This is a genomic window from Candidatus Marivariicella sp. (genome assembly GCF_983056325.1).
The window spans coordinates 6,432-47,715 of sequence record NZ_CEZOWA010000018.1 but is presented as its reverse complement, the minus strand read 5'-3'; the positions used below and the strand labels follow the sequence as shown (position 1 = coordinate 47,715).

37 protein-coding genes are annotated in these 41,284 nt (G+C 32.0%); 15 read left to right on the top strand and 22 right to left on the bottom strand.

From position 1 onward, the window contains the following. Positions 1-198 precede the first annotated feature (198 nt). Genes AC3ATN_RS06990 through AC3ATN_RS06980 form a run of 3 tightly spaced genes read right to left on the bottom strand, consistent with a single transcriptional unit; the run spans position 199 to position 3,478 of the window. Positions 199-1,065, bottom strand: a complete 867-nt coding sequence (locus AC3ATN_RS06990) for a DMT family transporter (RefSeq protein WP_487532554.1) — start codon at positions 1,063-1,065, stop codon at positions 199-201. Positions 1,066-1,091: 26 nt separating this feature from the next. Then, positions 1,092-2,006, bottom strand: a complete 915-nt coding sequence (locus AC3ATN_RS06985; RefSeq protein WP_487532553.1) for a histone deacetylase family protein — start codon at positions 2,004-2,006, stop codon at positions 1,092-1,094. Between the two features lie 29 nt (positions 2,007-2,035). Then, on the bottom strand, positions 2,036-3,478 hold the full coding sequence (locus AC3ATN_RS06980) for a hydroxymethylglutaryl-CoA synthase family protein (RefSeq protein WP_487532552.1): 1,443 nt from the start codon (positions 3,476-3,478) through the stop codon (positions 2,036-2,038). 195 nt (positions 3,479-3,673) lie between these two features. Between AC3ATN_RS06980 and AC3ATN_RS06975 the strand changes: the two genes are divergently transcribed. Continuing rightward, complete coding sequence (locus tag AC3ATN_RS06975) at positions 3,674-4,594, top strand: MBL fold metallo-hydrolase (protein ID WP_487532551.1); 921 nt, start codon at positions 3,674-3,676, stop codon at positions 4,592-4,594. A gap of 40 nt (positions 4,595-4,634) precedes the next feature. After that, a complete protein-coding gene (locus AC3ATN_RS06970; protein WP_487532550.1) occupies positions 4,635-6,137 on the top strand; it encodes a M20/M25/M40 family metallo-hydrolase in 1,503 nt (500 codons plus the stop codon). On the opposite strand, the gene AC3ATN_RS06965 is transcribed toward AC3ATN_RS06970, so the two are convergent. Genes AC3ATN_RS06965 through AC3ATN_RS06950 form a run of 4 tightly spaced genes read right to left on the bottom strand, consistent with a single transcriptional unit; the run spans position 6,132 to position 9,397 of the window. After that, positions 6,132-6,917, bottom strand: a complete 786-nt coding sequence (locus AC3ATN_RS06965; RefSeq protein WP_487532549.1) for an SDR family oxidoreductase — start codon at positions 6,915-6,917, stop codon at positions 6,132-6,134. The genes AC3ATN_RS06970 and AC3ATN_RS06965 overlap by 6 nt on opposite strands. A gap of 1 nt (position 6,918) precedes the next feature. Beyond that, positions 6,919-7,230, bottom strand: coding sequence for a cupin domain-containing protein (locus tag AC3ATN_RS06960; RefSeq protein ID WP_487532548.1), 312 nt, complete (start codon positions 7,228-7,230; stop codon positions 6,919-6,921). Between the two features lie 9 nt (positions 7,231-7,239). Further along, positions 7,240-8,820 carry an N-acyl-D-amino-acid deacylase family protein gene (locus tag AC3ATN_RS06955; protein WP_487532547.1) on the bottom strand — a complete coding sequence of 527 codons (1,581 nt, stop codon included), beginning with the start codon at positions 8,818-8,820 and terminating at the stop codon, positions 7,240-7,242. Between the two features lie 37 nt (positions 8,821-8,857). Then, positions 8,858-9,397 carry a hypothetical protein gene (locus AC3ATN_RS06950; RefSeq protein WP_487532546.1) on the bottom strand — a complete coding sequence of 180 codons (540 nt, stop codon included), beginning with the start codon at positions 9,395-9,397 and terminating at the stop codon, positions 8,858-8,860. Between the two features lie 117 nt (positions 9,398-9,514). Here AC3ATN_RS06950 and AC3ATN_RS06945 point away from each other — a divergent pair, with 117 nt between their 5' ends. The 7 genes from AC3ATN_RS06945 (at position 9,515) to AC3ATN_RS06915 (ending at position 13,817) form a co-directional block, all read left to right on the top strand. Continuing rightward, positions 9,515-9,685 carry a hypothetical protein gene (locus AC3ATN_RS06945; protein WP_487532545.1) on the top strand — a complete coding sequence of 57 codons (171 nt, stop codon included), beginning with the start codon at positions 9,515-9,517 and terminating at the stop codon, positions 9,683-9,685. A 2-nt stretch (positions 9,686-9,687) separates the two neighbouring features. Continuing rightward, entirely contained in the window at positions 9,688-9,864 is a 177-nt protein-coding gene (locus tag AC3ATN_RS06940) for a hypothetical protein (protein WP_487532544.1), read from the top strand. A gap of 29 nt (positions 9,865-9,893) precedes the next feature. After that, positions 9,894-11,495 (top strand): NADP-dependent glyceraldehyde-3-phosphate dehydrogenase, encoded by a 1,602-nt coding sequence (locus AC3ATN_RS06935; RefSeq protein ID WP_487532543.1) that lies wholly within the window; start codon positions 9,894-9,896, stop codon positions 11,493-11,495. Positions 11,496-11,587: 92 nt separating this feature from the next. Next, a complete protein-coding gene (gene azu / locus AC3ATN_RS06930) occupies positions 11,588-12,061 on the top strand; it encodes an azurin (RefSeq protein WP_487532542.1) in 474 nt (157 codons plus the stop codon). A gap of 37 nt (positions 12,062-12,098) precedes the next feature. Then, positions 12,099-12,509, top strand: coding sequence for a S1 RNA-binding domain-containing protein (locus AC3ATN_RS06925; RefSeq protein WP_487532541.1), 411 nt, complete (start codon positions 12,099-12,101; stop codon positions 12,507-12,509). A gap of 24 nt (positions 12,510-12,533) precedes the next feature. Further along, positions 12,534-12,983 (top strand): YqaA family protein, encoded by a 450-nt coding sequence (locus tag AC3ATN_RS06920; protein WP_487532540.1) that lies wholly within the window; start codon positions 12,534-12,536, stop codon positions 12,981-12,983. A 24-nt stretch (positions 12,984-13,007) separates the two neighbouring features. Beyond that, positions 13,008-13,817 (top strand): hypothetical protein, encoded by an 810-nt coding sequence (locus AC3ATN_RS06915; protein WP_487532539.1) that lies wholly within the window; start codon positions 13,008-13,010, stop codon positions 13,815-13,817. A 70-nt stretch (positions 13,818-13,887) separates the two neighbouring features. On the opposite strand, the gene AC3ATN_RS06910 is transcribed toward AC3ATN_RS06915, so the two are convergent. Further along, positions 13,888-14,115 (bottom strand): hypothetical protein, encoded by a 228-nt coding sequence (locus AC3ATN_RS06910; RefSeq protein WP_487532538.1) that lies wholly within the window; start codon positions 14,113-14,115, stop codon positions 13,888-13,890. 125 nt (positions 14,116-14,240) lie between these two features. Here AC3ATN_RS06910 and AC3ATN_RS06905 point away from each other — a divergent pair, with 125 nt between their 5' ends. The 3 genes from AC3ATN_RS06905 to AC3ATN_RS06895 are packed head-to-tail and all read left to right on the top strand — an operon-like array spanning position 14,241 to position 20,928. Continuing rightward, entirely contained in the window at positions 14,241-16,322 is a 2,082-nt protein-coding gene (locus AC3ATN_RS06905; protein ID WP_487532537.1) for a M28 family peptidase, read from the top strand. A gap of 3 nt (positions 16,323-16,325) precedes the next feature. Next, the gene (locus tag AC3ATN_RS06900; RefSeq protein ID WP_487532536.1) at positions 16,326-17,753 is read left to right on the top strand and encodes an amidohydrolase family protein; all 1,428 of its coding nucleotides are present in this window, start codon (positions 16,326-16,328) and stop codon (positions 17,751-17,753) included. A gap of 34 nt (positions 17,754-17,787) precedes the next feature. Continuing rightward, a complete protein-coding gene (locus tag AC3ATN_RS06895) occupies positions 17,788-20,928 on the top strand; it encodes a WD40/YVTN/BNR-like repeat-containing protein (RefSeq protein ID WP_487532535.1) in 3,141 nt (1,046 codons plus the stop codon). Between the two features lie 4 nt (positions 20,929-20,932). Here the strand turns inward: AC3ATN_RS06895 and AC3ATN_RS06890 are convergent, their stop codons facing one another. Beyond that, positions 20,933-21,385, bottom strand: coding sequence for an NIPSNAP family protein (locus AC3ATN_RS06890; protein WP_487532534.1), 453 nt, complete (start codon positions 21,383-21,385; stop codon positions 20,933-20,935). A 42-nt stretch (positions 21,386-21,427) separates the two neighbouring features. Here AC3ATN_RS06890 and AC3ATN_RS06885 point away from each other — a divergent pair, with 42 nt between their 5' ends. Then, positions 21,428-22,129, top strand: coding sequence for a hypothetical protein (locus tag AC3ATN_RS06885; protein WP_487532533.1), 702 nt, complete (start codon positions 21,428-21,430; stop codon positions 22,127-22,129). 1 nt (position 22,130) lies between these two features. Here the strand turns inward: AC3ATN_RS06885 and AC3ATN_RS06880 are convergent, their stop codons facing one another. From AC3ATN_RS06880 to AC3ATN_RS06860, 5 genes are read right to left on the bottom strand one after another with little or no spacing between them, the layout of a single operon-like run. After that, a complete protein-coding gene (locus tag AC3ATN_RS06880; protein WP_487532532.1) occupies positions 22,131-23,099 on the bottom strand; it encodes an MBL fold metallo-hydrolase in 969 nt (322 codons plus the stop codon). A gap of 10 nt (positions 23,100-23,109) precedes the next feature. Beyond that, a complete protein-coding gene (locus tag AC3ATN_RS06875; protein WP_487532531.1) occupies positions 23,110-24,225 on the bottom strand; it encodes an FG-GAP repeat domain-containing protein in 1,116 nt (371 codons plus the stop codon). Further along, positions 24,222-25,730: a M20/M25/M40 family metallo-hydrolase gene (locus AC3ATN_RS06870; protein ID WP_487532530.1), complete on the bottom strand. Its 1,509-nt coding sequence runs from the start codon at positions 25,728-25,730 to the stop codon at positions 24,222-24,224. Before AC3ATN_RS06870 ends, AC3ATN_RS06875 begins: the two co-directional genes overlap by 4 nt. Positions 25,731-25,757: 27 nt before the next feature. After that, on the bottom strand, positions 25,758-28,283 hold the full coding sequence (locus tag AC3ATN_RS06865) for a M14 family zinc carboxypeptidase (protein ID WP_487532529.1): 2,526 nt from the start codon (positions 28,281-28,283) through the stop codon (positions 25,758-25,760). A 58-nt stretch (positions 28,284-28,341) separates the two neighbouring features. Beyond that, complete coding sequence (locus AC3ATN_RS06860) at positions 28,342-29,127, bottom strand: PhzF family phenazine biosynthesis protein (RefSeq protein WP_487532528.1); 786 nt, start codon at positions 29,125-29,127, stop codon at positions 28,342-28,344. A gap of 158 nt (positions 29,128-29,285) precedes the next feature. Here AC3ATN_RS06860 and AC3ATN_RS06855 point away from each other — a divergent pair, with 158 nt between their 5' ends. Both AC3ATN_RS06855 and AC3ATN_RS06850 read left to right on the top strand, forming a co-directional pair. Further along, positions 29,286-32,474: a VPS10 domain-containing protein gene (locus AC3ATN_RS06855; RefSeq protein WP_487532527.1), complete on the top strand. Its 3,189-nt coding sequence runs from the start codon at positions 29,286-29,288 to the stop codon at positions 32,472-32,474. Positions 32,475-32,496: 22 nt separating this feature from the next. Further along, on the top strand, positions 32,497-32,718 hold the full coding sequence (locus AC3ATN_RS06850; RefSeq protein WP_487532526.1) for a YgaP family membrane protein: 222 nt from the start codon (positions 32,497-32,499) through the stop codon (positions 32,716-32,718). 6 nt (positions 32,719-32,724) lie between these two features. Here AC3ATN_RS06850 and AC3ATN_RS06845 read toward each other — a convergent pair whose 3' ends face one another. From AC3ATN_RS06845 to AC3ATN_RS06810, 8 genes are all read right to left on the bottom strand, one after another. Next, positions 32,725-34,101 carry an aldehyde dehydrogenase family protein gene (locus tag AC3ATN_RS06845; RefSeq protein WP_487532525.1) on the bottom strand — a complete coding sequence of 459 codons (1,377 nt, stop codon included), beginning with the start codon at positions 34,099-34,101 and terminating at the stop codon, positions 32,725-32,727. Positions 34,102-34,117: 16 nt separating this feature from the next. Beyond that, positions 34,118-34,933, bottom strand: a complete 816-nt coding sequence (locus tag AC3ATN_RS06840; protein WP_487532524.1) for a hypothetical protein — start codon at positions 34,931-34,933, stop codon at positions 34,118-34,120. Further along, the gene (locus tag AC3ATN_RS06835) at positions 34,933-35,112 is read right to left on the bottom strand and encodes a hypothetical protein (RefSeq protein WP_487532523.1); all 180 of its coding nucleotides are present in this window, start codon (positions 35,110-35,112) and stop codon (positions 34,933-34,935) included. The genes AC3ATN_RS06840 and AC3ATN_RS06835 overlap by 1 nt, the downstream gene beginning before the upstream one ends. Before the next feature lie 4 nt (positions 35,113-35,116). Then, complete coding sequence (gene acs / locus AC3ATN_RS06830) at positions 35,117-37,027, bottom strand: acetate--CoA ligase (RefSeq protein ID WP_487532522.1); 1,911 nt, start codon at positions 37,025-37,027, stop codon at positions 35,117-35,119. Positions 37,028-37,051: 24 nt separating this feature from the next. After that, complete coding sequence (locus AC3ATN_RS06825; protein ID WP_487532521.1) at positions 37,052-38,764, bottom strand: sodium:solute symporter family protein; 1,713 nt, start codon at positions 38,762-38,764, stop codon at positions 37,052-37,054. A 28-nt stretch (positions 38,765-38,792) separates the two neighbouring features. Continuing rightward, positions 38,793-39,041 (bottom strand): DUF4212 domain-containing protein, encoded by a 249-nt coding sequence (locus tag AC3ATN_RS06820; protein WP_487532520.1) that lies wholly within the window; start codon positions 39,039-39,041, stop codon positions 38,793-38,795. Positions 39,042-39,134: 93 nt separating this feature from the next. Beyond that, positions 39,135-39,875 (bottom strand): hypothetical protein, encoded by a 741-nt coding sequence (locus AC3ATN_RS06815; protein WP_487532519.1) that lies wholly within the window; start codon positions 39,873-39,875, stop codon positions 39,135-39,137. Between the two features lie 5 nt (positions 39,876-39,880). Then, positions 39,881-41,284 (bottom strand): T9SS type A sorting domain-containing protein (locus tag AC3ATN_RS06810; RefSeq protein ID WP_487532518.1); only part of this gene is annotated, 1,404 nt, incomplete at its 5' end.

The following is a 41,284-nucleotide window of genomic DNA, read 5'->3' as shown; positions in this document are numbered from 1 at the left end:
TATAAAAAACGCAACTAATATAAATTTCAAATCTTCTAATTTTATTGAAGCTATTTCTGTTTATGACAAATCAAAACCATACTTAATCTATTGTAAATCTGGAAACGGAAGTGGAAAAGCTGCAAAAATAATGGATTCGTGGGTTATGTTAAGATATATGATTTAAAGGGAGGTTTTACCATTTGGTAAAACTAACTTTTAACCTTTTTCATTTCTAATTCTTATATTTTCTAAAAGAACTGTTGTTAAAATCAATCCTCCTCCAATAAGACTTTTTGTTTCGGGAATTTCATTCAAGAAAATTACGGCCAATAATACTCCAAAAACAGGTTGAATGCAACTCATTATACTTGCTGAACTAATACTGAAATGGGTGAAGCTTGATAAAAATAAAGTATGTCCAATTGCTGTAGTGATTATCCCTAACAGAATCAAATATGGTATTTGAGATTCGAAATTATCTTGTGGATAGACCCAAAGTGTAGGAAGTAACAGTATTAAAACAACTGCTAATTGGAAAAACATTTGAACTGAGCCATTTGCCATATTCGTATGTTTTTTTAAAATAATATTCCGAAATGAATAGGCAATTGCTGACACAAGACCCATAAGTAATCCTTGAGTCGCTATGTTGTCTATGTCAAATCTCGGTACTAGAAAATATAGTCCTACGATAATTAATATGCCAAAAAAAATATGTTCTTTTTTTAGCTTAGAATTAAAAAATATTGGTTCTAAAAATATAGTTATTACAGGATATGTAAAAACAGAAAGCATACTTATTGCTACATTACTCCATTTAAGTGCAAAAAAATATGTTACCCAGTGAAGTGCCATAAAAAATCCACTAAAAAATAAAGCTTTTCCATGTTTTTTTAATTTTATTTTAAAAGAATATCTTTTAAAAAAACAATAAATCCCTAAACAAAATAAAGCTATAAGCGATCTGTACCAAATCGTGACTGGAGGATTTAAGGATATATACTTCCCCAAAACTCCTGATGTGCTGATTAGAAGAACACCAATATTTAGTGAAGTCAAGTGGTAAAGTTGTGTTTTTTTCAATTTATTTTTTAAAGCTAATTATATGATTATTTCAAATAGACCTCTTTAGCCATCTTGTAAGTATTGAGGTGAGCATCAACTATAATGTTAATATCCTCAGAATAGCCTCCCCCCATACTACACTGAACTGGAATATTTTCTTGTTCACATAATGAAAAAACAAATCTATCTCTTTCTTTACAACCTTCAATACTTAAAGACAGTCTTCCTAGTTTATCCGTTTTAATAACGTCTACTCCAGATAAATAAAATATAAAATCTGGATTAACTTTTTTAATTAAAGACAGTAATGTTTTTTTTAAAACAGTCAAGTATTCGAAATCAGATGTACCATCTTTGAGTCCAATGTCTAAGTCACTTTTTTCTTTTTTAAATGGATAGTTTTTAGCTCCGTGCATCGAGAAGGTAAATACTTGTTTATTTGATTTAAAAATTGAAGCAGTTCCATTTCCCTGATGTACATCCAAATCTATAATCAATATCTTATTTATATTGTTATTTTTTAATAAGTACTTAGCAGCTATTGCTTGATCATTTAAAAGACAAAATCCTTCTCCCTTATTGGAAAAAGAGTGATGTGTACCACCTGCAATATTCATTGATATTTTGTGGCTCAATGCTTTAGTTGCCCCCATAATAGTTCCCCCTGCAATTAAAAACTCTCTATCTATTAATTCCTTTGAAAGTGGAAAGCCAATCCTTCTTATTTCTGATCTACTTAATTTTAAGTTCTTTAATTTTGATACGTATTCCTTGTCATGAACTTCGACAATACTTTCAGTTTTTGGATAATCTGGTAAAAAAAAATCTGTTTCTATTGATATTCCGTTATCCAATAATTTCCTCGGTAGCAGTTCGTATTTTTCCATAGGAAATCTATGCTCTTTTGGAAGGCACAATTTATAGGAGCTGTGATAGGCAATTGGGATGTAGTTATCCATTTTCAAAATTAGTATTAACTAATTTTGAGCTACTTGAACTCATAACCTCTAAGACCCCTTGTAAATTCTCCATTTTGAATTGTTGACAATCTTATTGAAGCATCTGATTTAGAAATTGGATTTGCTAATTTATTTTTGTGAAGATCTTCATATTGGTTAACAGAAATTCCTATTCTACTATCTAGATTTTCAAAAAGTTTTGAAGATTTTAATTTTATTTTCCAATTATTTTCAACTGTACCTTCAAAAATTTTAGCCTTAGAACCACTCCCATAACTAATGAATCCAATTTTATTATTGGATAATTCTATATTATTTTTAAGGGCGTTGTCTAATGTACTAAGTAGGGACATAAAAATAGAAGCTGTATACATGTTTCCTATTTCGGACGATGCCTTTTCTCCGGGCGCAATCCTATCTAATATAAAATCATTGTAGAGTTTTGATTTACTCGCTAATCTTATCCAAGCGTTTTTATCTCCCTGTTTAACTTCTCCAATTTCATCTATAAGTTCATCTAATTTATTATTTTCATCTAGCCAAGATGTCCATTTTTCAACAACCATTCTTCTTCCATGATAAGCATATGGAAGGTGAAATATTAAATGTTTCCATTCCATAAGAATATTTGTATTTTTTTGCTCAATGAAATGATCTAAAGCTTCAAAAATCCTCTCTTGATAGCATTCATTTGAAAATTGACCCTCAAATATTGGTTCTTCTTTATGAACTTCGAAATTATAATTTGATAAAGACCAAAATTCAGAATTATTTTGATTTAAAATTTCTAATGCTTGATCGTTTGAAATTTCTTTTCCAAACAACTTTGCTGTTTCTTTTAAAACTTTTTGCTTGTTGAAAATTCTTCTAGGTTTAAAAAAATCTCCAACACTTTTTGTTGCAACTCCCCAAATATTTGTTATTGACATTATGCTTGGATCTTTTTTTATTAGAAGTGCAACTGCTCCTGCGCCCTGTGTGTATTCGCCCGTAGACTCTAATTCATATTTAGCTAAATCGGAGGCAACGACTATAGCTTTTCTTCCATCTCCATTTAACACCCAATCATTACAATTTTGAAGAGCATCGACTGCTCCTACACAAGCAAAAGTTAAATCAACAACATCACAGTTTTTAAAACATCTAGACCCAAATTTGTTTTCTAAAATTTCTTCCAAAACTCCTATAGCATATGTTGAGGTGGGTTTAGATGCGTCTAAAGCACTTTCAGTTCCCAAATATATGCGTCCGATTTCCCTTGGGTCAATATCATTTTCATTAATCAGATCAAGTAGAGCGTTTGCGGCAAAAGATGCCGTATCTTCATTACAGTCTGGTACAGACATTTTTTTTAAACCGAGGCCCTTGCTGAGTTTTTCATATGAAATATCTCTTTTAATTGCTAATTTTTTCATGTCTACAAAAAGTTTTGGGACGTAAAAAGATATAGCGTCAATACCTGTTTTGTTCATTTCTTTGATTTATAGTACATGACTTAAAAGTGATTTCGCAAACATAGAAATAAAAACAAGTTAATGCAATTCTTATCCCCATATTTAATCTAATTATTATAATTAAATAAAATTTAATTATAAACTCTCTATAATATTTGAAAAAAGTCAATAGAGTGTTAACTTGATTTTAAATCAAAATAACATTTCCTTCTAATGAGGTATTTAATTTTTATATTTTTATTTGCCATCAAGATTAATTCACAGGATAAAATTGAAGAATTTAAGGTAACTATATTATCAACAATGTTATCGGATTCATATATTGGTGAATGGGGATTTTCAGCTTTTGTGGAAATTGATGGGAAAAAAATTCTTTTTGATACTGGATCTCGGCAAAATACCGTGATTCAAAATGCAAGTGAATTAGGTATAGATTTAAGTTCTGTTACCAATGTTTTTCTTAGTCATAACCACAAAGATCACACTGGCGGCTTACCTTCTTTGAAAAGTATGTTTCCAAATTCATTCTCAAAAATTCATACAGGAAAAGGGATTTTTTATCCAAGACCTAACAGTAATAATTCAAAACATTTCTTATTAAAAAATAAAAATTTTATAGAATCTTTTGGTTCAGAATTTATAGAACATGATACCCCAAAACAAATCTTACCTGGTGTATGGACAACTGGTGTTGTGCCTCGCAAATACGATGAAAGAAATTGGAGCGGGAAGGGAAAAGTCACAAATCCTAATGGTATCGATGTTGAGGATATTATTCCAGAAGATCAGTCTTTATTTTTTGATACAAAAAAAGGAATTGTTTTAATTAGTGGTTGTGGGCATGCTGGGCTGGCAAATACTCTTGAACACATTTCAACATTAATTCCAAATAGACCAATTTACAAGATTATTGGGGGTTTTCATTTATTGAAGTTAAGTGCTAAAAAATTAAAGTGGACCTCTGAAAAAATGAAAGAAGCTGGAGTAAAATATTTTGTTGGAGCTCACTGTACTGGCCTAAACTCGACATATAAAATTCGAGAATTTATGGGGCTTTCCCATAATCAAGTATTAGTGGGGTCTGTTGGAACTTATATAGATAAATATGGAATTCATCCTGGCTATATGGAATAATCTCACCTTTTATTATATTAGTATTTTAAAATAATTCATCATGAAAAAACAAATAATAATTTTATTTTTTATTTCATCTTTTTCGTTTTGTCAACTAAAAACAGAGTTGGATGCGATTTCCGATAAATATACATATCAAAGTTTTGATTTATTAAGAGATATACTAAGTATTCCCAATGATGCTTTTTATCCCAACTGGATTGAGAAAAATATCTCATGGTCAGAAAAAGCTTTTTCTAAAAGAGGTTTTTCCACCCAACGAATCAAAACTGAGGGAGCTCCTTTATTGTTAGCGAGCAAAAATTATAAAAGCGGTGCCCAAACAGTTTTAATTTATCTGCAAATGGACGGCCAACCTGTTGATCCAACAAGGTGGAGTCAGAAAGATCCGTATGTTCCAGTTTTAAAAAAACAAAATATAAAAGGAGAGTGGGAGCAGATTGATTGGAGTGAAATTAATAATTATAATCCTGATTGGAGAGTTTTTGCAAGGTCTGCTAGTGATGCAAAAGGACCAGTTGCTATGTTTTTAACTGCTATGGATGCAATTACTGACCTAAATAAATCTCCAAATTATAACATTAAAGTTATTTTAGATTTTGAAGAAGAAATGGGTTCACCAAACTTGCCTGAGTCCGTGAAAAAAAATGCTGATTTGCTAAAGGCAGATCAATTGGTGATTTTTGATGGACCTTTACATCGACTAAATAAGCCAACACTTTCTTTTGGTGCAAGAGGAATCGCCACAATGCAATTAACTACTTATGGTCCAATAGTCCCTCAACATAGCGGTCACTTTGGTAATTATATTCCAAACCCTGCATTTAAACTTTCTAGGATATTAGCTTCAATGAAAAGCGAAGATGGTAAAGTTTTGATACCAGGTTTTTATGATGGTATAGTTTTAAGTGAAAAGGTTAAAGCTATATTAAAAGCCACGCCCCATAATGAGGAGGCGTTGAAAGATATTCTCCAATTTTCAACAACGGATAGAGTCGCCGATAATTATCAAGAATCTATTCAATACCCTTCTTTAAATATACGAGGGATGCAGTCTGGTTGGATAAACGAAAAAGTAAGAACTATCATACCTGCATGGGCAAGAGCAGAAATAGATATTCGTTTAGTCAAAGAATCTGCACCAGAAAAACTGATTAAATTAATACAGTCTCATATTAAAAATCAAGGGTACTTAATCTTGGATAGGGAACCGACAAAAGAAGAGAGAATTAAGCATCCAAATATTGCCACAATAACAACTGAGATTTCTTACCAATCTTTCAGAACAAGTATGGAATCAAAAATAGGGAATTGGCTTCAAAAAGCACTTATCAAAGCATTTGACCAAGAACCTATACGAATTCGAATGAGTGGAGGTTCCATCCCTATTTCACCTTTTGTAAATTCTCTTGGGGTTCCTGCAGTTACTGTCCCAACAGTTAATAGAGATAACAATCAACATAGCCCCAATGAAAATTTGAGATTAGGGAATTATCGTGATGGTATTAAAACAATTTTATCCATTTTAATGGAGCCTTTATAAAGATTTTAATAATCCTCCATCAATTGGTATTGTGGTTCCATTAATATATGCGGCTTTATTTGATGCTAAAAAAGACACGAGATATGCATATTCTTCAGTTCTTCCGAGACGTTTAACTGGGACCATTTCCTTCATTGCAGAAAGAACTTGAGATTCTGAAATATTTAAACTTTTTGCTTTAGCCGCGTTTAATTGTGCTATTCTTTCAGTATCAAAATATCCTGTCAAAATACTATTAACTGTTATTCCATATTGAGCAATATCAAAAGAAAGACTTTTACCCCAGGTAACTACAGCTGAACGAATGGTGTTAGATAATACTAAATAATTTAACGGCTCACGAACTGAAATTGAAGCAATATTAATAATTCTTCCCCATCCTTGAGCTTTCATGTTTGATAAAGCTAATGAAGTTGTATAAACAATATTTTTAAATAACAGATCAAAGGTGTTTTGATAATCTTCTATTGATTTCGATAAGGAGTTTCCTGATGGAGGTCCCTGAGTATTATTTATAAGTATATCGATTTTATTTTGATCAAAAAAATTGTCGATTTTTATTTTAAAACTATTGAAGTCTGAAAAATCTACTTCCAAAAAATGATGAATTTGTTCTTGATCTGTAGGAAGATCATCGATGATTTCTTTCATTTTTGACTTATCTCTAGCCATTAGACAAACAGAAGCTCCTGACTCAGCTAATTGTTTCGCTATTGCTAACCCTATTCCTTTTGAGCTCCCACCTATTAATGCTTTTTTTCCTTTTAGTGATATTTCCATTTTAACAATATTCTTCTCTTACTGGACTAAAAACATCCATTAATTTACATTTCGTTAAGGCTCTGCCTGAGTGAGGGATATTCGAATGGATAACGATAACTGAACCTGGTAAATGAATTGATGTTTTACCTTTTAAGGTAAATTCAAACTTACCTTCTAAAACATGCATTATTTGCTCATGAAAATGGTTGTGTTCTGGAACTATAGCTCCTTTTTCAACATCCCAAAATGCCCAACTTATGTTATTCCCATGAATAAACTTACCATGCAGTCCTGGAAGAATTTCTTTCGAATTAATCTCGTTTAAATACATTTTTTTTTATTAATTGTTATATCTCAAAACCTCTCCTGCCTTAATGCTAGTAAATTTTTTATTGTCAATGGCTAATTTTCCGTTGACCATCACATAATAGATTCCTTCAGGATACTGATGTGGCTTTTCAAAGGTTGCTTTATCAATAATTCTATCCGAATTAAAAATTGTAATATCAGCTTTCATCCCTTCTTTTAACATACCTCTATCCTTCAAACCTATTGTTTTGGCTGGAAGAGAAGTCATTTTATAAATAGCCTCCGATAAACTAAGTGTGCCTTTTTCTCTAACATAATAACCAAGAACTCTAGGGAAAGTTCCATACCACCTTGGGTGGGGGTGACCATCTCCAAGCTTTACAAGCCTTCCGTCAGAAGCAATCATGGTTAGTGGATGTTTCATGATATTTTCAACATCCTTATTATCCATGGCAAAAAACACACACGATGCACCGCCATTAAGCTGCGCTTCAATAACTAATTCTGCACCATTTTCAATTGTTGGTTTTAATCCCTTAATTTCAGCCCAATATTTTAAAGTCTTTCCTTCAAGCTCAGGCATCCACTTTACTTTTGCAAATTGAACACGATCTAAATCATTTCCTCCTCTATCATTTAAAATATTAAAAACTATTCCTTTTTTGATACTATCCCTAAGTGATGGATTTTTAGTTCGCTTCAAAAATTCTTTATTCCCTCCTGCTCGTGCCCAACTAGGAATCAAAACAGATATTCCAGTATAGCTTGCCTCATATGGGTATTGATCCATAAAGATCTTTAAACCTGCCACCCTTGCAGAGTCAACTAAAGCAAGAGTTTGGTAGCTTTTTCCCCACATGGGTTTCCCAATAACTTTGTGATGCGTTAATATCACGGGAATATCTGCGTGCTTGGATATATTAATTGCTTCTTTTACAGAAGCTATGACTTCTAGACCCTCATCTCTTAAATGAGATGTGTAAATTCCTCCCTTTTTAGAAGCCTCTTTCGATAAAGTAATAATCTCTTCTATTTCTGAGAAATTTCCCGGTAAATATTTCAGACCAGTTGAAATTCCAAATGCACCTTCATCCATTGCGGTAGATATTTGTGATTGCATCATAATTATTTCGTCATCTGAAGGAGCTCTATTATCTAATGACATTACATTTTTTCTAACTGTATTGTGTCCAATTAAGTACCCAACATTCATTCCTATCCCTATGTGATTTAATGTATCCAAAAATTTTCCAAGTGGCCATGGGCTGGATCCGTCAGGACCTCCTAGACTTGTTGTGACTCCTTGCTTCAAATGACTTTCACAGTTTGACAGCTTTAAAATAGGATCTAGATGTGCGTGAACATCAATAAAACCTGGGGAAACAACTAAGCCTTTCGCATTAATAATTTGCTTAGCATTAGAACTACTTAGGTCTCCTATTTTAACAATATTAGAATCAATAATACCTATGTCTGTAATATTAGAGTCCGAACCAGAACCATCGTATACTTCCCCTTGAGATATGATAGTGTCATAGTTAGTGTTTGATGCGCAACTAAAAATAAATAAAACTATAATTAGTATATGGGATTTAATTATTAATTTTTTCATTCTTAAATTTACAAAACTTATTAGGTGAGTGGATAAATCAGTAGCTAATTTTTTTGAAATTTTTGAATAAAAAATTAACTATCCAATACCTCGAAAACCACAAATGTTTTCCAAACATATTTTTAGCAACGGGAGTTTTTTTATCTAAATACCAGTCTATTCCATTTAATACGGATTTTAAGTATTTTTTCATCATTGGTCTAATTATTATAAAAAATAGAGGCTGATAAATCAATTTTGGCATGTAATCGAACAAATACGGATGAACTGTAATAGTCAAATGTGCTCTGTTATTATTTGATTCTATTACCCAGTCAACTTTAGATTTTTTTCCAAATGATTCTCCTATCAATAATGAAAATCCCTTATTTTTATTCCAACTAATAAACTCTCTTTCATATCTAAGACCATTTAAATAAACCAAAACATCTTCGTGGTTTTTATTATTCCAAACTAAAGTTTCATTTTTTTTACAAAATGGATGAACTAAATTCAAGTGACCTGGAGAAGAGATTAACTCCCATAAGTTATCAACAGTTGAATTCATTTCTTTACTAAAGCCTACAGGTAATCTCATAAATAATTTTTGATAGGGCAATGAAAACGGCCTTCTTTGTTAATGATTAAAAAATTAAATATAATATTTAATCATTATAATTATTAACTTGAGGGCGAAAAATAATATTATTTACCTATGTTTAAAAAGTCTGATTATCTATTATTAGGTGCTGCATTTTTTAGTTTTTGTTTATCTGTTGGATTATGGTTTTCGGGACAACAAGACGAAGGAATGTATGTTGGGATTTGGGTTCCATCAATTCTTGCTGCTGGAGGTTACTTTAAACAAGTTTTAAATCAAAAATAGATATGGGTATTGCTTTAATTTTTTTTATTGGTTTTTTAGTTTTTGGAGCTGTAATTTCATCATTTATTATGGCCTTTTCCGAAAATAGACCAAGAAGAGATTATAAAGAACAAGTTGATTCGATAGACTACGATGGTGGAGGTAATTGGGGTAGAATTCCTCCAAGTAAAAAAAAATAAGTTAAAATTTTAATCAATTAAATCTAGTTATGAGTATTTCATCGATTACAGAAATTCCTGAAGAGTTTCAAATAAGTCCAATTAGCTGTGATAGTTACCTTATAAATGGAAAGCTAAAAAAGTGGAAGGGTGATAAAACAAGTGTCTATTCAACGATTCAAACTCCCAATAAAGATGGAACTTTAAAACCTACATTACTTGGGTCTATTCCCGATATGGGAACTGAAAGTGCTATTGAAGCCTTAAAATCAGCTGAGGAAGCCTACGGAAGAGGCAAGGGATTGTGGCCTACAATGAAAGTAGCTGAGCGATTAAAGTGCATGGAGATTTTTGTAAAAAAAATGAAAGAACATCGCGAAATTGTTGTCAAACTTTTAATGTGGGAAATTTGTAAAAATAAAGATGATTCATACAAGGAATTTGACAGAACCGTTGATTACATAAATGATACAATTGAGGCGTACAAAAATTTAGATCGCAAAAGTGCTCGTTTTGATAAAGAAGGGGGAGTTTATGCTCATATCAGAAGAAGTCCGCTTGGAGTAATTTTGTGTTTAGGACCCTACAATTACCCATTAAATGAAACATTTTGCCTGTTAATCCCAGCAATTATAATGGGAAATACCGCAATTTTTAAGCCTGCTAAACATGGGGTACTTTTAATTTATCCTCTACTTCAGGCATTTCAGGAAAGTTTCCCTCCAGGAGTTGTAAATATTTTATTTGGAAGAGGTAGAAAAATCGCTACTCCTATAATGAAAACTGGAGTCATAGATGTTTTAGCCTTAATTGGTCACAGTAATTCTGCTGTTGCCTTACAAGACGAACATCCTAAAAAAAATAAATTAAGATTGGTTTTAGGTCTTGAAGCAAAAAATCCAGGAATAATACTTCCTGATGCTGATCTAGAACATACAATAAAAGAGTGTGTTTCAGGGACCCTTTCTTTTAACGGTCAAAGATGTACTGCTTTAAAAGTTTTATATGTTCATGAATCTATAGTAGATGAATTTAATAGAAGATTTTCTGAAGAAGTTGATAAATTAAAGTTTGGAATGCCGTGGGAAAAAGATGCGTTTTTAACTCCACTTCCTGAACCAAATAAGCCAAATTATATAAAAGACCTAATTGATGATGCAGTTAAAAATGGAGCAAAAGTAATTAATAAAAAGGGGGGCGAATTAACTGTAAACTATTCATTTCCTGCTATTTTATACCCTGTAAATGACTCAATGAAAGTGTATCACGAAGAGCAATTTGGACCGGTAATACCAATTATAGCTTACAAAGATATTGACGAACCTCTAGATGCTATGGCTGATACTGATTATGGACAACAGGTTAGTTTATTTGGTCGTGATGTTAGAAAAATTGGTCCATTAATTGATACTCTTGCGAATCTAGTATGCAGAGTTAATCTAAATTCTGCATGCCAAAGAGGTCCCGATGTTTATCCGTTTACTGGAAGAAAAAATTCTGCTGTAAGTACCCTAAGTGTTTATGATGCTCTTCGTTCTTTTTCTATACGGTCATTTGTTGCCTCAAAAGACACACCTTATAACAACGAAATTCTTGAAAATTTATTAAATTCTAACGAGTCCAACTTTGTAACTACGGAATACTTATTGTAGAAATAAATTTGATTTTTAGGTTTTATTCTTTCAAATGTTATTAAAGTGTTTCATTAGAACTTACCTTTGTAGAGTAATTTTAATCAAGTAAAATGAAAAAAATATACTTCTTAACTTTTATTTTATTTATTGGATGTTCAAATAATCCAAAAAATGAAAAAAAAGAAGTTTCAGAAAATCAAACTAAAACTCCAAAAGAAATATCAATAGAGTTGTTGTCTAGCGATAATATGCTTTTTGATAAAAAATTTATTTATGTAAATTCTAGGCAGAAAATCACTCTTACGCTCAGTCATACTGGGAAGATGGATAAGAAAATAATGGGTCATAATTTTGTTTTACTTAAGAAAGGTGTCGATGTAACAGAGTATGCTAACAGAGCAATGAGGGCAAGAGATAATGAATATATTGCTGATGGAGATGATGCAATTGCATATACAAAACTTATAGGTGGAGGGGAAAGCGATACCATAATTTTTGATGCTCCATTGAAAGGTTCATATACTTATATATGTTCTTTTCCCGGTCACTACGGTGTTATGAAAGGGGTGCTAGTAGTTAAATAGTTCCTTTCCAAATGGTTTTAATTTTTTATTTCTACATATGGAATTCAAAGAAGGCGATAGTGTTAAATTAATTGTTGGAAGACAAACCAATCTTGGTTTTGTTGTTGAGATAAATGAAACTACTGAGGGGTTATTGTATAATAACGAAATTTTTATACCAATCGAAACTGGTATGGCGACAAGTGGATATGTTAAAAAGATTCGTGAGGATGGTAAACTTGATATTTCACTTAATAAACAGGGCTTTTTGAATGTTATTGAAAAGAATTGTACAGATATTCTAAACAAACTTCAACAAAAAAATATACTTCTTTTAAATGATAAAAGTAGTCCTGAGGATATAACTGCACAACTAAACATGAGTAAAAAAGCTTTTAAAAAAGCAATTGGAGTTCTGTACAAGAAGAAAAAAATTAAAATAAATTCTGAATCAATCAGTCTAATTTAAAACAACTAATTATAACTTTAAATAATGGAGTCATTTGCCGAGTGGGGCTACTTAGGCCTCTTTCTTGCCAGTTTCTTTGCGGCAACTATTATTCCCTTCAGTTCAGAAATTGTTTTAAGTATTTTACTTGCTAACAACTATGATCTGTCACTTAGTTTATTTGTTGCTTCATTTGGAAGCTGGCTAGGAGGTATAAGTAGTTACGGAATAGGAAGACTTGGTAAATGGGAAATACTTGACAAGTATTTTAGAATAAAAAAAGAAAAAATACTCACTTGGAAAAGTTATGTAGATAGCTGGAAAAGTGCTTTAGCTTTTTTTTGTTGGCTTCCAATATTTGGAGATCCAATTGCTGTAAGTTTGGGTTTTTTTAGAATAAATTTCATGCTTGTAAGTATATGGATGTTTGTAGGGAAAACATTCAGATATATAATTTGGGCTTTAATAACCTTCTGGGGTATTTCATTGTTTTGAAAGTTAATTTTGTAAATTAAGTTAATGAAAAAGGAATTTCTTCTGCTAATATTTTTTATTATCTCGTGTTCTAACAATGAGTCTACAAATAGCATTTTACCTGGAGATGATCCTAATTTTAAAATAATACAGAATAGTGATTCTGGCTTTGAAGCTGCTAACAGGAAAGTAGATGTTTTTGGAATTTACATATATGCATATCCAGAAGTTGAAGATAACAAACTGCTTCATGCTGCAAATATTATGGCTCAATATCTTGATAATGATGAAGATGGTAATATTGATAATCCAATTCTAGTATCAGCTTTGAAATCAAACAAAGCTTCTTTATTTATGTGGAAATATGAATCTCAGATTAATATTAATGCACAGGATCTAGGGGCAGATGAGACTATACCTATGTGGCATGAAAATGGACAAAATGGAAGATTTGATGCTGCACTAGAAGAGATATGGCATGTTATTACATCTTCTGGTTATGCATATGGATATCCAGAAATTTTTGGTGAAAACAATAATAGCTCAATAGCAAAAGCAATGGATATTGCAAGAGGTGGAGTTTTTAAAACTGTCCCAAAACTTTACCCTCCTAGTGCCTGGTATACCTATGATGACGAAACTTGTGAATATGAATGTATGGTAACAGAATATTTTTATTGGGGAATGACTTCCGTTTTGGGGGCTCAAAAAAAAAGATCAAAAGAAATATCTCAAGAATGGGACTTATACACTAAAGATTTATTTAAAAACAGAGATACGGTGCTATTCTCTTTATTAACTAATTCAGAATATAAGTTTCCAAAATTTCTACCAGACGGAACCTACCTCAGATAATTTATTTTAGTTCAATGTATTGTAATAGGTAAATGTCGTCAGTATTTTTAACCAGCTATTAATATAGTTTTTATAGAGTTTTGTTTACGAATTCTGTTCCTTCGTTTAAAGCATCCTTTATGGCTTCTTTATAAATCTTGATCCATTCTTTAGAAGCATAGTCTTTACTTTCTTCATTATACGCTTTCATTGAAACTTCTATAGCGTCATATTCTTCATCAATATGTTTATTGATTAGTTCAATTAGATCCTTGATGAACAACTGTTTTCTGGTATTATAATATTCTTTACTACTCATGAAATAAATATACAAAAAGTGGTCATTAAAATAAATTTCTTATAAAGCATTAAACTCATCAATAACCCAAGATATTTATAAGAACTAAAAAAAACATATATTTAATATTACTTTTTATGGAGCCAATGAAAAATTCTATTTACATAATTCTTGTGGTTTTTTGTTTCGGGCACAACTGTTTAGTGGCCCAATCTCAAAAATCCATTGAAAACAGTGAGTCTGAAAAATATTTTTTATCAAATGTTGATGAGAATAGATTCGAGGTTCACCTCAAAAAATTAACTGAGCGTCCACATGTGGCAGGTAGTGTTGAAAACGAAGTTGTGAGAGACTACATGTCAAAAATTATGGAAGATGCAGGGTTTGAAGTCACACAATATCCATATGACATATATCTTTCGAATAAACCTGGCACATCAGAACTCTCAATTGTTAAGCCAAAAAGAATGCAGTTAAATCAACAAGAGGATGTTCTTGATGAAGATCCTTTTTCATCTGACCCACTTTTATGGAAAGGGTGGAATGCTTATTCTGGAAATGGGGATGTAACTGCCAATGTGGTATATGTTAATTATGGAAGAAAGGAAGACTTTCAAATGTTGAAAAAGCTAGGAATTTCAGTTGAAGGTAAAATTGTGATAGCTCGTTATGGAGGAAATTTTAGAGGTTTTAAAGCTAAATTTGCCGAAGCTAATGGAGCTTCAGGATTAATAATTTATACTGATCCCAAGGATAGCGGCTATGCAAAAGGTCTGGTTTATCCTGAAGGTCCTTATTATAATTCTTCAACTATACAAAGAGGGTCACTTCTAACAGAGGACTTTACAGGAGATCCATTGACTCCTTTTGAACCTGCTCTACCTTTGGACGGAAAAATAAAAATTAAGCGTCTAGACCCTAAAGAAACTAAAATACATACTATCCCTGTCACTCCAATTGGATATGGTGAAGCTCAAAAAATATTAGGACAGATGTCAGGAGCTCCAGTCCCTATATCATGGCAAGGTGGACTTCCATTCACATATAGAGTTGAAGGTGGAAAAAACCTAGTTGTAAATTTAAAAGTAAATCAGCCAAAAAATATTGTTCGCGTATACAATGTAGTTGGTAAATTAAAAGGTTCAACTTTTCCAGACGAATGGATTATTTTAGGTTGTCATTATGATGCCTGGGGGTTTGGCGCAACTGATCCAAATAGTGGGACAGCAATGCTTTTAAGTCTAAGTGAAACTTTAGGAAAGATGAGTAAGGCCGGTTATCGACCAAAACGATCTATTTTGATTGGACACTGGGACGCTGAAGAACACGGAGTTATCGGTTCTACCGAATGGGTAGAACAAATGCAGAAAACTCTAAATTCCAATGCAATAGCTTATATGAATTTTGACGGAGGTGTATCTGGTAAAAATTTTGGCACATCTTCAGCCCCATCACTAAAAAAAATAGCTATTGATGCTTCAAAGAAAATTAATCATCCTTATGAGAAAAAATCTCTCTACGATGCATGGAACAAATCTGGCGCTAAAGAGCCCCCAATTGGAAATCTTGGCGGTGGATCTGATCATATAGCTTTTTATATGCATGCTGGTATACCCTCTATAAGTGGAGGTGTGGGAGGTACAAACCTATATCATTCTAATTATGATGATTTTGAGTTTTATAAAAGATTTGTTGACCCTGAATTTAAGATGGGTGCAATGATTGAAAAGTGGTCTGGTTTAATGGCGCTAAAATTAAGTAATTCTGAAATAATTCCGTACGATTTAAATCGTTATCCGGAAGATCTAAAAATACATTTTTCTGCTGCCGAAATAAAAATTAAAGATTTTGATCCTGATTTTTCAGGTTTTAAATTATCAAAAAATAGTATAAATAATCTCAGCAAAGTTTCAAAAGCTTGGGACAAAAACGTTAAATATATTGATCAATTAAGAAAGAAAGACTTGAAAAAAATCAATCAACAATTGATTGGACTTGAAAAAAGCTTTATTGATGAAAAAGGAATGTATTTTGGATCCTGGTACAGGTCGTTATATGCTGGAACAGATCCTTTTAGCGGCTACGCATCTTGGATTCTTCCAGGAATAGAATATGAAATAGCTCTAAAGCGATTGGATAAATTAAACGAATGGGATGTCCGATATTCTAAAGCGATTGATGATTTGGCAACTAAAATAATTAGATTAAATGAATCCATTAAAAATTAAAATATGAAAAAATTAATACTTCTTTGTCTGTTTTTATCTTCATGTAACCAAAATGAGGAGTACTTTGATGGTGCCTATTGTATCGAAAATATAAATATTATAGATGCAAAACAGGGTCTAAAAGAAAATATGACAATTATTATTTCAGAAAATGAAATAATCAAAATAAGAAAGACATCTGATTTAAATCTTTCTAGTAAAAATAATGTGTTGGATGGATCTGGTAAGTTTTTAATTCCAGGTTTGTGGGATTCACATGTTCATTTTGCATTCGAAGAAGAATTAGCGAGTTCTATGTTTAATCTTTTTATGGCACACGGAATAACTAGTGTTAGAGACACAGGGGGTGAAATAAATTTTTTAAAAAAATGGAAAAGTAAATCTAAAAGTGATCCAAATATTTATCCAAGAGTTAAAATTGCTGGTCCTTTAATCGATGGAAAATATAATGTTTATAATGGAAATAGTGTTTATTTCCCTCCTCTATCGGTAAGAACTGCTTCTGTTCAAGAAACCGAGATACAAGTAAAAGAATTAATTAAAAACGGAGTAGATTTCCTAAAAGCTTACGAAATGCTAAGTCCGGAACAATTTGAAGTAATTACCAGAATTGCTAAAGAAAATAAATTAAAAGTTACGGGTCACATTCCTTTGAGTATGGATGTTATATCAGCATCAAATAGTGGGTTGAATAGTATTGAACACCTAAGAAATATTGAAATGTCATCTACTTCAAATACTGAAGAACTTCTTGAGTTAAGAAGAAATGCTTTAAAAAATAAAGACGGCATTTTGGGTAGCTCACTCAGAACAAGTCTTCATTCTTCACAGAGAATGAGCTCTATTAGAAACATAGATAGTGTTCAATTAAAAAAAGTTTTAGATGTATTAGCCAAAAATGATACATGGCAAATTCCGACACTAATTTTATATTCAGGCTGGGCTTACAAATTATATGAAAATTTAGAATGGAAAAATTCCTTTGAGTTTTTACCTGTTAAAATTAAGGATAAATGGAATAGTCAAATTGATCTTATTGATTCTCGAAGTAATTCTGAAAGAAAAGATTTCGCTGATTGGGGTTCCTCAATGACTGGACTTATGAATCAAATGGGTATTAATTTTATGGCAGGAACAGATACTCCAATTGGATTTCAAACTCCAGGATATAGTCTTCACAATGAATTAGAAATGCTTGTTAAAAGTGGATTCACTCCCTTGGAAGCAATTGAATCTGCAACTTATAACCCGGCACTTTATTTTAATATGGAAGATCAGCTCGGACTAATTAAAGAAGGTTATGTAGCAGATTTAATAATCTTATCAAAAAATCCTTTGGATAATATTTCAAATACAAAGAAGATTGAAACTGTAATTAAAAATGGTAATTTAATGAATAGAGGGTTTCTAGATTCTTTGTTAGAAAATTAAAAAAAATAAAACATTAATCATAAGCATTTTCAAAATGAAAAAATTATTTGTAACCGTCTTTGCACTTTTATTTGTTTTCACCAATGCTAATTCCCAAAAAAAAAGAGGAAAAAGCAAAAAATCTAAAACAGAACAAATAAATTATAATAATATAAAATGGAGGAATATTGGCCCATTTAGAGGTGGCAGAAGCGTCACTTCTTCAGGAGTATTAGGGCATCCAAATATTTTCTATATGGGAACTACTGGTGGTGGAGTATGGAAAACAGAAGATTATGGATCGAATTGGAAAAATATTTCTGATGGGTTTCTCGATACTGGAACGGTAGGGAGTATTTCTGTGTCAGAAAGTGATCCTAACATGATAGTTGTTGGTATGGGAGAGCATGCTGCAAGAGGAGTGATGACATCTATGGGAGATGGTATATACATTTCTCTGGATGCAGGAAAAACATGGGTGAATAAAGGTTTGAAAAGTTCGCGACATATTTCTGATGTTTTAGTCCATCCAAAAAATCCAAACATTGTATACGTTTCAGTTCAAGGGGCTCAGTATGGAAAATCTAAAGATCGTGGGATTTATAAAACACTTGATGGAGGTGTAACGTGGAAAAATATTTTATTTTTAAACGATTCTACAGGAGCTTCTTCCATTAGTATGGATATGAATAATCCCAGAATTTTATATGCTTCAATGTGGGATCACCAAAGAAAGTCTTGGCAAATGATTTCTGGAGGACCTAACTCTGGAATATATAAATCAACTGATGGAGGTGAAAACTGGATTAATTTGTCTCAAGGCCTACCTAAAAAAATTGGTAAATCTGGTGTTTCAGTCTCAAGGGCCAATTCTAGTATAGTATATGCAAATATCGAAGCTGAAGGAGAAAAGGGGGGGGTTTATAGGTCCGATAACGGCGGAGAAAAATGGGTTCAGGTTAACAAGGATAGAATTACCGTTGCGAGATCTTGGTACTATATGGAAATTTTTGCTGATCCAATAAATGAAAATATTGTTTATGTTATGAATGCTCCAGCCCTTAAATCAATTGATGGAGGTAAAACATTTAAAAATATGAATACTCCTCACGGAGACAATCATCATCTTTGGATAAACCCCAAAAATAATCAGATAATGATTAATTCAAATGATGGAGGGGCTAACGTTTCTCTTAACGGGGGCAAGAGTTGGAGCACGCAACAAAATCAACCCACTGCTCAATTTTATAGGGTAATTGCTGACAATCAAGTTCCTTACCATGTATATGGTGGGCAGCAGGATAATTCAGCTATAGGTATCAAAAGTAGAACTAATGATGGTGGAATAGATTGGAAGGACTGGTATTCTGTTGCAGGGTGTGAAAGTGCATTTTTAGCATTTGAATCAAATGATCCTCAGTTAATCTTTGGAGGATGTTATCAGGGAATAATTGAAAGGTGGGACAGAGCTTCATCTGAATCAAAATCGATTAAGGAATATCCAGAATTATCATTAGGAAACGCTCCAAACACCTTTAAATATAGATATAACTGGAATGCTCCAATAATATCTTCTTCACATAAAGAAAATATATATTATCATGCAGGAAATGTGGTTTTTAAAACATCTGATTCTGGTAAAACCTGGGAGGTGATTAGTCCTGATCTTACAAGAAATGATAAATCTAAACAAATTGCAGGAGGTGCTCCATTTACTAATGAAGCAGCTGGTGGAGAAAATTATAATACAATATCAAGTTTGTCAATTTCACCTCACAATGAAAAAGAAATTTGGTCTGGAAGTGATGATGGTTTAATCTATATAACTCAAAACGAAGGGAAAACCTGGAGAAATATTACACCGAAAGGTCTTCCTGAGGGAATAATTAATAGCATTGAATTGTCTCCTCATTATCCTGGAAAGGCTTATATAGTTATGATGAGGTATAAATTTATGGATTTAGAGTCTTACATATATAAAACATCTGATTATGGGGAATCATGGCAAAAAATTACCAGCGGAATTTCCTCTGATCCAAACTTTACCAGAGTAGTACGTTCAGATAAAAAAATTAAAGATTTACTGTATGCTGGAACTGAAACAGGATTGTATATTTCAAAAAACGATGGTTTGAGTTGGAATCAAGTTCAATTAAACCTTCCAGTTGTCCCCATCAATGATTTATATATTCAAGATAATGATTTAATTGCAGCTACAGCAGGAAGATCTTTTTGGATTTTGGATGATTTAGCAGCTTTTCAACAGAAAATTGAATTTGAAAAATTAAAAATTCTAAAACCTAAACCAAGCTACAGAATTCTTGGGGGGAATTCAAGAAGACCTAGTTCAACTATTGGAAAAAATCCACTTAAAGGAGTTATACTTGATTATTATCTGCCACAAACTCTTGATACAGTTGTTCTTAGACTAGATATTTTAAAGGATAATGAAGTTATAAGATCTTATGATAATCAAAAAGATAAAAATATTAAATCTTGGCCTGGAGGTCCTGCAAATAAGGCCTTCCTTAAATCTAAAAAAGGTTATAATAGATTTAATTGGGACCTCAGAAGATCTAGTCTCCCTGCTATAGAAAATATTTTTGTATATGGAGATTATAAGGGGGGGGTTGTTCCCCCAGGAAATTACTCTGCAAGAATTAGCTATAATAATATGGTGGATGAAACAGAGTTAGTTGTTTTGGCTGATCCAAGAATTAACACTTCTGAAGAGAGTTATTTTAATCAAGAAAGAATATTAATTTCAATTGAAAAATCAATAAGTTCAATTCATAATTCTGTTAATAAAATGAGAAAAGTCCAAGATCAATTGGATCAATATTCGAGAAGTTTAAACTCCAATACGAAATACGAAGTCTTGAATAAATTAGGCGACAAAATTTTAACAAAACTAGATGTATGGGAGCGAAAATTGATTCAGCCAGATCAAAAAACATTTCAAGATGTAATAAATTTTAATAATCAACTAAATGCCCAGTTTATGCATTTAAAGAGTTATGTAGATAGTGCAGACCCTGAAGTTACTGTCGGGGCAATTGTAAGACTCAATGATTTAAAAAAAATATGGTCTAATTTGGAAGATGAGTTGAATGAAATCATTAATTCAGATATGAAAAAGTTTAATGAATTGTATAAAAATATGGATGTTCCTTCGTTAGTTATTCCGATAAATTAAATACTCATCTTAGTTTTGAGAAATTAGTTGGATTTAGAAAAACTTGTTCAATTTCTCTAACTATAGGTCCTTCTTTAGTGCTTTCATCATATGCTTTTATCCACTCAGGGTCTTCAATAAAACTATCCCAGGCTTTATTTCTAGTTTCCATATTTTCAAATGAAACTATATAAACTAGAGCGGAGTTGCCTTTATTTTGTAAAATAAATTTATCAGCATAGGACACACTATCTCTTTTCTGAGTAGTCCAATATCCAACATTGGTAAATCCATGCTTTTCAAATAATTTAACAGTATGGTTTTCAAATCTTGATAAAATATTATTAAATTTCCCATCATGTGTGTAATAAACTCTCATCTCATAAACTTCATGTAGTGGCATTTCTTTTTTGACAGAAACCTTTTCTCCACACGAAAATAAAGTACTAATCAATAGTGTAAAAACAATTTTTTTCATAATTTTTCTTTGATCATCAAATTAATTTAAAAATAGATAAATATGAAGAAATATATAATAAAATATACTTTTGAATTTATTGTTATTGTTCTTGGCATATCAGTTTCATTTCTTTTAGAAGATGCAAGGCAGAAAAAAGAACTAAAATATCTTTCACAGGATTTAGTTGTAAATCTTTTAAATGAAGTTTCTGAAATTGAATCTTATTTAAAAGAGAGAGAAGTAGCTATTAAGGGTGATAAAAGACTTTTAGATGTTCTAAGAGCTGATTCTAAAAACAAACTAGACAGTTTGCTTATTATAGAAAAAAGACCTGAATATTATGGAGCTGCTCTTTTCAATTATAGGGGGTTTAAGCCTCCTGTTGCTTTTTACAATTCGATGGTAAATGATGGGAAGATAAGATATTTGGAGTCTACCGAGCTTAAAAAGACTCTTGATTTAATGCATAATGTACATTTTTATTTTATTGATGAAAATGTTGAAGATGAAGCAATTTCTCAAAGAAAAGTAATGGATTATTTTCAAGTAAAATATCCCAATATTTTTGTTGAATCAGAAAACTCAAAGGATGATATTGAATATGTTAAAAAAATTGAAGAAATTGTCAGTAATGATGAAGTTCTTAAAGCGATTTTATATCAGAAAGCTATCGCTATGCAATATAAAATAGTTGGTTTTAATAGATATAAAAAGTCTTTATCAAGACTTAAAGATATTTTACTTAGTCAAATTACTAAATAGCCTAGTTAACTCTGAAAGGTTTTAAGTGCTCTGGAATTATAACTCTTGATTTGGGAGATACCTCTTTAACTTTTTCAATAAAGGGTTTTATCTTTGTTTCAATTCCTATTGATTGATCAAATCCATACGGAACTCTGAAGTTATCCCAATGAGTTGGGATTATAGTTTTTGGAAAATTGGTTACTTTTAACAATCGTTCGTCATATTTATACATATTGAATCTGGACATGTTTACTCCGGCCAAAAGTATATCTGGTTTTAATCCTTCTAATTCTCTCTCAACAAAATTCATAGAACCCATAGTTAAGACTTTATGAGATTTGAATCTTATAAAATACATTAACGAGGTTCCTTCAATAAATTGTTTGATCATTAAAGGAGCTTGAATATCTCCCTCTTTGTATACCTCAGAATTAAAATAATGCTTTTCGCCCAATGCAGAGTGAATTGAAGGTAAAACCCTTAAAGAAAAATTTTCAAACTGATAATCTTCACCTCCTCTTACAGTATATAGATTATCATCTTCAATTCCATAAGCCTTTAGTATTGAAACTGTAGTTTCTGTCCCAATCACCTTTGCTCCAGTCATTTTTGCGATATAGGGTATGTCTGATAAATGATCAAAATGAGAATGGTGTACCAAAATAAAATCAGCTTTATTGATGTTTTTATTTATGACTGTTGTGTCTGATTCAAATAAATCTGTTCTTTTGTAACTTCTTCGGTTATCGACAGAGCTAGTTGATGGTTTTGCTGAATTAGGGTTTAGTTTTATTGAAGTTTCGCCAAGCTTTAATCTGGATAAATAGGGGTCTATTAAAATGGTTATACTACTATCAGAAATCTCCCAACCAGCAGCACCAAAATATTTAAATATCAGAGTTTCATTATTCTTTTGGGCATTAATTTCATCTGCCGTAATAAAGAATGAAAAAGTTAAGACTTGGAGCAATACGATTTTTTTGATCATTTTTTAGTTTTTATTTGTTGGTTAATTTATTGAAATAATAAATGTTTCTTTCGTCTGAATTACTTTCAATAATATCCGGTCTTCCGTCATTGTTTAAATCAGTTATTTTAATATCGTATGTGTTAAATTTTTTATTACTGAGTAAAACTTTGGTCCAAACCATTCCATTTTCTTCATTATAAAAAACAGAATTAGCAGAGTTTGAATTTCCTATAACTATATCTATGTCTCCATCTAAATCTAGATCACCCGTGTCAATTGAATACGATTTATCAAGGCTTTTGTCAAATTCTATCTTTTTTTTATAACTATAATTTGAATCTCCAAAATATATAAAATTTGACTCTCCAATATTTGCGCAAATGATGTCTAAGAATCCATCTTGATTTATATCTGAAATCTCAACAGAACGAGTAACATCTGTTCCTGAACCAAATAATATTTTTTTATTAAAATTTAAATTTCCATCATTTAAATAAATGTGGTTTTGTTGTTTATCTCTATTAGCTAGTACTATATCCATATCATTGTCTTGGTCTATATCGACAACCTCAACGTCAATCGTAGAGTCATTTTTTGTTCCAAAACCAATTGTTTTACTAAAAATTCCTTTTCCGTCATTAATACAAATTTCATTTTCTTTTCTACGGTTAGTTATTAAAATATCTTGATCACCGTCTAAATCAATATCTGAAACTATTATATTTCTTGTAGTTGAATAATCATTGCCAAAGTTGGAGTGTATTGATAAGTTTCCGTTTCCGTCATTAATAAATATCTTATTTGGAGCACGATCATTTCCAACAGCAACATCTAAGTCTCCGTCATTATCAAAATCAGCTAATTCAGTTGAGTAACTTGTTGAACTTTCTAATCCTAAAGGTCTGGATACTGTAAAAATACCATCTCCATTATTAAAGAAAATTCTATTTTGTCCTGGCCAATGTCTTCCGTTTGCAACAATTATATCTTGATCACCATCTTTGTCTATATCACCAACATCTAATGATGCTGTTCTTTCTTTATAATTTCCAAGCACAAGTCTATCGCTTGAAGAAAATATAATTGATTGAGAATTAATTTCATTAAAAGAGAGTAAAATAATTATTGAAAAAACTAATTTCATTTATTTATGGGGTTTAATAAAATACTAACTAACGACTCTATTCCTTGAAAATAGTTACCTAATCTTAAGTTTTCATTCGGACTATGTTGATTATTGTCAAGGTTCACTGTAGGAAGACCTATTGATGGAATTCCAAGTTGATTTACAAATGGAGATATTGGTACAGACCCTCCACTGGTTCTTATAAGAACAGGATCCGTCTTATAATATTCTTTAAGTAAAGCTTTAAGCCACTTTCCTTCTGCAGAATTAACAGGTGTTCTAAATGCAGGATATGAAATTTTATAATTCATTTGAACAATTTTTTCATATTTCAATCTTTCTTCGTCCGTTGGATCCTTATCTAATATTTTATAACCTAAAGACTCTATGTGTTTTTTAATAGAAGTCATCAATTTTTTGGGATTACTTTCCAAGACTAGTCTCACATCAATTTCTGCTTTTGCGCTTGAAGGAATAATAGTTCTTGCTTGATCTCCGACCCAACCACTTTGGAGGCCTCTTATGTTTAGAGATGGATATTGCAGGGATTCTTGGTAGTTTGCACCAACGTTATCAGTTGAATTAATTTTGGTTCTTTTTTTAATTGCATTTTCAGCCGCAGGCACATTATTTAAAATTTTCTTAATCTCGTCACTAATATAGATTCCTTCATAAAAATCAGGAATAATAACTTTTCCATCTTCACTCTTCATTGATGAAAGAATTTGACTTAGTCTAAGTGCCGGATTAGGAATGTAATTACCATAATGACCACTATGTTGGGGTGTCTTGGGACCAAAAGTTTTAAGTGTAATTGATGAAATTCCTCTATTACCAAAAACTAATGTAGGTTTTCCAGTAAAATGCATTGGCCCATCCAAGATTAAAAGCAAATCAGCCATTAAATCCTCTTGATAATTAGCAACTGCTTCTGGAAGTCCCGGTGAACTTTTTTCCTCCTCAAAGTCAAGAATAAGTTTGATGTTAAATGCAGGTTTTTTGTTACTTATATCTAATATTTTAATTGCAGTTAAAAACATTAAAAAGGGACCCTTATCATCCGAACTTGATCTGGCATATATTCTTAAATTTTCGTTTTGATCAGAATAAGCTGAATTCCAATCCAATTGCTCCCATTCATTTCCATTGTATTTTTTTAACACAGGTGTCCATGGATCATCTTGATCCCACTTTGACACGTCCACTGCTTGTCCGTCTAAATGCATATAAAAAGCAATTGTTGGTAGTTCTTCGTTAGTTATCTTAGAGGCGACAATTAGTGGTAAAGAAGAGGTCTTTAATGATTTGGTTTTAAAACCATAGGAGTTTAATTTATCTGTACTCCAAATGATATTTTTAAAAATATTTTCTTTATTTCTGGCATCATTAGGTATGGATAAAAATTCTTTAAAAAGAGTTAAGCTTTTTTGACCTTCCTTTTTTGAGATCTCTTGGTAGATTCTTTGAGATATAATATTATTATGAAAATTAAATATTAATAATAATAACAGTAATTTTTTCATAGTTTATAAATTATAAAGTGTTAGATATTAATTTTGATTTGAGGTTGGAATAAGTATTTTGTCAGACATGAAAATTGAATTCAAAAACAACCTATTAGTTCCATATGCCGTTCCTCTAAAATTTGGATTATCTGCAAACATCACAACTCTTCCTTTACCTACTTTACTAACAATTAGCGATGCACTTTTAGACAAGTAGTCCTTACGTATGTTTTTAGAAATATATCCGTCAATATGAGGTTTATTGGTATATAAGGCTACATTAGAGTAGTCGTTTTTACTTGGCTTTAACCAAACTAAATTATTTTTATATACTACTTGATTTTCATCTTTATATCCAAAAGCTATTGGATGAGTTTTATCAATATTTACTTTCAAAAATACTCCTCCTAATTTTTCTCTACCGTTATTTTCTGATGCATCAACATATGGTTTTCTTTCAATTTTAGTTTTCAATGTATCTTTCTTTTTGACAACTAACTGCTCGTTAACAATCTTATTTTTTACAATCCAGTTATTAGCAGTTCCGATAGTAATTAAAGTGTTACCTTTTGATATCCAATCCTTGATTTTTTCTTTTGTTTTAATATTAAATTTATAAGTTCCTGAAACCATAATTAAAACATTATACTGATCAATTGAGATTCTATCAAAATAATTAACTGAGATTTTAGTAATAGGCATGTGAACTCTGGTATCCAATAAGTGCCAGACCTCCCCAGCTTCATATGACCTTATTCCATCTCCAATTATCATTGCTACTTTTGGAGTTTTAAGTGATTTAATATTCCTTGATCCAAGATCAATTCCTTTTAAACTTAATCCAGAATTGACAGATAAAACATTAATCTTAAGTTTCTTTTGGAGATCAACTATCGAATTATAGATATGTTTACTACTTACCTTTTGATTTGCGATTGGTATTACTAAAGAACCATACGAAAAGTCTTTATTTCCTGAATTTGTCCTTATGCTAAAGGGCTTAAATGATGTTGCAACAACAATATTTTTTCTCTGTAATCCATTTATTAAAGCGGGAACATTATAATCGTTAGAATCCACTAAATAAGCATAATCTGACTTTTGAACTGAAGTCCATTTTACTAATTTATCCGTATTCTCAATTTCATTATTAGCATATGACTTAGTGGTTGATTTGTATTTAATGTTATAAAAATTTGCTACCGACCAAGCAGAGGCATCATAGTAAACACTATCTCTATATTTTTCATATGTCTCAAAAAATGTTTGAACCATTCTATATTGAGGCTGTTTTGTCGGAACATAATAACTACCTGTTTTCTTTTCAAAAACTTTAACCTTATGTTTTAAAAGTTTATCTATAAAAGCCTCGCTCAAATTTTGATCGGTTGTTTGAAACTCATACCCTTTAATCCTACTTTTTTCTGCATTTGTAATTGCACTTTTAAATGTTGCTTTTTGATACTTATTTAAAAGTAATTTATTTTCAACGGAAGCTTTTAATGTTGCCATACTTGAGACATATTGATTTCTAATTGTGAAAGGAAACGTTATTTCACTATAATCTGTTTTTTGAATCAACCCCCTGGAGCTTGCTTGTTCAAAAAGAATACCAAGCCCTCCTTGAAGGTCTGCATATGATGATCCATAACCAGGATAAGTTCCATCGAATGCTTCTTTTGTAAAATAAAGAGAACCTATACTGTCTAAAGATTTTGAAAAGTATTTAGCAAATAAATTATTTAAATCTATATAATTTTCTTTGGGCATGATTGGATCTAAAGATCCGTTTGCTTTCATGGGCTCAAAAAAGTAAGAACTTTGGCTTCCCATTTCATGAAAATCTGTAACTACATTTGGATACCACTGATGATACCAGTTAAGCTTTCCTTGACTTTCGGGATTTATAGCTAAAAGCCAATCTCGATTTAAATCAAACCAATAATGATTTGTTCTTCCTCTGGGCCAGTTTTCATTGTGTTCAGCATCATTGGGGTCTTTGACCAAAGGAAAAGCTTTATAGCTGTTTGCCCATTGAGTATGACGGTCTCTACCATCAGGGTTAATAGCAGGATCAATAAATACTAAACTGTTTTTAAGCACGCTTAATACTTCTTTATTTTCAGATGCAGTGAGTGTGTAAGCTGAAAGAATAGCAGCTTCTGATGATGATGGTTCATTACCATGGACATTGTAGGCCAAGTTTATAATTACCGGATCTTTTTCGATTGGTTCGATTTTATTATCTGGATCAACCAGCATAAGATGCCTTTTTTGAATTTGATCAATATTTTTTAAATTTTCTGGAGAGCTGATAATAAGCATTGGGAGTCTTCTTCCTTCATGTGTTTTTCCATAAAATTTTAAAATAGCCCGATCAGATTTATCAGCCAGATTTTTAAAATAACTTATAATGTTGTCATGTCTTGTATGTTCTGATCCGATGGGATAACCTAAAAAAGATTCTGGAGATTCTATTTCAGAACTATAAGGTTCGTATTTTTCAGTAAAGTATTTTTGTGCAGATATGTTTAGGGAGATTAAGGAAAAGAGAGTTAGTAAATACTTCATTTTGTTAAGAATTTATTGGAGAATTAAAAGCTTGATTATTAAAGATATAAATTATTGATTATATCCATATGATTCCTCTGGAATAGATTTTTGCATTTCCACTTATCAATACACGATCACCTTTGTTTACGCAGAACAACTCACCTTTTCTTTTTGATAACTGAAAAGCTTTCATCTTATTTTTATTTAAAACTTTACTCCAATAAGGTATTAAAGAACAATGGGCAGATCCAGTCACCGGATCTTCTAGAACACTAGATCTTGGGGTGAAAAACCTTGAGACAAAATCTACAGAATCTCCTTTAGATGTTACTATGATTCCTCCTGTTTTAAGATCTATCTGGTTTAAAATTTGAGGGTTAACAACTATATTTTCAATATCGGTTTGATTATTGTAAATCAAAACATAATCTCTGAATTTAAAGGTTTTAACCGGAGGTATACTGACTGCTTTGGATATGATTACAGGTAAGTTAACTTCAACAGGATCTCTACTTGGAAAGTCGAGTGTATATAAAGAATCCTTTGAAGTTACTTTTAAATTTCCGCTTAATGTTTTAAAATTTATTTCCTTTTTAGAATAATTTAAATACTCTTTAATAATAAAAGCAGATGCTAAGGTAGCATGTCCGCACAAATCCATCTCAATCTCAGGGGTAAACCATCTCAAATGAAATCCGATTTCTGTTTCAACAAAAAAAGCAGTTTCTGGGACAGAATTTTCTTGAGCTATTTTGAGTAGGGTTTCACTTTTTAACCACTTTTTAAGAGGAATAACGCAAGCAGGGTTACCCCCAAAAACAGAGTCTGTAAAAGCATCAACTTGATAAATTGATAATTGCATATAATTGAAATAACTAAAATAAAGATATCAAAAAAACACCCTAATATTAAAGTGTTTTTTAGTTTTAAAAAAATCTTGATTGGTTTTAAATGCATTTAACTAATCTTTTGTAAATTAGAAATACTTAATAATTTTTTTGCTTCTTAATTTAAATACAAATGAAAAATTACACCCTTCTCTATATTTTTGTTTTATTATTCGGAATAACTAATAATTCTCACTCTCAAAAAAGGAAATTTAAAAATCCGGAACTTTCATTTAATGAAAGTTTATACAATGCCATAAATTATAGATTAGTCGGTCCTTTCAGGGGAGGACGAGCAGGAACTGCAACTGGAATTTCATCAGATAATAAGACCTATTATATGGGAACAGCTGGAGGTGGTGTTTGGAAATCAAAAGATGCTGGAAATACTTGGAAAAGTATAAGTGACGGATATTTTGGAGGTTCTATTGGGGTCATTTCTGTTTCAGAGTCAGATCCGAATATAATTTATGTTGGTGAAGGTGAACAAACTTTAAGAGGGAACGTGTCTTCAGGAAAAGGAGCTTGGAAGAGCACAGATGCTGGAGAAACTTGGAATTATATTGGACTTCCAAAATCAGAACATATTTCCAGAATACGAATCCACCCAACTAACCCTGATATAGTTTATGCGGCAGTAATAGGAAATTTATGGAAACCAAATAAAGAAAGAGGATTATACAGATCAACAAATGGTGGTAAAACTTGGAGTAAAATTCTATATATTTCAAATAAAGCAGGGATAGGTGATCTTATAATTGATCCTAATAATTCAAGAATTTTATATGCCTCGTCATGGGAAATGAAAAGAAATGGTTTTAGAATGGATAGTGGCGGTCTAGATAGTAAAATATTTAGAAGCTTTGATGGTGGAGACAGTTGGGAAGATATTTCAACTTTTAAGGGATTACCCGAGTTTCCATGGGGAATGATTGGATTAACTATTTCACCTCTTAATTCCAAAAGAATATGGGCAATGATAGAGTCAGATGATGGAGGTTTATACCGCTCTGATGATGGAGGAAATAATTGGAGAAAGGTGAATTCAAACAGGGCATTAAGACAAAGAGCCTGGTATTATACAAGAATCTATGCTGATACTCAAAATGAAGATAAAATTTACGTTATGAATGTAAGTTATGGTGTTTCCAAAGATGGGGGAGAAACATTTGAGTTAAAAAATGCACCACATGGGGATCATCATGATTTGTGGATAGATCCAAATAATAATTTAAGAATGATAATAGCTGACGATGGTGGTGCTCAAGTTTCAAATGACGGAGGGGAAAATTGGACTACCTATCATAATCAGCCTACTTCTCAGTTCTATAGAGTAACTACTGACAATTCCTTTCCTTACAGGATCTATGGTGCTCAACAAGACAACAGTACAGTAAGAATAAGACACAGGTCTTCAGGTAGAGCAATTACTGAGGATGACTGGGAATCAACTGCTGGAGGAGAAAGTGCTCATCTTGCTCCAGATCCCCTTAATAACGATATAGTTTATGGTGGCACTTATAAAGGTTATATGATGAGAAAAGACCATACTATTAATCAGATTAGATCTATTAATGTTTGGCCTGATAATCCAGCGGGATCAGGAGCGGAAGTAATGAAGTACCGATTCAATTGGAATTTTCCTGTCATGTTTAGTCCCAATAATCCAAAAAAATTATATGCTGGATCTAATTATCTACATGTGACAACAAATGAGGGTCAAACATGGGAGACTATTTCAGGAGATCTAACAAGAAATTTACCTGAAACTATCAAATCTTCTGGAGGTCTAATCACTCAGGATAATACAGGGGCTGAATTTTATGCTAATATTTTTGCGATTGCTGAATCAGAAATTGAAGAGAATGTTATTTGGACCGGGAGCGATGATGGATTAATTCATGTAACTAAAAATGGAGGTAAAACATGGAAAAATGTAACCCCTCCAGAAACAATATCTCCTAAACTAAATATGATAAACAGTATTGATGTTAGCACTTTTGACAAAGGTAAAGCCTATGTAGCTGCAACCTCTTACAAGTTTGGAAACTATACCCCTTATTTGTATAAAACAAACGATTATGGAGAAACTTGGACCTTAATTACTAAAGGAATAAATAAAAATTATTATACACGTGTTATTAGGGCTGATAAAAAAAGACCTGGACTTTTATATTCAGGAACAGAATGGGGGATGTATCTCTCATTTGATGATGGTAATAGCTGGAAACCGTTTCAGTTAAATCTTCCAATCACAGCAATTAGGGATTTACATGTTAAAGAAAATGATTTGATTGTGGCTACTCATGGAAGGGCATTCTGGATTATTGACGATCTAACTCCTCTTCATCAGCTTTCAAAAAATTTAAATTCTAAAAGTTCTCATCTTTACAAACCAGATATTTCATTCAGAATGCAGTCTGGATGGAGTGGATCAGGAAGTTTGTTAAATGGGGAAAATCATCCAAATGGGGTAATTATTAATTATTTCATAAAAGACCTAAAGGACAATGACTTTATTAAAATTGAAATATTAGATGAAAAAGGAGGAATAATTAAATCATACACTAACAATAAAGATAAATTACTTTCATCCTCTGTAAAACCAATTTCAAGCAACTCAAACGATATTGATTATGCTTTGTCAGGAAATAATATAAAATCTTTAAAACCTAAAAGTGGAGGAAATAGGTTAGTTTGGGACATGAGATATCCCGGATTCAAAACATTCAAAGGGATGGTCTTTTATTCTTCACCTAATGTTGGGCCAAAGGTTGTTCCAGGGAAATATAATATAAAACTTACTTACAATGAGGAAGTTACAGATCAAGAGTTCGAAGTAATCAAAGACCCTAGGCTAAATAATACTCAAGAAGACTTCGAAAAACAGCTAAATTTTCTTTTAAATGTTAGAGATGAAGTTTCAAAAGCAAATCAAGCGATAATAGGTATAAGAAACACAAGGAAGGATCTTGATTATATTTTAAATAAGAGCAATAACAATTCAGATATCAATTCATTAATTGATAAGTTTTTAAATGAGTTGTCTGTGATTGAGAATAATATTCATATGACTAAAAATCAAAGCAGACAAGATCCTTTAAATTATGGTATACGGATAAACAATCGACTTGCTTTTTTAATGGCTGACTCGCAAAGGGGAGACTACCCTCCCACTGATCAATCCTTGGAGTTTTTCGAAGAAGTTAAAAAAGAATTGAATGTTGAGTTGAATAATTTAAAGATGATATCAAAAAAATATATAAACTCCATAAATTCTTCGGTTTTAGACAGTGGTATCAAGTTTATCGATAACTACTAATTCGTTTGTCTATATTTACAAAATGAAATTTAAATTTTTAATTAAAAATCAGAGTAATAAAGACCGTGCAATAAGAGTAATAATATCATTCATGTTGATTCCAATTCCGTTGTTTTTTGGAGAAACAGCTTGGACTATGTTTGCGGGTTTTCTTGGGATTGGTCTTTTATTCAATGCTTTGTCTGGAAATTGTTATGCTTACCGTTTATTCGGAGTAAGTAGCTGTAAAATTCCAAAAAATTAGTAGGAATTATATATATTTTAAAATCTTTTTTATCCATCCCCAATTTTTTGGGTAGGGTGCGTATCGTAAAAAGGGGTCTGGGAAAAAACTTCGTTTTATAAAAGGTTTAAAATGCGTGAATAAATCAAAACTATGCACGCCATGATAGGCACCCAATCCACTATTTCCTATTCCGCCAAAAGGTAGGTTTGAGTTTATAAACTGAATAATACTATCATTAACAACTATAGCTCCAGCAGAAATTTCATTTTTAAATCTTTCAATATTTTTTTTACTTTTTGAGAATATATACGCTCCTAAAGGTTTATCGAAACGACTAATTATTTCGTAAGCTTCATCAATATTGTCATATGTTATTATTGGAAGAATTGGTCCAAAAATCTCCTCTTGCATAGCCCCGCTTTCTAGGTTTTGATCGAGAATAATTGTAGGTGCAAAAAACTTTTTTGAAACATCGGATTCTCCCCCACAAACAATTGTCGCTCCATTCAGCATTTTATTAATTCTTTCAAAATGGTTTTTATTGACTAATCTACCATAGCTTTCAGATTCTAGAGGGTTTTCTCCAAAAGCATCCTTAATTGCCTTTTTTAAAGCATCAATTAATCTGTCTTTTATTTTATAATTCACTAAAATGTAATCAGGAGCAATACATGTTTGACCACAATTAAAAAACTTACCCCAAACAATTCTTTTTGCCGTTAATTCAATTTTGGAAGATTCTTCAACTATACATGGATTTTTTCCACCAAGTTCAAGAATAGTAGGTGTTAAAAATTCTGCTGCTGCTTTTGCAACAATTTTTCCAACAGAAGTACTTCCAGTAAAAGAAATAAAATCCCATCTCAATGATAAAAGTTGCTGAGCTTCTTTTGAATCTCCAATGACAGTAGTCACATGTCCTGGATCAAAAGACTCTTTTATAATGGTTATGAGTATTTTATTAGTTTCAGGAGAATGCTCTGAAGGTTTAATAACCACAGTGTTTCCTGCAGCAACAGCCCCAACAACAGGCACCAAGGCTAAATTAAAAGGATAATTCCAAGGACTTATGTTTAAAATACATCCAAAAGGATCTGGAATTACATAATCTTTTGAAGGGAAATTATATATTGAACCTGAAACTCTTTTAGGTCGAGTCCAATAATCAATATTTTTAAGCATTGTCTTAATCTCTTTTTGAACAAATAATATCTCACTTAAAAAACTTTCGTAATGAGATTTTCCAAGATCCATCATTAAAGCTTTATAAATAGATTGCTCATGCTTAGAAATAGATGTGGATAGTTTTTTTAACGATTGTTTTCTATATTTTACATTAAGCGTCTTTTTTGAATTAAAGAACTCTTTTTGTAATTGATAAATTAATTTAATTTCTTTCATTTTTTAAATTTAAAGTTTATTCAATACATGCCTTAAAAAGCCGGGGTGATCCTTCACCTTCATCCTCTGAAGTAATCCAAAAAGTTGATGAATCCTCAACTTTAACTGCCTCTATTTGAGCAGGCTTAACAGGAATAATGAATTTCTCGAACTTTAAACTTTTTATTTTTTTAATATCAAAATTCAAGAACCTGTATAAATATTGATCACCTTCATATGTATAGGAAGTAAGAGCTAGTGTTTTTGATATAGGATCATAATCTGCTGCAGTGACAAGCGCATCCACTTTAAATTCAGCAATAGGACTAAGAACGTAATTATTTGCCTCTTTTGGAATAGAATAGACTTGTGTTGTTAATCTTTTTCTGTCTTTTGAAAATAATAATAAGATGCTATCTACCGAGGCGATTGCCTCTGCATCGTATCTGTTTTTACTTTTTCTTTTGAAGCTCTTCTGATTCTTGTATCTAATTAGAATCGAGTCTTTTAGAATAAGGTCTTTATCTACTTTGTAAATTTTTAGATCTTTTCTGGTAGCATAATTATTCCCTGTATCGCATATATATATATAGTTGTTATCTGCTGTTAATTCTTCCCAATCTCTATTTTTTGCACCTTTAATATTGTGTGATTTTATAAGGTCTCCTTCGCTGGTAAAGGAATATAATTTTGACTTTCCACCAGAATCGTTGTGAGTAATAAAATGTCCTCTGAAATATTCAAGTCCAGATGTTTCATCAATTTTTTTTGGAAGATCTATCGACTCTATTGATAACTGAGCTGTTGCAATTGAGGAATAAAAAATTAAAATTATTAGATATCTTTTTTTCATTAGTCTTTTTTTAAAAATCTTATATATAGAGCAACCATGCATAAAATTGATCCAGCCGGGAGTAAGAATAGAGCTATTAAATATGCAATAAATTTACCTGTTTTTACCTCTCTAACTTCTTTTTTGATTGCTTGAATTCTTTTTAAAAACTCTTGAAAGTATTTAGATGTTCTATTCAAAATATCAACTTAAAACTTTGGAAATAATTTCATCCACAATTTCAGGGTTTAAAAGGGTTGAAATGTCTCCAAGGTTATCAATTTCATTGTGTGCAATTTTTCTTAAAATTCTTCTCATGATTTTACCTGAACGAGTTTTTGGAAGACCTGAAACAAATTCAATACGATCTAATTTTGCAATGGGTCCAATTTGTTTAGATATTAATTGATTAATTTCTAATTTAAGACTTTCATCTAAAGATGCACTTGATGGGTTTTTTAAAGTCACGTAGCCAAATAAAGAATTTCCTTTTATGTCGTGTGGAACTCCAATAATAGCCGATTCAGCAACTAGATTATGTTCGTTTATTGCATCTTCTATTGGGGCTGTTCCAAGGTTGTGTCCTGATACAATTATAACATCGTCTACCCTTCCTGTAATTCTATATAGTCCTTTGTCATCTCTATATGATCCGTCACCAGTGAAATATTTATTTTCAAAAGATGAAAAATAGGTTTCTTTATATCTCTTATGATCTCCCCAAATAGTTCTAGCCATTGAGGGCCAGGGATATTTGATGCAAAGTCTACCTTCAGCATCATTTTCTGTAATTTCTTCCCCATTTTGGTCCATTATAGCTGGTTGAATTCCAATAAACGGTAGAGTAGCATATGTTGGTTTGGATTCAATAGCGTTTGGAATTGAAGATATCATTATTGATCCTGTTTCTGTTTGCCACCATGTATCAACAATTGGACATTTATTTTTTCCAATATTTTTATTATACCAGTTCCATGCCTCTTCGTTAATTGGTTCACCCACAGATCCTAACACTTTGATGGATGATAGGTCATGCTTATTTACGAGATCTATAGACTCTTTTGCCAATGCTCTAATTGCTGTAGGTGCAGTATAAAATTGATTGACTTTATGCTTTTCAACTATTTCCCAAAAACGACCATAATCTGGAAATGAAGGGACTCCCTCAAACATAAGAGTTGTTGCTCCATTTAATAAAGGTCCATAAACTATATAAGAGTGTCCTGTAATCCAGCCAATATCAGCCGTACACCAATATATATCTTCCTCTTGATATTGAAAAATATTTTTAAATGTGTATGCAGATCCGACCATATAACCTGCAGATGAATGAACCATGCCTTTTGGTTTTCCCGTAGAACCAGATGTATACAAAACAAAAAGAGGATCTTCGGAATCCATAATTTCTATCGGACATTCGTCACTTGCTTCCTCCAATAATGGTTCTATTAAGTAATCCCTCCCTTTTTGTAAATGTATTTGTGTTTTAGTTCTTTCGACAACTAAAACTGATAAAACTTGAGGGCATTCAATTAATGCCGTATCAACTATTTTTTTTAGGTCTAGTGTTTTATTCCCTCTGAAAGAACCGTCTGAAGTCAAGACAATTTTACAATTGCAATCATTGATTCTTGTTGACAATGCAGTTGCGGAAAATCCTGCAAAAACTACAGAATGGACTGCGCCAATTCTTGCGCATGCCAATACGCTAATCGCAAGTTCTGGAATCATTGGTAAATAAATACAAACCCTATCTCCTTTTTGAACTCCTTCGTTCTTTAGAACATTCGCCATTTTATTTACTCTATGATAGAGAGACTCATATGAAATTTGCTCTGGTTTATCTTTAGGATCATTTGGTTCAAAAATGATAGCTGTCTTTTTAGCTTTATCTGCCAGGTGTCTGTCTAAACAATTTTCAGTTATATTGAGTTTTGCACCTTCAAACCATTTAATTTCTGGTTTTTGAAAATCCCAATTTAAAACTGCATCCCAATGTTTTTGCCATTTGAAATTTTCTTTAGCTAAATCATTCCAGAATTTTTCAGGTTGATTTATTGATTCCTCATAAATCCTTTTATAATCTTCTGGACTATTTATATTATAATTAGACATTTAAAAAAAATTTAATTAATAAAATTAGTGATTATTTGCTGGTGCAACCCCAGATGGAATCCTAATATTTTCAACTATTTGCTGAACTTCCAAAGGAGGTGGGGGCGTGAATCTGTTTACTATTAGTGCAGAAAGAAAGTTAAACACCATAGCAATTGCACCAAAACCTTCAGGAGAAACCCCAAACCACCATTTATCAGTTAGACCTTGAACTGCTGATTTACCACCATCAAAAACTCCAAATTTAAATTTTAAAATGTAAAATAACATGAAAAGCATTCCGACTATCATTCCTGTTATTGCTCCTTCTTTATTCATTTTTTTATAAAAAATTCCAAGAATTATTGCAGGAAAAAAAGATGCTGCTGCAAGACCAAAAGCTAAAGCAACAACCGCAGCAACAAAATCAGGAGGGTTAATCCCAAAATATCCTGCTATTACCACAGCAAATGTTGCAGAAATTCTCGCTGCCCATAATTCTCCCTTGTCAGTGATGTTTGGATTAATGATATTTTTTATTAAATCATGAGAAATCGATGATGAAATGACTAGTAATAGACCTGCAGCAGTTGACAATGCAGCTGCTAAGCCACCAGCAGCAACAAGGCCTATTACCCAGGGTGGTAAGTCAGCTATTTCAGGATTAGCCAACACCATTATATCTGGATCAACATACAATTCATTTAGATTTGGATCTGCTAAATATTGAATATTTCCATCGTTATTTTTATCATTAAACTTTAACAAACCAGTTTGTTCCCAATTACTAAACCATTTTGGCATGGAGGAATAGGGATTGTCTTTGACTGTGGAGATAAGATTTATTCTTGAAAATACGGATACTGCCGGAGCTGCGGTATATAAAATAGCTATAAAAAGCAGTGCTAAACCAGCAGATTTTCTTGCATCGCTTACCTTTTTAACTGTAAAAAATCTAACAATAACATGGGGTAATCCAGCAGTTCCAACCATTAGAGCACAGGTAATAGCAATAATATCTAAAAGAGATTTACTTCCGTCTGTGTATTTATTAAATCCTAACTCTGTGTTTATAGAGTTTAACTTATCTAAAACATACACTCCAGATCCATCGTTCAATGTAGATCCCATTCCTATTTGTGGAACAAGACTTCCTGTCATTTGAAATGATATAAATATTGCAGGAACCATAAAGGCAAAAATTAGAACACAATATTGAGCAACTTGCGTATATGTAATCCCTTTCATTCCTCCCAAAACAGCGTAAAAAAGAACTATAACCATTCCAATTATAACCCCTGTATTAATATCAACCTCAAGAAACCTTGAAAATACGACACCAACCCCCCTCATTTGTCCTGCGACATATGTGAAAGATACAAGTAGAGCACATATGACTGCAACAACTCTAGCAGTATTAGAATAATATCTTTCCCCTATAAAGTCAGGAACAGTAAATTTCCCAAATTTCCGAAGGTATGGAGCGAGTAAAAGAGCTAAAAGAACATATCCTCCTGTCCATCCCATTATATACACCCCACCATCATAGCCGAGAAATGAAATCAATCCTGCCATTGAAATAAATGATGCTGCAGACATCCAGTCAGCAGCTGTTGCCATTCCATTTGCCAATGGAGAGATTCCTCCTCCGGCCACATAAAACTCCTTAGTCGATGAAGCCCTAGACCATATAGCTATTCCAATATATAATGCAAACGTAATACCTACTAGTAAGTAGGTCCATAATTGAACACTCATAATTTATTATTTGAATTTATTAAATTGGTTAATCTTCATATCCGTGCTCTTTATCCAATTTATTCATTAGGTATACATAAACAAAAATTAATACTACAAAGACGTAAACAGATCCTTGTTGTGAAAACCAAAAACCAAGAGGAAACCCACCAAGGCTATATGCGTTTAAAAAGTCTTTAAATATTATTCCTGCTCCAAAGGATACAATAAACCAAATGAAAAGTAAATATTTAAGATAAGTCAAGTTTTTTTTCCAATACTTTTCGCTTGTTTTCATTTCATAGAGATTTTATACTTAAAAAGGCCTGAGTTAAAATCAAGCCTTTATAAATGTAATACAAAATTTTAAAATATTCTTATCCTAAAAAAACTATTGAACTCTAAAGGTATAAACTCCCGAATCGCTCTGGTTTTCATTGGCATCAATTGCAATGACTTTCCAGTAATACAATGTGTTGTCTGAAACACTTACCGCCGTACTACTTGTTTCTGATGAGTGAGCATAAGAACCAAGAAGAGTTGACCCGTCAACATTGTCAAAATACACTTCATAAGTAGTTAGGTCGTTATCCACATCAGAAGCTCCCCAAGTAAGAGTAACCTCATTATTGACTGAAAAGACATTTGATCCTGATTTTGGAGAAAGTAAATCTGGGGGAAACGGCGCATAATTTACTTGAGCATCTCCGGCTAAATAAAATTTCCACAAAGGACTTTGAGCAGGAGTTGATCCAGTTTCACCCTGAGCGGTTACACTCCATCTATATGGGTCAGATTTAGATAATGCAACTACTTTATTTGCATTTGATGAATTAAATGTTAATTCTGCATTAGTAGCTAAATTAGTAATGGTTAAAACATAATTGTTAGTATTAGCAGAAGCTCCCCATTGGAAATTAACCTCACTTTGAGAGTCATTAATCGAAGTTCCATCCTGACAAGGTTCATTGTTTGCAGGGAACGACAGAGCGGGTGCTCCAGGTTGTAAAATCACAACAACAGGGGGCGTTGGAGGGTTGATTACAGGGGGAGAAACAGGATCATCTCCACCTCCACCTCCACAACTAATAATTATTAAAAAACTAAATATTGATATAAATATACGTTTCATTTTTTCTACTGTTTTATTGCAACAAATGTTTGTTGAGTTGTTGCTCCGTTAATTTTTATTAAATACGTTCCTGACATTAAAGATGTGGTATTTACCTCTATTGTTCTTGAACCAAACTCCAATACTTTATCCATTGTTAAAACTTGGTTTCCAACCATGTTAAATACACTTACCGACAATGCTTCGTCGTCTCCTCCAACATATAGTTTTACGGAACTTCTAAATGGATTAGGCGCTAAGTCAACTGGACTTGAGTTGAAGTAGGTTGTTCCAAACTCACCCTGACAACCTATACCGGTATTGATATCTATAGTATTCATACCTGATTTTAAAGAAACTGTATAAGTAGATTCTTTAGTCTGAGTAGTGATACCATTGTGAGTGACGTTATAAATCATCCCTCCATCTAGGTTAAATGTTACAGAGTTATTTCCTGGATCTGTAATACTAAAAACACTTAGGGGTTGAGGTTCAGTGATAGTCATACTATAACAACGTTGGTATACAGATGATGCTACTCCGTCAACAGTTAAACAAACTGAATAGGTTCCAGCCGACAGATTTTCAATATCATATGTGGATCCACTGAAACTTGTTGTTTGTGAAATGGCTCCTGATACGGTCACTGTATAATCAAGATCTGCTCGAGCGGATGCAATAGATATTGTATTTGTACCAATACATTTTTCTGATTTAGTTATTGAAAAATTATTGGTTGGTAAATAAAATATTGCACACCCATAAATATCGACTCTGTCCCCAAGAGTAGTATTAGCACATCCATCATTTGGATTCCAAACACCATCTTGATCGTCGTCATCCGTTACATCTCCAACACCATCTCCATCAGCATCGGCTTGGTTGGCGTTTGGATATAATGGACTGTTATCGATTACATCGGCTATCCCATCTAAATCTGTATCCTGAGCAGGTGATGCCCCAATTGACTGAATTTCAACAGTTTTTGCGTCATTCTCTGGAACAGATATCTCTCTTTGATTAACAATAACTGGAATCTCAGATTCTCCATCGTCTTCATTAATCAGTTCAACGATAACTTCGTAAACATTATCCTTATTATGATCCTGAGGATTCTCAAAATCAGGAGGTGTTCTAAAGTCTAAAACATCAATCATATTAACTGATCCTCTAGCCTCTGGTCCGCCAGTTTCTTCTTCTTGATTTATTTCAAAAAGATCTGCATCTGCACCACCTGTTATCTTTTTACGAACTTTCCATTTACCAACTTCCATTTGACTTTTAAATCTAGGATTAGTGAATCGTTTGTAAGACTGATTCTTTTGAATTCTACCTGTAGTTCCAGAGGCAGTTTCACTTTCGTTTGGCTGATCGAATACAGTAAGGGTGAAGTCAGCATTAATAGATGCATTTTGAATATCACCAACGTT

Excerpts from the sequence above, each read along its gene's own strand:
- AC3ATN_RS06910 (WP_487532538.1), bottom strand. The coding sequence starts at position 14,115 with ATGAGTAGTAAAGAATATTATAATACCAGAAAACAGTTGTTCATCAAG.
- AC3ATN_RS06885 (WP_487532533.1), top strand. The coding sequence starts at position 21,428 with ATGAAGAAATATATAATAAAATATACTTTTGAATTTATTGTTATTGTT.
- acs (WP_487532522.1), bottom strand. The coding sequence starts at position 37,027 with ATGTCTAATTATAATATAAATAGTCCAGAAGATTATAAAAGGATTTAT.
- AC3ATN_RS06940 (WP_487532544.1), top strand. The coding sequence starts at position 9,688 with ATGGGTATTGCTTTAATTTTTTTTATTGGTTTTTTAGTTTTTGGAGCT.
- AC3ATN_RS06815 (WP_487532519.1), bottom strand. The coding sequence starts at position 39,875 with ATGAAACGTATATTTATATCAATATTTAGTTTTTTAATAATTATTAGT.
- AC3ATN_RS06890 (WP_487532534.1), bottom strand. The coding sequence starts at position 21,385 with ATGAAAAAAATTGTTTTTACACTATTGATTAGTACTTTATTTTCGTGT.
- azu (WP_487532542.1), top strand. The coding sequence starts at position 11,588 with ATGAAAAAAATATACTTCTTAACTTTTATTTTATTTATTGGATGTTCA.
- AC3ATN_RS06955 (WP_487532547.1), bottom strand. The coding sequence starts at position 8,820 with ATGAAAAAATTAATAATTAAATCCCATATACTAATTATAGTTTTATTT.
- AC3ATN_RS06840 (WP_487532524.1), bottom strand. The coding sequence starts at position 34,933 with ATGAAAAAAAGATATCTAATAATTTTAATTTTTTATTCCTCAATTGCA.
- AC3ATN_RS06895 (WP_487532535.1), top strand. The coding sequence starts at position 17,788 with ATGAAAAAATTATTTGTAACCGTCTTTGCACTTTTATTTGTTTTCACC.
- AC3ATN_RS06825 (WP_487532521.1), bottom strand. The coding sequence starts at position 38,764 with ATGAGTGTTCAATTATGGACCTACTTACTAGTAGGTATTACGTTTGCA.
- AC3ATN_RS06965 (WP_487532549.1), bottom strand. The coding sequence starts at position 6,917 with ATGGAAATATCACTAAAAGGAAAAAAAGCATTAATAGGTGGGAGCTCA.
- AC3ATN_RS06985 (WP_487532553.1), bottom strand. The coding sequence starts at position 2,006 with ATGGATAACTACATCCCAATTGCCTATCACAGCTCCTATAAATTGTGC.
- AC3ATN_RS06935 (WP_487532543.1), top strand. The coding sequence starts at position 9,894 with ATGAGTATTTCATCGATTACAGAAATTCCTGAAGAGTTTCAAATAAGT.
- AC3ATN_RS06820 (WP_487532520.1), bottom strand. The coding sequence starts at position 39,041 with ATGAAAACAAGCGAAAAGTATTGGAAAAAAAACTTGACTTATCTTAAA.
- AC3ATN_RS06845 (WP_487532525.1), bottom strand. The coding sequence starts at position 34,101 with ATGAAAGAAATTAAATTAATTTATCAATTACAAAAAGAGTTCTTTAAT.
- AC3ATN_RS06865 (WP_487532529.1), bottom strand. The coding sequence starts at position 28,283 with ATGAAGTATTTACTAACTCTCTTTTCCTTAATCTCCCTAAACATATCT.
- AC3ATN_RS06905 (WP_487532537.1), top strand. The coding sequence starts at position 14,241 with ATGAAAAATTCTATTTACATAATTCTTGTGGTTTTTTGTTTCGGGCAC.
- AC3ATN_RS06860 (WP_487532528.1), bottom strand. The coding sequence starts at position 29,127 with ATGCAATTATCAATTTATCAAGTTGATGCTTTTACAGACTCTGTTTTT.
- AC3ATN_RS06900 (WP_487532536.1), top strand. The coding sequence starts at position 16,326 with ATGAAAAAATTAATACTTCTTTGTCTGTTTTTATCTTCATGTAACCAA.
- AC3ATN_RS06975 (WP_487532551.1), top strand. The coding sequence starts at position 3,674 with ATGAGGTATTTAATTTTTATATTTTTATTTGCCATCAAGATTAATTCA.
- AC3ATN_RS06980 (WP_487532552.1), bottom strand. The coding sequence starts at position 3,478 with ATGAACAAAACAGGTATTGACGCTATATCTTTTTACGTCCCAAAACTT.
- AC3ATN_RS06950 (WP_487532546.1), bottom strand. The coding sequence starts at position 9,397 with ATGAGATTACCTGTAGGCTTTAGTAAAGAAATGAATTCAACTGTTGAT.
- AC3ATN_RS06970 (WP_487532550.1), top strand. The coding sequence starts at position 4,635 with ATGAAAAAACAAATAATAATTTTATTTTTTATTTCATCTTTTTCGTTT.
- AC3ATN_RS06870 (WP_487532530.1), bottom strand. The coding sequence starts at position 25,730 with ATGAAAAAATTACTGTTATTATTATTAATATTTAATTTTCATAATAAT.
- AC3ATN_RS06855 (WP_487532527.1), top strand. The coding sequence starts at position 29,286 with ATGAAAAATTACACCCTTCTCTATATTTTTGTTTTATTATTCGGAATA.
- AC3ATN_RS06915 (WP_487532539.1), top strand. The coding sequence starts at position 13,008 with ATGAAAAAGGAATTTCTTCTGCTAATATTTTTTATTATCTCGTGTTCT.
- AC3ATN_RS06945 (WP_487532545.1), top strand. The coding sequence starts at position 9,515 with ATGTTTAAAAAGTCTGATTATCTATTATTAGGTGCTGCATTTTTTAGT.
- AC3ATN_RS06850 (WP_487532526.1), top strand. The coding sequence starts at position 32,497 with ATGAAATTTAAATTTTTAATTAAAAATCAGAGTAATAAAGACCGTGCA.
- AC3ATN_RS06880 (WP_487532532.1), bottom strand. The coding sequence starts at position 23,099 with ATGATCAAAAAAATCGTATTGCTCCAAGTCTTAACTTTTTCATTCTTT.
- AC3ATN_RS06875 (WP_487532531.1), bottom strand. The coding sequence starts at position 24,225 with ATGAAATTAGTTTTTTCAATAATTATTTTACTCTCTTTTAATGAAATT.
- AC3ATN_RS06960 (WP_487532548.1), bottom strand. The coding sequence starts at position 7,230 with ATGTATTTAAACGAGATTAATTCGAAAGAAATTCTTCCAGGACTGCAT.
- AC3ATN_RS06925 (WP_487532541.1), top strand. The coding sequence starts at position 12,099 with ATGGAATTCAAAGAAGGCGATAGTGTTAAATTAATTGTTGGAAGACAA.
- AC3ATN_RS06920 (WP_487532540.1), top strand. The coding sequence starts at position 12,534 with ATGGAGTCATTTGCCGAGTGGGGCTACTTAGGCCTCTTTCTTGCCAGT.